The 57,671-nt window shown below is 62.2% G+C and carries 51 protein-coding genes and 4 tRNA genes (2 of these 55 running past the window's edge); 17 read left to right on the top strand and 38 right to left on the bottom strand.

From position 1 onward, the window contains the following. From rpoC to AT984_RS21745, 13 genes are all read right to left on the bottom strand, one after another. Positions 1-1,179: the beginning of a DNA-directed RNA polymerase subunit beta' gene (rpoC, locus tag AT984_RS21805; RefSeq protein ID WP_058721896.1), read on the bottom strand. The gene continues 3,042 nt to the left of window position 1, outside the view; 1,179 of the gene's 4,221 nt are visible here — the first part of the coding sequence; the start codon lies at positions 1,177-1,179; its stop codon lies beyond the left edge, outside the window. Between the two features lie 102 nt (positions 1,180-1,281). After that, positions 1,282-5,403 (bottom strand): DNA-directed RNA polymerase subunit beta, encoded by a 4,122-nt coding sequence (rpoB, locus tag AT984_RS21800; RefSeq protein WP_058721895.1) that lies wholly within the window; start codon positions 5,401-5,403, stop codon positions 1,282-1,284. A 428-nt stretch (positions 5,404-5,831) separates the two neighbouring features. After that, positions 5,832-6,209, bottom strand: coding sequence for a 50S ribosomal protein L7/L12 (gene rplL, locus AT984_RS21795; protein WP_058721894.1), 378 nt, complete (start codon positions 6,207-6,209; stop codon positions 5,832-5,834). A 36-nt stretch (positions 6,210-6,245) separates the two neighbouring features. Next, the gene (rplJ, locus tag AT984_RS21790; RefSeq protein ID WP_058721893.1) at positions 6,246-6,776 is read right to left on the bottom strand and encodes a 50S ribosomal protein L10; all 531 of its coding nucleotides are present in this window, start codon (positions 6,774-6,776) and stop codon (positions 6,246-6,248) included. Between the two features lie 305 nt (positions 6,777-7,081). Continuing rightward, on the bottom strand, positions 7,082-7,789 hold the full coding sequence (gene rplA / locus AT984_RS21785) for a 50S ribosomal protein L1 (RefSeq protein ID WP_058721892.1): 708 nt from the start codon (positions 7,787-7,789) through the stop codon (positions 7,082-7,084). A gap of 1 nt (position 7,790) precedes the next feature. Then, positions 7,791-8,222 (bottom strand): 50S ribosomal protein L11, encoded by a 432-nt coding sequence (rplK, locus tag AT984_RS21780; RefSeq protein WP_058721891.1) that lies wholly within the window; start codon positions 8,220-8,222, stop codon positions 7,791-7,793. 239 nt (positions 8,223-8,461) lie between these two features. Then, entirely contained in the window at positions 8,462-9,052 is a 591-nt protein-coding gene (gene nusG, locus AT984_RS21775; RefSeq protein ID WP_058721890.1) for a transcription termination/antitermination protein NusG, read from the bottom strand. 61 nt (positions 9,053-9,113) lie between these two features. Beyond that, positions 9,114-9,497 carry a preprotein translocase subunit SecE gene (secE, locus tag AT984_RS21770; protein ID WP_058721889.1) on the bottom strand — a complete coding sequence of 128 codons (384 nt, stop codon included), beginning with the start codon at positions 9,495-9,497 and terminating at the stop codon, positions 9,114-9,116. A gap of 179 nt (positions 9,498-9,676) precedes the next feature. Then, a tRNA-Trp gene (locus AT984_RS21765) sits at positions 9,677-9,752 on the bottom strand. 26 nt (positions 9,753-9,778) lie between these two features. Beyond that, a complete protein-coding gene (tuf, locus tag AT984_RS21760) occupies positions 9,779-10,969 on the bottom strand; it encodes an elongation factor Tu (protein ID WP_058721888.1) in 1,191 nt (396 codons plus the stop codon). Between the two features lie 61 nt (positions 10,970-11,030). Beyond that, positions 11,031-11,105: transfer RNA gene (locus AT984_RS21755), tRNA-Thr, on the bottom strand. Positions 11,106-11,189: 84 nt separating this feature from the next. Beyond that, positions 11,190-11,263 (bottom strand) — tRNA-Gly (locus AT984_RS21750). 85 nt (positions 11,264-11,348) lie between these two features. Next, positions 11,349-11,434 (bottom strand) — tRNA-Tyr (locus AT984_RS21745). A gap of 424 nt (positions 11,435-11,858) precedes the next feature. On the opposite strand from AT984_RS21745, the gene AT984_RS21740 reads away from it, so the two are divergent. Next, positions 11,859-14,534, top strand: coding sequence for a TonB-dependent receptor (locus AT984_RS21740; protein ID WP_058721887.1), 2,676 nt, complete (start codon positions 11,859-11,861; stop codon positions 14,532-14,534). Between the two features lie 304 nt (positions 14,535-14,838). Here the strand turns inward: AT984_RS21740 and AT984_RS21735 are convergent, their stop codons facing one another. From AT984_RS21735 to trpE, 17 genes are all read right to left on the bottom strand, one after another. Further along, a complete protein-coding gene (locus AT984_RS21735; protein WP_197418204.1) occupies positions 14,839-15,573 on the bottom strand; it encodes a DUF6445 family protein in 735 nt (244 codons plus the stop codon). Positions 15,574-15,703: 130 nt separating this feature from the next. Next, positions 15,704-17,245, bottom strand: coding sequence for a tryptophan halogenase family protein (locus tag AT984_RS21730; protein ID WP_058722537.1), 1,542 nt, complete (start codon positions 17,243-17,245; stop codon positions 15,704-15,706). Between the two features lie 49 nt (positions 17,246-17,294). Then, positions 17,295-18,371 (bottom strand): acyltransferase family protein, encoded by a 1,077-nt coding sequence (locus AT984_RS21725; protein ID WP_197418203.1) that lies wholly within the window; start codon positions 18,369-18,371, stop codon positions 17,295-17,297. A gap of 54 nt (positions 18,372-18,425) precedes the next feature. Further along, positions 18,426-19,379 carry a glycoside hydrolase family 16 protein gene (locus AT984_RS21720; RefSeq protein ID WP_156422174.1) on the bottom strand — a complete coding sequence of 318 codons (954 nt, stop codon included), beginning with the start codon at positions 19,377-19,379 and terminating at the stop codon, positions 18,426-18,428. 47 nt (positions 19,380-19,426) lie between these two features. After that, positions 19,427-20,767, bottom strand: coding sequence for an MFS transporter (locus tag AT984_RS21715; RefSeq protein ID WP_058721884.1), 1,341 nt, complete (start codon positions 20,765-20,767; stop codon positions 19,427-19,429). 41 nt (positions 20,768-20,808) lie between these two features. After that, entirely contained in the window at positions 20,809-22,290 is a 1,482-nt protein-coding gene (gene nagZ, locus AT984_RS21710; protein WP_058722536.1) for a beta-N-acetylhexosaminidase, read from the bottom strand. Positions 22,291-22,377: 87 nt separating this feature from the next. After that, positions 22,378-23,388, bottom strand: a complete 1,011-nt coding sequence (locus AT984_RS21705) for an SIS domain-containing protein (RefSeq protein WP_058722535.1) — start codon at positions 23,386-23,388, stop codon at positions 22,378-22,380. Between the two features lie 13 nt (positions 23,389-23,401). Then, complete coding sequence (gene nagA, locus AT984_RS21700) at positions 23,402-24,535, bottom strand: N-acetylglucosamine-6-phosphate deacetylase (protein ID WP_058722534.1); 1,134 nt, start codon at positions 24,533-24,535, stop codon at positions 23,402-23,404. 14 nt (positions 24,536-24,549) lie between these two features. Next, the gene (locus tag AT984_RS21695; RefSeq protein ID WP_058721883.1) at positions 24,550-25,281 is read right to left on the bottom strand and encodes a GntR family transcriptional regulator; all 732 of its coding nucleotides are present in this window, start codon (positions 25,279-25,281) and stop codon (positions 24,550-24,552) included. A 4-nt stretch (positions 25,282-25,285) separates the two neighbouring features. Beyond that, positions 25,286-26,236, bottom strand: coding sequence for a BadF/BadG/BcrA/BcrD ATPase family protein (locus AT984_RS21690; RefSeq protein ID WP_058721882.1), 951 nt, complete (start codon positions 26,234-26,236; stop codon positions 25,286-25,288). A 488-nt stretch (positions 26,237-26,724) separates the two neighbouring features. Further along, positions 26,725-27,432 carry a uracil-DNA glycosylase gene (locus tag AT984_RS21685; RefSeq protein ID WP_058722533.1) on the bottom strand — a complete coding sequence of 236 codons (708 nt, stop codon included), beginning with the start codon at positions 27,430-27,432 and terminating at the stop codon, positions 26,725-26,727. A gap of 16 nt (positions 27,433-27,448) precedes the next feature. Beyond that, the gene (gene trpC / locus AT984_RS21680; protein WP_058721881.1) at positions 27,449-28,237 is read right to left on the bottom strand and encodes an indole-3-glycerol phosphate synthase TrpC; all 789 of its coding nucleotides are present in this window, start codon (positions 28,235-28,237) and stop codon (positions 27,449-27,451) included. 95 nt (positions 28,238-28,332) lie between these two features. After that, entirely contained in the window at positions 28,333-28,992 is a 660-nt protein-coding gene (locus tag AT984_RS21675; protein WP_197418202.1) for a DUF4124 domain-containing protein, read from the bottom strand. A 16-nt stretch (positions 28,993-29,008) separates the two neighbouring features. Then, positions 29,009-30,049 (bottom strand): anthranilate phosphoribosyltransferase, encoded by a 1,041-nt coding sequence (trpD, locus tag AT984_RS21670; RefSeq protein WP_058721879.1) that lies wholly within the window; start codon positions 30,047-30,049, stop codon positions 29,009-29,011. 17 nt (positions 30,050-30,066) lie between these two features. Further along, positions 30,067-31,149 (bottom strand): low-specificity L-threonine aldolase, encoded by a 1,083-nt coding sequence (gene ltaE / locus AT984_RS21665; RefSeq protein WP_058721878.1) that lies wholly within the window; start codon positions 31,147-31,149, stop codon positions 30,067-30,069. 13 nt (positions 31,150-31,162) lie between these two features. Next, entirely contained in the window at positions 31,163-31,747 is a 585-nt protein-coding gene (locus AT984_RS21660) for an anthranilate synthase component II (RefSeq protein WP_058721877.1), read from the bottom strand. 1 nt (position 31,748) lies between these two features. After that, positions 31,749-33,248: an anthranilate synthase component I gene (gene trpE, locus AT984_RS21655; protein WP_058722532.1), complete on the bottom strand. Its 1,500-nt coding sequence runs from the start codon at positions 33,246-33,248 to the stop codon at positions 31,749-31,751. A gap of 689 nt (positions 33,249-33,937) precedes the next feature. Here trpE and AT984_RS21650 point away from each other — a divergent pair. Continuing rightward, positions 33,938-34,546, top strand: a complete 609-nt coding sequence (locus tag AT984_RS21650; RefSeq protein ID WP_058721876.1) for a chalcone isomerase family protein — start codon at positions 33,938-33,940, stop codon at positions 34,544-34,546. On the opposite strand, the gene gph is transcribed toward AT984_RS21650, so the two are convergent. The 7 genes from gph to napE all read right to left on the bottom strand — a co-directional run bounded on the left by gph (position 34,518) and on the right by napE (position 41,462). Continuing rightward, the gene (gph, locus tag AT984_RS21645; protein WP_058721875.1) at positions 34,518-35,177 is read right to left on the bottom strand and encodes a phosphoglycolate phosphatase; all 660 of its coding nucleotides are present in this window, start codon (positions 35,175-35,177) and stop codon (positions 34,518-34,520) included. The genes AT984_RS21650 and gph overlap by 29 nt on opposite strands. Positions 35,178-35,324: 147 nt before the next feature. After that, positions 35,325-36,536, bottom strand: coding sequence for a sodium/glutamate symporter (gltS, locus tag AT984_RS21640; RefSeq protein ID WP_058721874.1), 1,212 nt, complete (start codon positions 36,534-36,536; stop codon positions 35,325-35,327). Between the two features lie 790 nt (positions 36,537-37,326). Then, on the bottom strand, positions 37,327-37,980 hold the full coding sequence (locus tag AT984_RS21635; protein WP_058721873.1) for a NapC/NirT family cytochrome c: 654 nt from the start codon (positions 37,978-37,980) through the stop codon (positions 37,327-37,329). A gap of 22 nt (positions 37,981-38,002) precedes the next feature. Next, entirely contained in the window at positions 38,003-38,488 is a 486-nt protein-coding gene (locus tag AT984_RS21630; protein WP_082680255.1) for a nitrate reductase cytochrome c-type subunit, read from the bottom strand. A gap of 20 nt (positions 38,489-38,508) precedes the next feature. After that, the gene (gene napA, locus AT984_RS21625) at positions 38,509-40,998 is read right to left on the bottom strand and encodes a periplasmic nitrate reductase subunit alpha (RefSeq protein ID WP_058721872.1); all 2,490 of its coding nucleotides are present in this window, start codon (positions 40,996-40,998) and stop codon (positions 38,509-38,511) included. Then, positions 40,988-41,269: a chaperone NapD gene (locus AT984_RS21620; RefSeq protein WP_058721871.1), complete on the bottom strand. Its 282-nt coding sequence runs from the start codon at positions 41,267-41,269 to the stop codon at positions 40,988-40,990. Before AT984_RS21620 ends, napA begins: the two co-directional genes overlap by 11 nt. Before the next feature lie 37 nt (positions 41,270-41,306). Continuing rightward, positions 41,307-41,462 carry a periplasmic nitrate reductase, NapE protein gene (gene napE / locus AT984_RS21615; RefSeq protein ID WP_058722530.1) on the bottom strand — a complete coding sequence of 52 codons (156 nt, stop codon included), beginning with the start codon at positions 41,460-41,462 and terminating at the stop codon, positions 41,307-41,309. 548 nt (positions 41,463-42,010) lie between these two features. On the opposite strand from napE, the gene AT984_RS21610 reads away from it, so the two are divergent. The 13 genes from AT984_RS21610 (at position 42,011) to AT984_RS21550 (ending at position 55,585) form a co-directional block, all read left to right on the top strand. After that, positions 42,011-42,397, top strand: coding sequence for a SirB2 family protein (locus AT984_RS21610; RefSeq protein ID WP_058721870.1), 387 nt, complete (start codon positions 42,011-42,013; stop codon positions 42,395-42,397). A 101-nt stretch (positions 42,398-42,498) separates the two neighbouring features. Continuing rightward, positions 42,499-45,282, top strand: coding sequence for a helix-turn-helix transcriptional regulator (locus AT984_RS23335; RefSeq protein ID WP_058721869.1), 2,784 nt, complete (start codon positions 42,499-42,501; stop codon positions 45,280-45,282). 287 nt (positions 45,283-45,569) lie between these two features. Further along, positions 45,570-46,646, top strand: a complete 1,077-nt coding sequence (locus AT984_RS21600; protein ID WP_058721868.1) for an AraC family transcriptional regulator — start codon at positions 45,570-45,572, stop codon at positions 46,644-46,646. 465 nt (positions 46,647-47,111) lie between these two features. After that, the gene (locus AT984_RS21595) at positions 47,112-47,747 is read left to right on the top strand and encodes a DUF6160 family protein (protein WP_058721867.1); all 636 of its coding nucleotides are present in this window, start codon (positions 47,112-47,114) and stop codon (positions 47,745-47,747) included. Positions 47,748-47,841: 94 nt separating this feature from the next. Further along, entirely contained in the window at positions 47,842-48,474 is a 633-nt protein-coding gene (locus tag AT984_RS21590) for a DUF6160 family protein (RefSeq protein ID WP_058721866.1), read from the top strand. 96 nt (positions 48,475-48,570) lie between these two features. Then, complete coding sequence (locus AT984_RS21585) at positions 48,571-49,107, top strand: DUF6160 family protein (protein WP_058721865.1); 537 nt, start codon at positions 48,571-48,573, stop codon at positions 49,105-49,107. Continuing rightward, entirely contained in the window at positions 49,095-49,892 is a 798-nt protein-coding gene (locus AT984_RS21580; RefSeq protein ID WP_058721864.1) for a hypothetical protein, read from the top strand. Before AT984_RS21585 ends, AT984_RS21580 begins: the two co-directional genes overlap by 13 nt. A 6-nt stretch (positions 49,893-49,898) precedes the next feature. Next, the gene (locus AT984_RS21575; protein WP_156422172.1) at positions 49,899-50,846 is read left to right on the top strand and encodes a hypothetical protein; all 948 of its coding nucleotides are present in this window, start codon (positions 49,899-49,901) and stop codon (positions 50,844-50,846) included. 40 nt (positions 50,847-50,886) lie between these two features. Then, positions 50,887-51,318 carry a hypothetical protein gene (locus AT984_RS21570; protein ID WP_156422171.1) on the top strand — a complete coding sequence of 144 codons (432 nt, stop codon included), beginning with the start codon at positions 50,887-50,889 and terminating at the stop codon, positions 51,316-51,318. 56 nt (positions 51,319-51,374) lie between these two features. Next, a complete protein-coding gene (locus AT984_RS21565) occupies positions 51,375-52,142 on the top strand; it encodes a C39 family peptidase (RefSeq protein ID WP_058721861.1) in 768 nt (255 codons plus the stop codon). 14 nt (positions 52,143-52,156) lie between these two features. Next, positions 52,157-53,209 (top strand): transporter, encoded by a 1,053-nt coding sequence (locus AT984_RS21560; RefSeq protein ID WP_231741487.1) that lies wholly within the window; start codon positions 52,157-52,159, stop codon positions 53,207-53,209. 7 nt (positions 53,210-53,216) lie between these two features. Next, positions 53,217-54,860, top strand: coding sequence for an OmpP1/FadL family transporter (locus AT984_RS21555; protein ID WP_058721860.1), 1,644 nt, complete (start codon positions 53,217-53,219; stop codon positions 54,858-54,860). 86 nt (positions 54,861-54,946) lie between these two features. After that, positions 54,947-55,585 (top strand): DUF2059 domain-containing protein, encoded by a 639-nt coding sequence (locus AT984_RS21550; protein WP_156422170.1) that lies wholly within the window; start codon positions 54,947-54,949, stop codon positions 55,583-55,585. 27 nt (positions 55,586-55,612) lie between these two features. Here the strand turns inward: AT984_RS21550 and AT984_RS21545 are convergent, their stop codons facing one another. Then, complete coding sequence (locus tag AT984_RS21545) at positions 55,613-56,398, bottom strand: substrate-binding periplasmic protein (RefSeq protein ID WP_058721859.1); 786 nt, start codon at positions 56,396-56,398, stop codon at positions 55,613-55,615. A 178-nt stretch (positions 56,399-56,576) separates the two neighbouring features. Here AT984_RS21545 and AT984_RS21540 point away from each other — a divergent pair, with 178 nt between their 5' ends. Further along, positions 56,577-57,662: a carbohydrate kinase family protein gene (locus AT984_RS21540; RefSeq protein ID WP_058721858.1), complete on the top strand. Its 1,086-nt coding sequence runs from the start codon at positions 56,577-56,579 to the stop codon at positions 57,660-57,662. After that, positions 57,659-57,671, top strand: partial view of a pseudouridine-5'-phosphate glycosidase gene (locus AT984_RS21535; protein WP_058721857.1) — the beginning only. The gene runs 911 nt beyond the window's last position; only the first 13 of its 924 coding nucleotides appear in the window; its start codon is at positions 57,659-57,661; its stop codon lies off the right edge, out of view. Before AT984_RS21540 ends, AT984_RS21535 begins: the two co-directional genes overlap by 4 nt.

Here is a 57,671-nt window from a genome sequence, read left to right as displayed (position 1 = left end):
CTTGATCGTCGTCGCGATGCCCATGGCTTCGAGGCGCGAGAAGATGAAAGGCTTGAACAGTTCCAGGGCCATCAGCTTGGGCAGACCGCACTGATGCAGCTTGAGCGTTGGGCCCACGGTAATCACCGAACGACCGGAATAGTCGACGCGCTTACCCAGCAAGTTCTGACGGAAACGACCCGACTTACCCTTGATCATGTCGGCCAGCGACTTGAGGGCACGCTTGTTGGCGCCTGTCATGGCCTTGCCGCGACGACCGTTGTCCAGCAGCGAGTCCACGGCTTCTTGCAGCATGCGCTTTTCGTTGCGCACGATGATCTCGGGAGCCTTCAACTCCAGCAGACGAGCCAGACGGTTATTACGGTTGATGACGCGACGATACAGATCGTTCAGGTCGGAGGTCGCGAAGCGGCCGCCGTCCAGCGGCACCAGCGGACGCAAGTCCGGCGGCAACACGGGCAGCACTTCCAGCACCATCCAGTTCGGCTTGATGCCCGAACGCTTGAAGGCTTCCATGACCTTGAGGCGCTTGGAGTTCTTCTTGACCTTGAGCTCGGAGCCGGTCATGTCGTTGCGCAGACGGTCGATCTCGATGTCGAGATCCATGTCTTCCAGCAACTTCTTGACACCTTCGGCACCCATCAGCGCGATGAATTCGTCACCGAATTCCAGGCGCTTCGCGTCGTAGTCGTCCTCGGTCATGATCGAGAACTTCTTCAGCGGGGTCATGCCTGGGTCGACGACCACATACGCTTCAAAGTACAGCACGCGTTCGATGTCGCGCAGCGTCATATCCAGCACCAGGCCCAGACGCGAAGGCAGCGACTTCAGGAACCAGATGTGGGCGCAAGGCGCGGCCAGGTCGATGTGACCCATGCGGTCACGGCGAACCTTGGTCTGTGTGACTTCAACGCCGCACTTCTCGCAGATCACACCGCGATGCTTCAGGCGCTTGTACTTGCCGCACAAGCACTCATAGTCCTTGATGGGGCCGAAGATCTTGGCGCAGAACAGGCCGTCACGCTCGGGCTTGAACGTGCGGTAGTTGATGGTCTCGGGCTTCTTCACTTCGCCGAATGACCACGAGCGAATCTTCTCGGGCGATGCCAGCCCGATCTTGATCGCGTCGAAGTGTTCATCCGGTGTGAACTGCTTGAACAGGTCCAGTAAGCCTTTCATGGCTTCTCCTAATTTGTGGTTGGGTGCGAAGAACGTTTAGCTTGTTGGGGACAGAGCGGCCCTGCGCCTGCGGCGCGTGGGCAGGTCTGTCCCGCAAGGCTGTTAGTTCCTCTCCAACTCGATATCAATACCCAGCGACCGGATTTCCTTGACCAGCACATTGAACGATTCCGGCATGCCGGCTTCGATGGTGTGCTCACCCTTGACGATGGATTCGTACACCTTGGTACGGCCATTCACGTCATCGGACTTGACGGTCAGCATTTCCTGCAGGATGTAGGAGGCGCCATAAGCTTCCAGCGCCCACACTTCCATCTCACCGAAACGCTGGCCACCGAACTGAGCCTTACCACCCAGCGGCTGCTGGGTGACCAAGCTGTAGGGGCCGGTCGAACGGGCGTGCATCTTGTCGTCCACCAAGTGGTGCAGCTTCAGCACGTGCATATAGCCGACGGTGGTCGGGCGCTCGAAGCGCTCGCCGCTGCGGCCATCCGAGAGATAAGCCTGGGTGCGCGAAGCGGTCAGGCCCTTCTTGGCGGCGATGTCGTCCGGGTAAGCCAGCTTCAGCATGGCGCGGATTTCGTCTTCCTTGGCACCATCGAACACCGGGGTCGCGAAAGGCACGCCGTTGCGCAGGTTGTGAGCCATTTCGACGATTTCGTCGTCGCTCAGGTCTTCCAGATGCTCAGTCTTGCCGCCGTGCTGGTTGTACAGCTCATCGAAGAACTTGCGCAGTTCGGCCACGCGAGCGTGTTCCTGCAGCATGTCGCCGATGCGCTGGCCAATGCCCTTACCGGCCCAGCCCAAGTGAACTTCCAGCACCTGACCCACGTTCATCCGCGAAGGCACGCCCAGCGGGTTCAACACGATGTCAGCAGGTGTGCCGTCGGCCATATAAGGCATGTCTTCGATCGGAGCGATCTTGGACACCACGCCCTTGTTACCGTGACGGCCGGCCATCTTGTCACCAGGCTGCAGGCGACGCTTGACGGCCAGGTAGACCTTGACCATCTTCAGCACGCCAGCGGGCAGCTCATCACCTTGCGTCAACTTCTTGCGCTTTTCTTCAAAAGCCAGGTCGAAGCTGTGGCGAGTCTGTTCCAGCGAGTTCTTGATCGATTCCAGCTGGTTGGCGACTTCGTCCTCGGCGGGACGGATGTCGAACCAGTGGAACTTCTCGACGCCGGCCAGATAGGCCTTGTCGATGACCGTGCCCTTGGCGATCTTCTGCGGGCCGCCGTTGGCCACGCGGCCGTTTAGCAGCTTCTCGATACGGTCGAAAGCGTCGGCCTCAACAATACGCAGTTGGTCGTTCAGGTCCAGGCGGAAGCGCTTCAGCTCATCGTCAATGATCTGCTGGGCGCGCTTGTCACGCTGGATGCCTTCACGGGTGAAGACTTGCACGTCGATGACGGTGCCCGAGGTGCCTTGGTCGACACGCAGGGACGTGTCTTTCACGTCGGAAGCCTTCTCGCCGAAGATGGCGCGCAGCAGCTTCTCTTCCGGCGTCAGCGTGGTCTCGCCCTTAGGCGTGACCTTGCCAACCAGCACGTCGCCAGGATTGACTTCAGCACCAACGTAGACGATGCCCGACTCGTCCAGGCGAGCCAATTGCTGCTCGGACAGGTTGGGAATGTCACGGGTGATTTCTTCGCTACCCAGCTTGGTGTCACGCGCGTTGACCACCAGTTCCTCGATGTGGATCGAGGTGTAACGGTCTTCAGCAATGACACGCTCCGAGATCAGGATCGAGTCCTCGAAGTTGTAGCCGTTCCAAGGCATGAAGGCGACCAGCATGTTCTGGCCCAGCGCCAACTCACCGATGTCGGTGGATGCACCGTCAGCAATGATGTCCTCGGCAGCCACCTTGTCACCACGGCGCACGATGGGGCGCTGATGGATGTTGGTGTTCTGGTTCGAACGCTGATACTTGATCAGGTTGTAGATGTCGACGCCAACTTCGCCAGCCACGGTTTCTTCGTCACGCACGCGAATCACGATACGGTTCGTATCCACATAGTCAACGATACCGCCGCGGCGAGCCGCCACGACCGTGCCCGAGTCCTTGGCCGCCACGCGCTCAACGCCGGTACCGACCATGGCCTTTTCAGGACGCAGGATTGGCACAGCCTGACGCTGCATGTTGGCGCCCATCAATGCGCGGTTCGCATCGTCGTGCTCCAGGAAGGGCACCAGCGATGCCGCCACCGAGACGATCTGCGTAGGCGCCACGTCCATGTACTGGATGCGCTCGGGCGAGGTCAGCACCGACTCGCCGTTTTCACGGGCCGACACCAGCTCGTCGATCAGCTCGCCGTCCTTGCTCAGCGAAGCATTCGCCTGCGCAATGACGTACTTGCCTTCTTCGATGGCCGACAGGTAGTCGATCTGGGTCGTCACCTTGCCATCGACGACGCGACGGTAAGGCGTTTCCAGGAAGCCGTACTCGTTCAGCTGTGCGTACAGAGCCAAGGAGTTGATCAGACCAATGTTCGGGCCTTCAGGCGTTTCGATTGGGCAGACACGACCGTAGTGGGTGGGGTGCACGTCACGGACTTCAAAGCCAGCGCGCTCGCGGGTCAAACCACCCGGGCCAAGGGCGGAAACACGACGCTTGTGCGTGATTTCCGACAGCGGGTTGGTCTGGTCCATGAACTGCGACAGCTGCGATGCACCGAAGAACTCCTTCAGGGCCGCAGAGATCGGCTTGGAGTTGATCAGGTCATGCGGCATCAGGGCTTCGGTCTCGGCCTGGCCCAAACGCTCCTTGACGGCCTTCTCGATACGAGCCAGACCCGAGCGGTACTGGTTCTCAGCCAGTTCGCCCACGCAACGCACGCGACGATTGCCCAAGTGGTCAATGTCATCGACTTCGCCGCGGCCATTGCGCAGCTCGACCAAGATCTTGACGACGTCCAGGACGTCCTCGTTCGACAAGGTCATGGCGCCTTCGGGCGTGTCGCGGCCCGCACGGGCGTTGAACTTCATCCGGCCGACGCGCGACAGATCGTAGGTATCAGCGCTGTAGAACAGGCGGTTGAACAGGGCCTCGACGGCATCTTCCGTTGGCGGCTCGCCAGGGCGCATCATGCGATAGATGGCCACGCGCGCAGCCAGCTGGTCGCTGGTTTCGTCAGCGCCCAGGGTCTGGCTGATGTAAGCACCCTCATCCAGCTCGTTGGTGAACAAGCACTGGATGTCTTTGATGCCGGCCTGGCGCAGCTTCTTCAGCAGCGCGTCGGTCAGCTCTTCGTTGGCCTTGGCGATGATTTCGCCGGTGTCGCCGTCGACCATGTTCTTGGCCAAGACACGGCCGAGCAGGAAGTCTTCCGGCACGGTGACGTGCTGGGTGCCCGACTGCTCCATCTGACGCACATGACGTGCGGTGATGCGCTTGTCCTTCTCGACGATGACGGTGCCGCTCTTGTCGGTCAGGTCAAAACGAGCGACTTCACCCTTCAGGCGGTCAGCCACGAATTCCATCTGCGCACCTGCGTCCATCAGACGGAAGTTGTCGAAGACGAAGAAGTGGGCCAGGATCTGCTCGGGGTTCAGGCCGATGGCCTTGAGCAGAATGGTGACGGGCATCTTGCGACGACGGTCAACGCGGAAGAACAAGATGTCCTTAGCGTCAAACTCGAAGTCCAACCACGAGCCGCGGTAAGGAATGATGCGGGCCGAGAACAGCAGCTTGCCGGACGAATGGGTCTTGCCCTTGTCGTGTTCGAAGAACACGCCGGGCGAACGGTGCAGCTGGGAGACGATGACACGCTCGGTGCCATTGACGATGAAGGAACCGTAGTCGGTCATCAGGGGCACTTCGCCCATGTAGACCTCTTGTTCCTTGATCTCCTTGACGGTCTTCGCCTGGGGCGACTCACGGTCATAAATGATCATCTGCAGGCGCGCGCGCACGGCGGCTGCATAGGTCAAGCCACGTTGCTGGCACTCGCGAGTGTCAAACGGGGGCTTGGCAATGTTGTACTCGAGGAACTTCATTTCCACGAAACCGTTGTGCGAAACAATCGGGAACGCGGACAAGAATGCTGCCTGCAGGCCTTCGGCCTTGCGCTTTGCAGCGGGTACATCCTTTTGCAAGAAGGCGACATAAGCCTCCTTCTGCATGGTCAACAGATAGGGAACGTTGAGAACGCTCTCACGCTTGCCGAAACTCTTGCGAATTCGCTTGCGCTCGGTATAGCTATAGGGGGTTGCTTGCGCCATAAACACTCCGTGTCGAGAGCCCGTCCCTGGCCGTGGAACAGGCTTCGTCGGCGACTGGCTTTCCGAACCCACTCCAGGACGGAGGGCTCGACGCTTGGTGATTGGCCACTACCAATCGCTGGCGGACAACCCCGGCATTGCACCTGGGTCCGACCAAACCGGCTCTCTGCAGTCGGATCAGAGAACACTTGAAAGAACCGCGCATGATACACCGCGCGAGGCTTTCAACTATCCTCGAACTAATTTGACCTTCAAACGCTAAAAGGGGAGACCCGAAGGTCACCCCTTTATCAGTCATTCGCCACCGTTGTTGGCCACCCTCTTTTTCAACTACCTCGTCAGGCGCGTTGAAACTTCTGAGTAGCCCGGTCGCATGACCCAGCCGGCAAGTGCTGGCGGCCGGAACCGCCCTGCACCTGCTGTCAAAATTACTTGACGTCGACCTTGGCGCCGGCTTCTTCCAGCTTCTTCTTAGCGGCGTCGGCGTCAGCCTTGGACACGCCTTCCTTGACAGCCTTAGGAGCGGCGTCAACCAGGTCCTTAGCTTCCTTCAGGCCCAGGCCGGTGATTTCGCGGACAGCCTTAATGACGGACACCTTGTTGGCGCCGACGTCAGCCAGGATGACGTTGAACTCGGTCTGCTCTTCAGCAGCGGCTGCACCAGCAGCAGCGCCACCAGCTGCAGGAGCAGCCATAGCAGCGGCGGACACGCCGAACTTCTCTTCGATGGCCTTGACCAGGTCGTTGAGTTCCAGAACGGTCATTGCGTCCAGGGCGGTGATGAATGCGTCTTTATCGAATGCCATTTGAGGCTCCTAGATAGATTGGTTGTTTGCTGATGATCAAGCTGCAGGAGCAGCTTCTTCGGCAACCGCGGCTTCTGCCGGGGCGCCACGCTGCTCGGCCACAGCGGCCACGACACGCGCGAAGCGCGAGACGGGCGACTGCATGAGACCCAACAACTGAGCCAGCAGGACTTCCTTGCTGGGCACAGATGCCAAGGCCTTGATGCCGTTAGCGTCGAGGGCCTTGCCGCCATAGGCGCCGCCCTTGATGATCAGTTTGTCGTTGGTTTTCGCAAAGTCAGCGATGACTTTTGCGGCTGCAACAGCGTCTTCAGAAAAGCCATAGATCAGCGGACCGACCATGCTCTCTGCAGCAGCTTCGAACGGCGTGCCGGCGACAGCGCGACGTGCCAGGGTGTTCTTCAGCACGTGAAGATAAACACCCTTGGAACGTGCGTCGACGCGCAGCTTGTTCAAGGCTTCCACAGTGAGGCCACGGTATTCGGCCAACGCCAGGGTCTGCGACTTAGCCGCTTGGGCTGCCACATCCGTAACGACGGCTGCTTTCTCGTTGCGATTGAGACTCAAGGTCTACTCCTCACAAAAAACGTGTTCTTTGCCTTACGGCTCCAAACACACCCGGGTTCAGCGACCTTCTGTCCAGGACAAGCATTCAGCACTTCTCGCGAAGCGCAAAAATTCAAACCTTTACAGCGGGACCGCCATCTGCGCTGGCTTCCGAGTCAGCTTGCACCGACTCTTCGATTAAGCGACGCCACTAAAAAGCGGCGCCACACCAACGGTCTTGGATGACGCGAACCCGGCTTGCGCCCGGTTCGCCCCACCAATTCATCAGTACAGCGCCAGACTAGCGCTGCACCTCATTTCCAAACTTAGGCCGATGCCTGAGCGTTGATGCTGCCGACATCCACACGAGCGCCAACGCCCATGGTGGAGGAGATGGCAACCTTGCGCAGGTAGACACCCTTGCTGGTAGCAGGCTTGGACTTGTTCAGCGCTTCGATCAGCGCGCGCAAGTTACCTTCCAGCTTGTCGTTCTCGAACGAGCGACGACCCAGGGTGCCGTGAATGATGCCGCCCTTGTCAACGCGGAACTGGACTTGACCAGCCTTGGCGTTCTTGACAGCAGTAGCGACGTCAGGCGTCACGGTGCCGACCTTGGGGTTAGGCATCAGGCCGCGAGGACCCAGCACTTGACCCAGGGTACCAACGATACGCATCGTGTCAGGCGAGGCGATGACCACATCGAAGGGCATGTCGCCAGCCTTGATGCGCTCTGCCAGGTCTTCCATGCCAACCACGTCAGCACCGGCGGCCTTGGCTTCTTCAGCCTTGGCGCCTTGGGCGAACACGGCCACGCGTGTGGTCTTGCCGATACCGTGAGGCATCACGACCGCGCCGCGAACGACTTGGTCAGACTTCTTGGCATCCACGCCCAGTTGCACAGCAACGTCGATGGACTCGTCGAACTTGGCAGTTGCCAGGCTCTTGACCAGATCCAGTGCTTCGCCCAGCGAATACAGCTTGGTGGTCTCGACCTTGCCTTGCAAGGCCTTTTGGCGTTTAGTCAGCTTTGCCATCTCAGACACCCTCCACCAGCACGCCCATCGAGCGAGCGGAACCAGCAATCGTACGAACAGCGGCGTCCAGATCAGCAGCAGTCAAGTCCTTAACCTTGATCTTGGCGATTTCTTCCAACTGGGCGCGAGTCAGCTTGCCGACCTTGTCCAGGTGCGCACGTGGCGAACCCTTGTCGATCTTGGCCAGCTTCTTGATCAGCGCAGTGGCAGGAGCCGACTTGATGACGAAGGTGAAGCTCTTGTCTGCGTAGGCGGTGATGACCACCGGCAACTTCATACCCGGCTCATGGCCTTGGGTCTGAGCGTTGAACGCCTTGCAGAATTCCATGATGTTCAGACCGCGCTGACCCAGCGCAGGACCGACTGGCGGCGAGGGGTTAGCCTTGCCTGCCGCAACTTGCAGCTTGATAAAGCCGACAATTTTCTTGGCCATAATTTCTCCTAACCGAGTTCACAGCAGCCTCGCCGCGAACCCTGAGTGCTAGCGCAAGGGGCTCGCAGCGCGATGCCGCATACCCTTGCTCCTCTTGTTCACATCTCGTTGTGAACTGACTACGGACAGGATGCGCCCACCTTGCGGTATGCGCGGGCCCTGTCAGACCCTTATTTCTTGTTGACCTTTTGCCTTCGGCCCCTTTGGCCTCCAGCGAAAGGTTTACCGAGCTGCGCTCATCAAACCTTTTCGACTTGCGAGAAGTCCAACTCCACGGGAGTCGCACGGCCGAAAATCGTGACCGAAACGCGAACCTTGGACTTGTCGTAGTTGACGTCCTCGATGGCGCCATTGAAGTCCGTGAACGGGCCTTCTTTGACGCGCACGATCTCGCCAACCATCCACTCGACCTTAGGCCGCGGCTTCTCGATGCCCTCTTGCATCTGGCTGACGATCTTCATCACTTCAGCCTCGGAGATGGGGGCCGGGCGATTCTTCGCGCCACCCACAAAACCGGTCACCTTAGAGGTGTGCTTGACCAAGTGCCAAGTGTCGTCGTCCATGACCATTTCCACCAGCACATAGCCAGGGAAAAAGCGGCGTTCCGTCACAGCCTTCTTGCCATTCTTCAGCTCAACCACTTCTTCGGTGGGAACCAGAATGCGGCCGAACTTCTCTTGCATCTCGGCGCGGTCAATACGCTCGCGCAGATTGCGCTCAACCGCCTTTTCCATACCGGAATAGGCGTGAACCACATACCAGCGCTTGGGCAGACCGACGGGCGCGGCGGCCGCTTCGGTGGGGACAATGCTTTGCAGCTCTTCAGTCATTGCAATCCTTCAATGCGAACAAGCCCTTGCGGGCGTTGACAGGCTTTAGCGGGCTAGTAAATCAGCGCTTCCAGCCCAGGATCAGGTCGTACAGCACCCATTCCAGCGTCTTGTCCGTCAGCCACAGAAACAAGGCCATCACCACGACAAAGGCAAACACATAGCCCGTCATCTGGCGCGCTTCCTTGTGCGTCGGCCACACAACTTTGCGGACTTCACGCAAAGAATCGCGACCATAAGCAATCAAGGACTTGCCAGACTCAGAGGTAAAGAAAGCAGCCACAGCGCCTGCCAACAAAACCAACAAGGCAGCCCACTGAGCCACCGGACCCTGCTTAGCCAGCGCGTAGAACGCCACCAAGGCAGCAGCCAACAACAATACGGCGCCGCCCAGCTTCACCTTGTCGGCGCTGGTCGTCACTGTTTCAACTTGAGGATTGGACATTGATTGATTCACTCCATGCCGAGCCAAGAGGCACCGACATTCACACGCATATTCGCCCTGAAATCAACGCGAACTCAAATCAGAAAAACAAGGTAGCCATCAGCAGCAAAGCCCGCCGGGATCAAATCCCGCGGGCCGATGCTTGGACCAACAACCCAGCACCCGTGATCAATGGGGGCTGGCAGGGGCGGAGGGCCTCGAACCCCCGACCTTCGGTTTTGGAGACCGACGCTCTGCCAATTGAGCTACGCCCCTGTGGCGCTTAATGCTTAATTCAGTACTTAGGCCAGGATGGTGGCAACCACGCCCGAACCCACGGTACGGCCACCTTCGCGGATAGCGAAGCGCAGACCGGTTTCCATGGCGATCGGAGCGATCAGCTTCACGGTGATGCCGACGTTGTCGCCAGGCATGACCATTTCCTTGTCTGCAGGCAGCTCAACAGCGCCGGTCACGTCAGTCGTACGGAAGTAGAACTGGGGACGGTAGTTGTTGAAGAAAGGCGTGTGACGGCCGCCTTCTTCCTTGCTCAGAACATAGATCTCAGCAGTGAAGTGGGTGTGCGGCTTGATCGAGCCGGGCTTGGCCAGAACTTGGCCGCGCTCGACGTCTTCACGCTTGGTGCCGCGCAGCAAGATGCCGACGTTGTCGCCTGCTTGACCTTGGTCCAGCAGCTTGCGGAACATTTCCACGCCGGTGACGGTGGTCTTCTGAACGTCGCGGATACCGACGACTTCGATTTCCTCGCCGACCTTGATGATGCCGCGCTCAACACGACCGGTCACCACAGTGCCGCGACCCGAGATCGAGAACACGTCTTCCACAGGCAGCAAGAAAGCGCCGTCAACGGCACGGTCAGGCTGGGGGATGTAGGTATCCAGTGCATCGGCCAGACGCATGATGGCTTGCTCGCCCAGGTCGCCCTTGTCGCCTTCCAGAGCCAGCTTGGCCGAACCCTTGATGATGGGGGTGTCGTCGCCGGGGAAGTCGTACTTGGACAGCAGCTCGCGCACTTCCATTTCGACCAGTTCCAGCAGCTCAGCGTCGTCGACCATGTCGCACTTGTTCAGGAAGACGATGATGTACTTCACGCCGACCTGACGAGCCAACAGGATGTGCTCGCGAGTCTGGGGCATTGGGCCGTCAGCAGCCGAGCAAACCAGGATCGCGCCATCCATCTGAGCGGCGCCGGTGATCATGTTCTTCACATAGTCAGCGTGGCCGGGGCAGTCAACGTGAGCGTAGTGGCGGTTAGCCGTTTCGTACTCAACGTGAGCGGTGTTGATCGTGATGCCGCGCGCTTTTTCTTCGGGGGCTGCGTCGATCTGGTCGTAGGCCTTGGCCTCGCCGCCGAACTTGGCCGACAGCACGGTTGCGATTGCAGCCGTCAGCGTGGTCTTGCCATGGTCAACGTGACCGATGGTGCCGACGTTGACGTGCGGCTTGGTACGTTCAAACTTGCTCTTTGCCATTTCTGCGCTCCTGCTAGGGAATCTGATCAGACTTCAGGAAAACATTACGAGAGAAAAGCGGTGGTGCCCATGACGCGGATCGAACGCGTGACCTCTCCCTTACCAAGGGAGTGCTCTACCACTGAGCCACATGGGCATCGACACAGATTTGCGGACCACTTGATTCAGAAAACCCAAATCAGCAAATCTGTATCGACGACTTTTACAACCAAACATCAACTGGAGCGGGAGACGGGAATCGAACCCGCGTGATCAGCTTGGAAGGCTGGAGTTCTACCATTGAACTACTCCCGCGCATGAGTCTTACTCTTCTCGCCACTTCTTGATGATCGAGTCACCGGAATTTCCAGCGACTCGAATCAAGCGATGCGTTTTGCCTTGGTGGAGGAGGCTGGATTCGAACCAGCGTACTCGTAAGAGGGCAGATTTACAGTCTGCTGCCATTAACCACTCGGCCACCCCTCCGAGGCAAGCCCGCAACTATAGCACAGCATTTTTGCAGTGCCAAAGACTTTTTTCAAAAAGTCTTCAGGCGCTACATCCAGCCTGTGCCGCCACGGGTGCCGACAAGCCGCCATCTTAGCAGAGACCAAAGCGGTTCTCGCAGCAATACCAGTCAACTACCAAGAATTCCGCAGCTGGAACGCTGTTTTCGCCTTCGTTGCCCTTGGGGACTAGCCCCTGGTGTGGCAGTTACGCCGCGTTTCAGGGAAAACACGGTCCTTAAATTGGTAGCAAAGTGGCACTAGCCAGCCGTATAGTGGCATGGCATTGGTTGCATTGGTAGACATGGTGGGATCCAGCTTGCCTCATTGAATAGATGGGGAACAGCTTGATTCCTTTGGAAACTGGCCAGTTTCGAATCACTTGGCCACATCGAGGAGCATGAATGAAGATCCAAAAAAATCCGATCGCCGCCGCGGTCACGATGACGCTGCTGGGGTTCGCGCTGACAGCGCAAGCACAACAAGCTGAACAAAAGCCCGCCACTGAATCCGCCCAGCTTGAGGCCGTGGTGGTGACTGGTATCCGCGCTTCGCTGCAAACCGCAGCGAACATCAAGAAGAACGCCACTGCTGTGGTGGACGCCATTTCGGCTGAAGACATCGGCAAGCTGCCCGACACCGACGTCGGCCAGTCCCTGGGCCGCATTCCTGGCGTGACCGTGGGCCGTGACTTCGGCGTTGGCGCTTCGGTGTCCATCCGCGGTACCGACCCGCAAATGACCTACACGACGCTGAACGGCCAGACCGTGGCGTCGACCGGCTGGTATGACCAGAAGGACATCGACCGTTCCTTCAACTACTCCCTGCTGCCTTCCGAGCTGATCGGCGGCATGGAGGTCTACAAGTCCTCGCAAGCCGACCTGACCGAAGGCGGCATTGGCGGCACCGTGATCGTCAAGACCCGCAAGCCGCTCGAGCAAGCTGCTGGCACTGCCTTCCTGAGCGCCAAGTTCGGCAAGGGCACCATTAGCGACACGACCAAGGACGCTTCGGGCCTGTACAGCTGGCGCAATGAATCCAAGACCTTCGGCGTGCTGGTCGCCGGCGGTATTGAGAAGACCAACTACATCCGCCGCGGTGTTGAGTCCGACATGCGCTGGTCGGGCGACGTTTCGCCCACCACCTTCGTGCAAGACCGCGAACGCAAGGCCATGAACGTGACCCTGCAAGCACGTCCGGCCGACGGCCTGGAGCTGGGTCTGAACTATCTGCACCTGAACGTCGATGCAGACAACTCGAACACCAGCCACTACATCTTCACCGGCAACGTGGCCTCCGACTGCACGAAGACCAACCCGGTCAACGGCCTGTGCGTGGTGAGCACCCGCCCCACGGCGGACTACAACAAGCACAACATCTTCCTGCAGAACTGGGCCCGTTCGGCTTCGATGAGCTCGGACAGCCTGGTGCTGGACGGCACCTACAAGCGCGACGGCTTCAAGCTGACCGCTACCGGCGGCACCACCAAGGCTGAAGGCGGCACGAACCAAACGGCTAACTTCGCCTACGGCCAGTTCACGCCTGATTTCAGCAAGGGCGAGCCGGCGCTCACCGCCGCTCCTGGCAAGCTGCCTTACTGGACCGGCACCATCGACCTCACCGGCAACAAGCCTGTGATCTCGCCTTCGTCCAACCAGAACATCGGCGTCAGCAATCTGCCTGGCAAGTCGGGTCCTGAGCTGTGGGCCAACGGCCGCGGCCCGAACAAGGACAAGGAAAACTTCTTCCAGACCGACGCGACCTTTGACCTGAACAGCGGCGTCATCACCGCCTTCAAGACCGGTATTCGCCTGACCGACCACACCTTCACCAAGACCGGTGAGCGCGGCCTGCGCCCCACGACCGTGACCACCGTGGACTCGGCTTCCCTGTACAACGGCTCGCTCGATGTGGTGGGCGGCTGGTCGGTGCCTAAGCCAAACATCGGTGCCATGCTGTCCGCAGCGCGCGCCAATGTCACGGGCTGGGTTGAAGACCGCTCTGCTTACGGCGAGTTGAACGAGAAGAACCAAGCCGCTTACGGCATGCTGGACTTCGAATCGGGCAAGCTGCACGGTAACGTCGGCCTGCGCTATGTTCACACCAAGGCCACCGCCACCGGCTATGTGTTCGACGGCACCAAGTGGTCCGGCAACTGGGCCAACGACGCCGAGCAAAACAATGGTTGGGGCAAGGGCAAGACCAGCCAGTCGGCCAGCTACAGCGACTGGCTGCCTAGCCTGAACGCCGCTTACGACCTGGAGAAGAACACCATCGTGCGCTTCGCCGTGGCTCAGGCGATCACCCGCCCGAACTTCGCCAATATGTTCAACGCCTCGGTGGTTGGCTTTGCGGATACCAACAAGAGCAATGACACCTTCAACTACGGCACGCCTGCACTGAAGCCCCAGAAGTCGACTCAGTTCGACCTGGGCCTTGAGTACTACTACGGCCGTGGCAACCTGGTGTCGGCTGCTGTGTTCTACAAGAGCATCGACAACTTCATCACCACCGAGACTCAGCTGAACCAAAAGGTTGGCGTGGTCAGCCCTGACACTGGCGTGGATAGCTGGACCATCAACCGCTACGTCAACGCAGGTGGCGGCAAGATCAAGGGCTTCGAGTTGCAGGCTAACCATGCCTTCAACAACGGCTTCGGTACCGCTGCTAACTACACCTACTCCGACGCATCGGCCCCGGCCAGCTCCTACCAGGATCAGCTGAACCTGTTCACCCTGTCGTCCAAGCACAACGCCAACTTGGTGGGCTACTACGAGGACTCCACCTACTCGGCACGTCTGGCCTACAACTGGCGTTCGAAGTACATGGTTCGCGAAAGCGGCTGGTACGGCAACCGTATGCACGACGCCTACGGCAGCCTGGATCTGAGCCTGGGCTGGAACATCACCAAGCAGCTGCGCCTGTCCCTGGACGCCGCCAACCTGCTGAAGGCTGATGACATCCAGTACGGTGCCGCAGATGCCGCCAGCAGCGTGCGTCCTTCGCTGAAGGCTGGCTTCCCGACCTGGTACTTCCAGGGCGAGACCACCTACCGCGTTGGCCTGAGCGCCAAATTCTGATTAGGCAAGTAAATAGCCTGTGACAGCAAAAAGCCCGGCACTAGCCGGGCTTTTTTTATTCTGCGCCGACCTTCGGCGGGCGGATACATCAACGGACGTCTGCACTGCACGCGCAACGCGCAGACGAGCCAGCCAATCACCTCACGGCGTCGTCCCGGCTAACTCCAAAAAGCACTGCCCGGTTCGGGAGAAGCATGTGCAGCGGCGCAGCGGCGCAGTGGCGCAGTGGCGCGGCGATCCTGCACTGGTGGCGGGGTCGCCAAGGGCCCATCGGGGCGCTCAGCCAAGCTGGGCTCAAGCCAGCTCAATCGAGCGAGGCGCTTGCAGCAAGTCCGAAATCGTAAAAAGTATTGAGCGTCAGGCGCCCGGTGCGCGGGTCGCTATTGATGCTGCGCGCCGGATTGATGCAGGCGCTGTGCAGCAGGCTGCCGGGGTAGACCACCAAGCGATTGAAGCGCGCCGGAATCATGCCCAGGAAGCTGAACTGCTCGTCCCCGCGGTCGAAGTAACGCTGCGCCGGTAGGCGGCGATTGATCTCTTCGTAGTACACGTCCAGATACTGCTCGCGGGTCTCGGGCGTGATCTGCTGCAGCCCCGTGGCCTTGTGGCGATAGAAGCCGGTGCCGCCATGTTGCTCGTCACAGAGATAAAGCAGCACGGCCATGTGGTGCGGCGTGCTGGCATCAAAGTGCGGCGTGCATTGCAAGGGCCCCATGTCCTGCGGCTGCGTGGTGGTGAGCGAGAAGGCACAAATGCTCTTGCGCAGCGGCAAGTCCTCGGGCACCTGGAAATTCAATTTGATCAAGGGCTCAAGCAGCTCGGTCAAATTGGCCGAATAGGCCGCCGGCGCTTCCGCCCGAATGCCGGGATAGCCTTTTTTGTTCACCTGCCCCGGATAAGGCTCAAAGCGGCTCTGGCAGGCCTGTTCCAACAAGGCCTGGGGGTCTTCCAGGAAGTTGTCGATGAAGACCACTTGGTGATCGCCCACTTTGACCGATCGGATATCGGGCGGCATGCGAATGGAAAAAGCGTCGGTCATGGCGAGTCGAAGGAGTTGAGGCGCTCTGGGAGCATGGCGCACAGCATCATGCTGAGCGAACTGTAGGTCGTTTCCGGCGCGGCCCGCTCAGCCCTTGCACAAGGGCGGGCGCATTTCGCGGATATGCTACTCAGCGCCCGGCAGACCCCGCCGATGCACGGTAGGCCGCCAGGAAGCCGTCCAGCCACTCACGCTGCGGCATCAGTTCAGCCCCGAGTTGGAGGGTGTGCTGACGCACCTTGTCAAACTCATGCGCAAACACCTGCTCCTCAAACGCTGTCATGCGCTTGGGGCGGGTTTTGAAGCGCATGCCGTAAAGCACGAAGAGGTAGTTGTCGACGTCGAACAGATCGAAGCGACTGAAGAAATCGCTCTTCTTTGGCGCATGCTGCTGCCACAGCGCCAGACGCTCGCTCAGCACCTCGGAGCGCGGCGCCTCCAAGGTGGCGCGACGCCAGAAGTCCGAGTCACGGCGGTCTGAGATGCAGTAGTGCAACTGCACAAAATCCATCACCCGCTCCCAGGTGTAGCTGACAACCTTGTTGCAGTAGTCCGCCGCCGCCGACATCTGCGCTTTGTCGGGCACGAAATTGCGCGCGAACAACTCAGCAGCAAAGTCGGTGACGAAAATGGAAGTCGCCTCCAGCGGCTCCACGAAGCCCTGGGCCAAGCCCAGCGCCACCGCGTTCTTGCACCAGAACTTCTCGCGATAGCCGATGCGCATCGGAATCTTGCGCGGCGAGAGCTTGTCTTCGCCAACACCCAAATAGGCAGCCAAGCCCTGCAGCGCTGCGGCCTCGCTGAGGTGCTGACTCGCGTAAACAAAGCCCACGCCACGACGATTGGTCAGCGGGATGTCCCACAGCCAACCAGCCGAATGCGCCTTGGCCAAGGTGTAGGGCGGAATGGGCGCGTCATCGGCGGTCGGGATTTGCACGGCCAGCGCACTATCCGTGAGGATATGCGCCGACTTGTCGACAAAAGGCACCTTGAGCAATTTGCCCAAAATCAGTGAGTGAAAGCCCGAGCAGTCCACATAGAAGTCGTACTGCAGGCGTTCGCCGTCCTGGGTGATCAGGACATCCACCTCGCCCTGGGCATTGAGCCGCGCGTCGACGATGGTGGCCTGCTTGTGCAGGACGCCCAGCTTGTCGCGGGCGTTCTTGGCCAGCAACTGGCCGAACTTCACCGCATTGAAGTGATAGGCGTAATTCAGCGGCCCTTCGAAGGGCGGCGAGGACACCCGCTTGGGCGATTTCATCGCATCCGCCAAGGCCGGCACTTCGCAGACCGATTCAAACGCCATCCAGTCCGCATGCTTGAGGTAGTGCGATGTGACATCGATGCCAGACGGGTAAGGCGAGGCAAAGGGGTGGTAGTAGGCATTGGCACCCGGTGCGGATGTGGGCGCCAGCCAATCGACGAACTTGATGCCGTCCTTGAAGGTGGCGTCACAAGTAGCCAGCAACTCGGCCTCCGAGATGCCGAACTTCTGCAGCGACTTGCGAATCTGCGGCACGGTGCCCTCGCCCACGCCGATGATGCCGATCTCGGGCGATTCAATCACCGTGATGCTGATGCCGGTTTCGGCCCGCAGCTCCACGGCCAAATGGTTAGCCGCCAGCCAACCGGCCGTGCCGCCGCCGATGATTGCGATACTTTTGACTGTCATGCTCTTGCCCCGATACGCCGCCAAGCGCCCTATCGCGCAAGGCTGGCGCTCACACCTTGAAGTAGATTCCGCGCCGGTCCAGCAGCTTCACGATCACCGCCCACACGGCCACAAAGGCCAGGGCAAAGGCGAGCGATTGACCCCACGGCCCCACCAGCGGCTGCAGCCAGGCAAAGCCATGCGCGTACAGCGGCGCCATCAGGCCAAAGCCTTCCAACAGCACGGTGCACATCCAGGCGCCGCCATAGGCCGCGATGGCGTTGACACCAAAGCTGCGGCCCAGGGCCGGCCAGCCGCGTTGGTCGATCAACACATGCGCCAGGGCCAGGGCCAGGCAGGCCAGCCCACCGGTCCACAGCACAAAGCTGGAGGTCCACAGTTGCTTGTTGAAAGGCAACACGCCCGTTACCAGCCAGCCCAGCGCCGCTGCGGCCACACCGAAGATCAGCAGTTGCTGCAGCTTGCCTTGGCGCAACAGATGGCCGGCGCGCAGGCCCAGCAGGCAGGTCGCCAAGGCACCCAGGGTGCTGACCAGGCCTTCGGGCTCATGGCCGAAGCCGGTAGCGGCCACCCATTCGTAGGCATGGCGGCCCAAGACGGCGGCGTCCACGCGCGAGGCGATATTGCCCAGCTTGTCCAGGCTACCCGCACCGAGCAGCAGAGCCGCATAACCCAGCAACAAGCCGCCCAGCAAGAGCCATTGCGTACGCTCCCGCAGATAGACCGCCGCACAACCCACCAGCGCAAAACACAAGCCGATGCGTTGCAGCACGCCCATGATGCGGAACTCGGGCTTGTCCATCAGCCACCAGGCCAGCAGATGCAAAACCAGCCCTAAGCCGATGATGCGCAGGGCACGCACCAGAATCGTTTTGGCCATCGGCGCCGGCGGCACGTGTGCCTCGATGCGCGAGCCAAAAGCCAGCGCAATCGACACGCCGACGATGAACAAGAAGAAGGGGAAGATCAGGTCGGTGGGCGTGCAGCCATGCCACTCGGCGTGTTCCAGCGGCCAATACACATGGCCCCAGTCGCCGGGGTTGTTGACCAGCAACATGGCGGCCACCGTCAGGCCGCGCAGGGCATCCACGGAGGCGTAACGTTTGCTTGCTGTCGTTGCGCTCATCCCCATCCTTTTTTTTATTCGAAATACCAAAGGCGGGCACGCGCCCGCTAAAGCTTAGAAGTCGCAGTGGCTGGCCAAGGCCGGCTCGGCCGCTGGCACGGTGTCAACACGCGCCACACCACCGGCGCGCAGGCGATCCACTTCGGCCTGCACCTGCGCAGGGCTCAGCACTTGCTGGCGGGCGTGGAACACCCAGTCCACATCCTGCTGATACACCCGCGGCTCGCTGCTGGCCGGCAAAAGCCCGCCGGGCGAGAACCACAGATTGAAATTGATCGACATCAGCACAACGGGGTAGTTGCGCCCGCCATGCTGGGCGAGCTGGCGGCCGTCCAGAAACAATCGCGTCTTGCCATCGGCGATCTGCATCATCAGCACATGCCAGCCGTCCAGGCTGCCGTGTTCCTCGTGCGACTGATTGAACGCCTGCCAAGGGTCGAGCTGCACGGTCTGCCAGGTGATGCCGTAGAGCCGGGTCTTCTCGCTCCCCCAACCACCGTTGGCCAGGTACTCAAAGTCGAGTTCGCTGAATTCGGGGTCGAAGTCGTGCTTGAGCGGCGCCACCACGTAAAAGGTCTGGATCACCGGGTCGCCATCGACGCCGCGCAGCGGCTTGTCGGTGAAGCGAATGCGGGCGGCATAAGTGCCTTCCAGATACTTACGGGCGTGGCACAGCTGCGTTTGCTGGGTGCCAGCGGGCGTGCCGTCAGTCTGTGCGGTCAGGCGCAAGAGACGCTTGCCCGCTTGCTGCGGGTCGGCCACCAAGCTGATCTGCTCGGGCGACCAAGCAGCGCCGGGCACACCGGGGTGGCCGGCAGCGCTACGCGGTGTCCAGCCGCCGGCCTTCAGCGCGGCCAGGTCGGGGTAATTGAAGTCGTCAAAAAAGAATCCGGCCTTTGCGGGAGCGGCTGCTGCAGCCGATGCTGCTGCAAGCTGCTCCCCTCCACCTAAAGCAAAGGCCGGACTGAAGACCAAATTCAGCCCTGCCGCCAAAGCGACGGTCAACACTCGGAGACAACTGGTGCGGAAAAACACGCCACGCATCATGCTCAGCTTCACTGCGCCGTGACGGCGTCGGCCTTGGGCTCGCCAGCAGAAACAACTTCAGTCTTGCCCAGCGTCGGCATCTTGACGAAGAACATCAGCAACAGCGCCGGCAGGCCGCAGACGATGGTCCAAAGGAAGAAATGCTCATAGCCCATGGCCATCTGAATGTCACCGCTGATGGTCTTGGAAAAAATGAAACCCAGTTGCATCACCCCCGAACCCAGGGCGTAATGCGCGGTCGAGAACTTGCCCGGCGCCACCACCTGCATGATGAACAAAATCATGCCGACGAAGCCAAAGCCATAACCAAACATCTCCACGGCCACCGCCGCGCCGATGTGCAGCATGTCGGCCGGGTGCGCCACGGCCAGGTAGTAGAAGGTCAGATTGGGCACGCCCATGGCCAGAATCAGGATGGGCATGGCGCGCTTCAGGCTCAGCCAGGAGGTGAAGTAGCCGCCCAGAATGCTGCCGATCAAAAAGGCGCCGGTACCAACCGTGCCGTAGATGCCACCGACCTGTTCGGTCGTCAGGCCCAGGCCGCCCTTCTCGCGCGCTTCGATCAGGAACAAGGGGCCGATGGTTTGCACCTGGCCTTCGGCAAAGCGGAACAGCACGATGAACAAAATCATCGCCCAGATGCCGGGCTTCTTGAGGAAGTCGGCAATGACCTCCTTGAGCGTGCGCCAGACATTGGCTGCGCTGCGGTCCGCTGTGACGGGGCTCAGCACATTCGGCAGCACCTTGGCGTTATAGGCCGCCAGGGCAGCCAGCAAAATCGCCAACACCGCGAAGATCACGCTCCAGGCGTTGAACACGCCCATGCTCTTTTCAAGATGGCCGGCCAGCACCAGTAGGCCGCCCAGAGTCAGGAATTTGGAGGCATTGAAGAAGGCCCCCTGCCAGCCGGCATAAGCCGCTTGCTGCTTGGGGTCGAGCGAGGCGAGGTAAAGACCGTCGCAAGCGATGTCATGCGTGGCCGAGGCATAGGCCAGCAGGAACAGCACCGCAATGCTGGCGGCAAAGTACATCGGCATCTGCACGGCCAGGGCCATCAGGCCTAAGCCCACCGCGCCGGTGAACTGCATCGCCACCACCACCAGCTTCTTGCTGCGCGCCAACTCCAGGAAGGGGCTCCACAGCGGCTTGATCGCCCAGGCCAGGCCCAACAAGCCGGTCCAGCGCGCGATCTGGTCGTTGGGCACGCCCATGTTTTTGAACATCAGGCCGGCCAGCAGCATGACGACGAAGAACTGCATGCCCTGCACAAAGTACAGGCTGGGCACCCAACGGATGGGCGAGCCCGCTTGTGGCGCGGGGGCCGAGGTCGGCGGCGTGGATTGGGACATGCGCAGGTCTCCTGATGTTCGACTTGTTTGGGCTGGCTGAATCAGCCCAGGCTGACCGGCGACTGCGCCGTGGCCTCGGCCCGGCCTTCCAGCCAGGCTTGCAGGCCAGCCAGGGCGCCATCGGCATAACCCCAACTCACCACGGTAGGCCCTGGCACATCCAGCGCCTGGAAGGGGTTCCACAGCACCAGATGCAAATCAGGCTGCCAGGTCTTGGCATTGGCGCCGTAACGCATGCGATGGGTGGAGGCCACGATGTTCAGCGTGCCGGCCTCGGCGGGCGGCAGCTGCGCCCAGTCCAGGGCCAGGATGTCGTCCACAAAACGGATCTCGGCCTGCGGGAAGTTGGCGAACAGCGCAACGATTTGCTGGCCCGAGGGGCCGGCTTCCGAAACGCCGTCGGTGGGCACCTCGGGCTGCACGAAGACGCGCAGCTTGGCATCAAGGGCCGGCGCCTTGGCGCCGCGCAAGGCCGTCAGGCCACGCGCCCAAGCTTGGCGCATCAACTGGTCGTCAGCGGCGCGCGGCTCGCCTTGGTAGTCGTCATGGCGCACCGGGTAGGCGGCGGCCAGTTTGTCCAGGCGGGCGCAGGCGATGCGGCCTTGCTCGGCCGACAGCTCGCCGCTGGCGAAGGCGTCTTTCAAAGCTTGGATGGACTTGCCCTGCTCTTCCAGGTCGCCCTGGGCCAGGATCATGTCGGCACCGGCGTCGATGGCCATCACGGCGGCGCGGGCGTAGCCGTAGCGCTCGAAGATGGCTTTCATCATCAGTGCGTCGGTGATCACCACCCCGTCATAGCCCCACTCACGGCGCAAGATGTCGCCGAGGATCTTCTTGGACAGAGTGGCAGGATGCTCGGGGTCGATCTGCGGGTAGACGATGTGGGCCGTCATCACGGCGGGCGCTTCGTCACGCAAGGCCTTGAAGGGGCGCAGCTCCAGCGCGTCCAGCTCAGCGCGGCTCTTGTCCACCGTGGGCAGGGCCAGGTGCGAGTCCACATGCGTGTCGCCATGGCCAGGGAAGTGCTTGACGCAGCAAGCCACGCCTTCGCGCAGCGAGCCGGCCATCCAGGCGCCGGCCAGGCGGGTCACGTCGTCGGCGTCTTCCGAGAAGCTGCGCTCGGCGATCACCGGGTTGGCCGGGTTGTTATTGATGTCCAGCACCGGCGCGAAATTCCAGTTGATGCCGATGGAACGCAGGCCGCGTGCCACGGCCGCGCCCACGCTTTCCGCCAAGGCGGCATCGTCAGCCGCACCCAGGGCCATGGCCGAAGGAGCTTGCGGCAAGAAGGTGGCGCGCACGACGGAGCCGCCTTCCTGGTCCAGGCCGATCAAGGCCGTGGGGCCCATCACATTGCGCAGGTCGGCGGTGAGCTGGCGCACTTCGGCCTCGGTGCCCAGGTTCTTGCGGAACAGGCAAACAGCACGAACTTGGTTGGCGCGCAGAAACTCGGCGGTGGCCAGATCCAGGCTCTTGCCCTGGATGTCGACCATGACCAACTGGCCGGGGTGGAAAGCGTTCATGATTTTGAGCAGTAAGGCGGGCACCGAGGCCCGCCGTTTCTTCGAGATCGCAGCGGACGCAGCGGGTGGCAACCCGCCGCAGCTACATCAATTGGTCTTGGTGACCTTGGCCAAGTGCGGCGGCTGGTCCGGGTTGCGGCCGCGGGCGCGGGCCAGGGCTTCCACCATCGGGTAGAAGCTCTGAATTGCAGCGATGGGGTCCAGGTCCTCATTGCCGGTGCAGCTCAGCGGCAGCTCGGCGCCAGGCGTGCCAGCAGGTGCTGCCAGCAGCACGCGGGCACCACGGCCGCGCATCTCTTCGGCCAGCGCCAGCAAGCCGGCTTGGGCGGGGCCGCGCGGTGCGAACACCAGCATGGGGTAGCCTTGGTCCACCAGCGCCATCGGGCCATGCTTGACCTCGGCGCCCGAGAAAGCCTCGGCCTGAATGCCGCAGGTTTCCTTGAACTTCAGCGCCGCTTCCTGGGCGATGGCCAGGCTGGTGCCGCGGCCGATGACGAAAAGCTTGTCGGCGTTCTTCAGCACGTCCACCGCCACATCCCAACGCTGGGCGGCAGCTTCGCGCAGGGCGTTGGGCAGCTGTTGCAGGGCGGCTTGCAGGTCTTCGTCTTGACCCCAGGCGGCCACCACGCGGGCACCGGCCACCAGCTGGGCGATATAGCTCTTGGTCGCGGCAACGCTGTTCTCAGGGCCGGCATGCAGGGAGAAAACAAACTGCGAGGCTTCGGCCAGCGGCGAGCCAGGGGCATTCACAAAAGCCACGGTGCGGGCACCGCCGGCACGGAAAAATTTGGTCGGCGCCACCAGGTCAGGGCTTTGGCCCGACTGCGAGAAGGCCAGCGACACCAGGCCGTCGCTCTTGATCTTGCTTTGGTACAGGGTGATCAGCGACATCGGCAGCGAGGTCACCAAAGTGCCCATGCGCGCCATCATCAGATAAGCCATGTAGTGAGCGGCATGGTCGGAGCTGCCACGCGCCACGGTCAGCAGCGAGGTGGGCGGCTGGGTGCGCAGGGCTTCGCCCAGTTCGGCATAGGCGTTTTGGTCGTGGGCCAGCTGATTCGCCACCACATCGGGGGCGCTCAGGGCTTCTTCGAGCATGCGGGTCTTCAAGTTATCCAACGAGGTCAATTTCTTCTCCTTCAACGACCACCCGCTGCAGCTGCAGCTCCCGGTCCAACACCACCAAATCAGCCCAAGCACCGACCGTCAACTGACCCCGATCACTCACGCCCATGTATTCCGCCGCATAGGTCGAGACCCGCCGCGAAGCGTCTTCAATCTCCAGCCCCATGCCGACCAGATTGCGCAGCGCCTGGTCCATGGTCAGCGTGCTGCCGGCCAAGGTGCCATCGGGCAAGCGCACGCCACCCAGGCATTTGGTCACCGTGTGACGGCCGAGCTTGTATTCACCATCAGGCTGGCCGGCGGCGGCGGTCGAGTCGGTCACGCAGAAGGTGCAGGGAATCGAGCGCAGGGCAACACGGATGGCACCGGGATGCACATGCAGCAGGTCTGGAATGATTTCGGCATAGCGGCCATGCGCCAGCGCGGCGCCGACCATGCCGGGCTCGCGGTGATGCAAGCCGGTCATGGCATTGAACAAATGGGTGAAGCCCTGCGCGCCATGCGCCAAGGCGGCCACGCCATCTTCGTAAGTGCCCAGGGTGTGGCCGATTTGCACCTGGAAGCCGGCCGCGCGCAGCTCGGTGATCAGTTCCAGATTGCCGGGCAGCTCCGGGGCGATGGTGATCAGCTTGATGGGCGCCAGCGCGTTCAACTCACGCACTTCCGCCATCGCCGCCGCCTTGGCGAAGGGCGGCTGCGCGCCCAGCTTGCCAGGGTTGATGTAAGGACCTTCCAGATGGACGCCGAGGATGCGTGCGCCCTGGGGGTCGCGGGTGGTGCAGATCTCGCCCAGCGCGGCCAGCGCGTTGCGGATGTCCTCCATCGGCGCCGTCATGGTGGTGGCCAGCATGGCGGTGGTGCCGTGGCGCACATGCAGCTTGGAGATCTGCCGTGCGGCGTCGCCGCCTTCCATGGTGTCGTGGCCGCCGCCGCCGTGCACATGCACGTCGATGAAGCCGGGCAGGATGATGGGCAGGGCCAGCTTGTCGTGGCGCACTTGCGCCTCGGTGACCGGCTCGCCGGTGATGGCGGTGATGCGCCCTTCGCGCTGCTCGATTCGGCCACGTACAAAGCCCGCAGGCGTCAGCACATAGCCGTCAACTTGTTGAAACTCCGCCATCATCCCTCGCCGTCCTATCCTTCGCGCCGCATCTCGGCGACAAAATCGTAGTAATCGCTGCGGCAATAGGAATGGGTCAGCTCCACCGCATGACCCGATTCCAGATAACCCACCCGCGTGATGAACAAAACCGCCTGCCCCACCGGCACTTCCAGCAAGCCGGCCAACTTGGAGTCGGCATTGATGGCGCGGATGTGTTGCAGCGCGCGCACCGGCGCACCGCCCAGGGTTTGCAAATGCTCGTACAGCGAGGCCTGCACCGCTTGTGGGTCGGGCAAGACCGACTCCGGCAAGACGCTGACCTCGTAGGCCATCACCACCGTGTCGGCCAGGCGCAAACGCTCCAGGCGCGCCACGCGGCCGCCGGTGCTCAAGCCCAGGCTCAGCTGTTCATCAGGGGCGGCGGCCGTGAATGTGCGGGTCAGCCAGCGCGAGCTGGGCTTGAAGCCGCGTTGCTGCAGCTCTTCCGAAAAACTGGTCAGGCGTGAGAGCGGCTGCTCCAGCTTGGGCGCGATGTAATTGCCCGAGCCGCGCTTGCGCACGATCATGCCTTGCTCGACCAGGCGGTCGATGGCCTTGCGGGCGGTGACGCGGGACAGCTCCAGTTGCTCCGACAGCACGCGCTCCGATGGCAAGGCCTCATCGGCCTGAAACACCCCGTCACGAATCGCTTGGGCCAGTTTTTGCGCTAATTGCATGTACAGCGGCGAAGCCGCTGTGGGGTCCGGTTTGAATTTGAATGGCATGAGATCACTGTTCCAAACGTTGGAGGACGCCGCGAATCAAATGCAGCGCCCCGTCTGCGGAATCGCCTTGCGGCGCAACACAACGGGACGCAATGGTGCCTGAGAATTTGGGAGCCAAGCGCAGGGCGATGCTGCCGCACAGCGCCAAGGGCAATTCGGCGGCCGGATCCAGCGCCAGCGCCAGGCGCTCCAACTCCACAACGGCCTCGGCCACAAAGCCTGCGGCGACCGGGTCAGCGCCCTCGCCTTCAGCATGCTCGAAGACCAGGCGCGCCAAGCTGGCATAGGCATGTTGGCCAGCTTTGGAGCACCAATCCAGCATGGCTTCGCGGTCGTCACCGGCCACGGCCCAGATGGCCCGGGCGAGCGCACCAGCCGGCACGCGCCCGTCCAGCGCTTGCTGGGCATGGCGAATCGCCTTCAGGCCGAGCCAGGCGCCGCTGCCTTCATCGCCAACGATCCAACCCCAGCCGCTAATGCAGTCGCGCGAGCCATCACGGCGCAGCACTTCACCGACCGAGCCAGTGCCCGCCGCCACCACCGCACCGGGTTGGCCACCGTGGGCACCCAAAACCGTGGTGAAGCCATCACCATCCAGCGCCACCACGGCAAAGCCGGGCTGACGCGCATAAAAGTCCATGGCCTGGCTGACCACGCTGGCACCCGAAAGCCCAAGGCCAATGGCGCATTGCGACAGCGGCAACTCAGCAATCCCCGCTTGCGCCGCCGCAGCCTGCAAGGCCTGCTGGATATGGCGCCAAGCCTGCTCAGCGCCCTGCCCCAGAGCCGAAGGCCCGGCCTCGCCCTGGCCCAACAAACGGCCATCGCGCGCGCTCAAACGCAGCCGCGTGCCCGTGCCGCCACCATCCACACCGACCAAATAGGCCACACCGGCCAGATTGACGACATCGGAGCCCAAGACATGGGCAGGCACGGTGGAGGATGCTGAATTCATAGTGATACCAGTCTAATACCAAAAGACGAGACTGGTCAATCGGTGTTGCCCTGAGTTTTTGGACTGCACCTATTCCGCGCAGTCATCTGCCAACAGCACCAGTCCACCTAGGGACAATACCAGTTTAGAACCAAGTGCGCGATTGGTAGCAGCCCTGATTTGAGCGACCGCAGGGCAAAAACGCTACTCGCCATGCCCGCTTTTGGGGCAGCTTGCCGCATCTGCAAAAGCGCGCCTTGCGCAAGCGCAGTTTTCGCCGGTCAAGGCCTCGTGCACGCTAGACCAGCGCCATGCTCAACCGACACTCCCATGCCGGATCAGGACGGCTGGCCGCTCTGCGCAGTGAAGTCAAGAAGGAGGCGCTGACCGCAGGCCGGCGACGGGTGACATGAACGAAGCAGAGCGGCCAGCCGTCCTGATCTCACCCATACCCAGCACCTTGGGCCAAAACGAAAGATCGAATGAATCGGCAAGCCCTGCCGCTGGCGCTACAAAGCCCAGTCCATCCCCTGCCCCCGTTGGCTTTGCAGCCAAGCCGAAGCTTGCGAAAAGTGCCCGCAGCCAATGAAGGGCAGAGGCGGGCGCAGGGCCGACAACGGCGAAGGGTGATTGGCTTGCAGGATCAAATGCGCAGGCCCTGCCGCCGCGATCAGCGCTGCCTTGGCCTGGGCATGCGCGCCCCAGAGCATGAAAACCTTGGGCGCGGGGTCTTGGGCCGCGGCTTGAATCAGGGCGTCGGTCAAGGCCTCCCAGCCTTGCTTGGCATGGCTGGCGGGCGCGCCGTCTTCCACCGTCAGACTGGTGTTGAGCAAGAGCACGCCGCGCTGCGCCCAATCGCCCAAATGGCCATGCATGGGCGGCTGCAGGCCCAGGTCGCGCTGCAATTCCTTGAAGATATTGCGCAGGCTGGGCGGAAACTTGTTCAGCTCGGGCGGCACCGAAAACGCCAAACCCTCGGCCTGACCGAGGCCGTGATACGGATCTTGACCCAGGATCACCACACGGGTCTCGCGCAGCGGCGTCAGGCGCAGGGCCCGCCAGGGGTCGGGCGGATAGATCAGCGCCCCAACTGCTTGGCGCGCCTGCACAAACTGCAGGCATTGCAGGCCGGCCGCACTGGCCGCCCAGGCGCTGAGCACGGGCTGCCAGCCGGCATCAATGCCAGCGGCGGCATCGGCGATGTCTGCCCGCGACATCATCATTCCCATCCGCTCAGGCGAACAGTTCTGCCAAGGCCACACCCGGCTCGGGCGCGCGCATAAAGGTCTCGCCCACCAGGAAGGCATGCACATTGGCCGCGCGCATCTTCTGCACATCGGCCCGCACCAAAATGCCGCTTTCGGTGACCAGCAAACGATCGGCGGGCACTCGGGGCAGCAGGCCCAGTGTGGTGTCCAGCGTCACTTCGAAAGTGCGCAGATTGCGGTTATTGATGCCCAGCAGCGGGGTTTTGAGCTTGAGGGCGCGGTCCAGTTCGGCGCCGTCGTGCACCTCCACCAGCACATCCATTTTGAGCGCGTGCGCCACGGCTTCCAGGTCGGCCATTTGCGCGTCATCCAGGCAGGCGGCGATCAGGAGAATGCAGTCCGCACCCATGGCGCGCGCTTCGAAGACTTGATATTCGTCCACCATGAAATCCTTGCGCAGCACCGGCAAGGCGCACGCCGCCCGCGCCTGTTCCAGATAGGCTTGCGAGCCCTGGAAGAACTGCACATCGGTCAGCACGCTCAGGCAGGCCGCGCCATGAGCGGCGTAGCTTTGCGCGATCTCGGCCGGGCGGAAGTCGGCGCGGATCACGCCCTTGCTGGGGCTGGCTTTTTTGATCTCGGCAATCACGGCCGATTGGCCTGCCGCGATCTTGGCGCGCAGCGCGGCCTCGAAGCCGCGCGTATCAAGCCGGCTCTCAGCGTCGTCGCGCTGGCTGGCCAGCGAGCGGGCCTGGCGGGCCAGCTTGAGCTCTTCGTGTTTGACCGCAACGATGCGATTGAGGATGTCGGACATGGTGATTGATTCGGTTGACGGGTCGTAAATTGAAACGCTCGGCGTTCACACCAAGCAATCCATTCCAAAAGGGTGAGCGCGGCGTTCGCGCCAGCCTAGCGGCAAGCCTTGGCATCGTGCAGGCGCTTGTGCAGTTCCGCCTGCAACTGCGGATTGTCTCGGTTGGCGATTTTGCTGATGTCCATTTCGATGTCGCGAATCTCGCGCGCTGAGGGGCATGGCTTGGGCGGCGCAGCACTCTTGCCACCGTCCTGATCTTGAATCGCAGTCACCACACCATCGCGTGTGTAAACATAGACCGTGCGGCCATTGCGGTAGTAAATCAGCTGGTCTTGCTGGCTGCCGCCGTACTGGCCCGTATTGGTCCGATCCGGGCTGCCAAGCGCCTGGCTCAGTTCATCTTGCGTCATGCCCACCATGGGCCGACCCACATTGATGGCTTCGCGGATGCGCAGGCGCCGCTCCAGCTCCACCAACTTTGCTTGCGCGGACTGACCGTCTTTGGGCGGGCCCGAGGCCGGCTCGGACGCAGAGCCCGCCGCATGGCGCAGACGCTCTTGCTGCTCACTGGCCGCGCAAGGCGTCTGCTGAAACGTCACGGCGCCGTCGGCGGATTTGCATTTGTACTGTGCCTGCACACCGGTGCTGAACAGCAAGGCCCCGCAAGCCAGCGCCACCAGCTTGGCCCATTGGCGCTGATGAGGGCAAGCCTTCACAAACGCCCTCACCGGCTTGGCTTGCTGCAAGGCTGGCATCAGGCGCCGCATGGCATCAAGCCGCGCCCAAGCGCTGCGTCGCGGCCACAAACTGATCCAGCTTGGCGCGCGCTGCGCCGCTGGCAATGGCTGCGCGGGCGCGGGCGATGCCGTCGGCAATCGAGTCGGCCACATTGGCGGCGTAAAGGGTAGCGCCGGCATTCAGCAGCACGATGTCGCGTGCGGCGCCGGCCTGGTTGTCGAGCGCGCCGAGCAGCATCACGCGCGACTCCTCCGGCCCGGCCACCCGCAGCGTGCGGTTGGACACCATGGCCAGGCCAAAGTCCTCGGGGTGGATTTCGTATTCGCGCACGGCGCCGTCCTTGAGCTCACCCACCAAGGTGGCGGCACCCAGGGAGATTTCGTCCATGCCGTCCTTGCCGTAAACCACCACCGCATGCTCGGCGCCCAGACGCTGCATCACGCGCACCTGAATACCCACCAAGTCGGGGTGGAACACGCCCATCAAGATATTGGGGGCGCCGGCCGGGTTGGTCAGCGGGCCCAAGATATTGAAGATGGTGCGCACGCCCAGCTCCTTGCGCACCGGGGCGATGTTCTTCATCGCCGGGTGGTGGTTGGGCGCGAACATGAAACCGATGCCGGTGTCGTACACGCTTTGCGCCACCTGATCGGGCGTGAGCATGATGTTGGCGCCCAGCGCCTCCAGCACATCGGCGCTGCCGGTCTTGCTGCTGACGCTGCGATTGCCATGCTTGGCCACCTGCGCGCCGGCCGCAGCCGCCACAAACATCGAGCAAGTGGAGATATTGAAGGTGTGGGCGCCATCACCGCCGGTGCCCACCACATCGACCAGATGCGGGTGGGCGGCTGGGTCCAGCGGCACCTTGTTGCTGAGTTCGCGCATCACCTCGGCGGCGGCGGCGATCTCGCCGATGGTTTCCTTCTTGACCCGCAGACCCACCAGGATAGCGGCGGCCATCACGGGCGACATCTCACCGGCCATGATGCGGCGCATCAGCGCCAGCATTTCGTCGTGAAAGATCTCGCGGTGTTCGATGACGCGGGTCAGGGCTTCGGCATTGCTGATAGGCATGATCTTGTCTCTCACAGTCAATAGGGTCCGGCCGTTGATTGGGCGGTGGCCAGGTCGTGCGGGCCGGCGTCGGCCGAGAAGAATTCGCGCACCGCTGCGAGCGTGCGCTCGACACCGGCGCTGTCCACATCCAGATGGGTCACAAAGCGCAGGCCGATCAGGCCGGTGGCCCAGATGCCACGCGCCTTCAAATGCGCCAGCAAGGCGGCACCGCGGCCATCGGCCACGTCGACAAACACGATGTTGGTGGCGGCCGAGCGCACGCTCAAGCCCGGGATGCCGCCCAGGCCCTCAGCCAGTTGCTCAGCCAGGGCATGGTCCTCATGCAAGCGCTGCACATGATGGTCCAGCGCATGGTTGGCCGCAGCGGCCAGCAAGCCCACCTGGCGCAGGCCACCGCCCACCATTTTGCGGATGCGATGCGCGCGCCCGATCAGCTCGCGCGAGCCGCACAGAATCGAGCCCACCGGCGCGCCCAAGCCCTTGCTGAAGCAGACCGAGACGCTATCGAAATGCGCCGTGATGCGGCGCAGCGCGGCGAACACATCGCCCCCCGGCCCGGCATCAAAAGCCGCGGCATTGAAGACCCGCGCGCCGTCCAGATGGCAGGCCAGGCCATGCTGGCGCGCCAGCGCCGTAGCCTCGGCCAGATAGCTGTGCGGCATGGGCTGGCCGTTCCAGGTGTTTTCCAGGCACAGCAGCTTGCTGCGCGCGAAGTGCGGGTCGTCGGGCTTGATGGCGGCGGCAATATCGGCCAAGGCCATGCGCCCTTGCGCGTCCTGCGTTAGCGGTTGCGGCTGGATGCTGCCCAGCACGGCCGCACCGCCGCCTTCGTAACGGTAGGTGTGGGCCAACTGGCCAACGATGTATTCATCACCGCGCTGGCAATGCGCCAGCAAGCCGCACAAATTGCTTTGCGTACCCGAGGCCATGAAAAGCGCGGCCTCCATGCCGGTGAGCTCGGCCACGCGCGCTTGCAGGGCCAGCACCGTGGGGTCGTCGCCGAACACATCGTCGCCGACCTCGGCGCGCGCAATGGCCTCGCGCATGGCGGCCGTGGGTCGGGTGACGGTGTCGCTGCGGAGGTCAATAATTTTCATGAGAGCGAACCGATCAAAGGGCCAGATTGAGGAAGTTCTTCAGCATCGCGTGGCCATGCTCCGAGAGTATGGACTCGGGGTGGAATTGCACGCCTTCCATCGGTGTCGCCGTGCCGGCCAGCGCGCGGTGGCGCACACCCATGATCTCGCCGTCTTCGCTGCGGGCGCTGATTTCGAACTCGGCCGGCATGCTGGCTTCCTCGATCACCAGGGAGTGATAGCGGATCACGCTGAACTCGCGCGGCAAGCCCTTGAACACACCCTTCTGGTCGGTGCTGATGGTGCTGGCCTTGCCATGCATCTGGGTTTTGGCGCGCACGATCTTGCCGCCCAGTGCCGCCCCCATGCTTTGGTGCCCCAGGCAAACGCCCAGGATGGGCAGCTTGCCCATGAAGTGCTGAATCGCCGGCACGCAGATGCCAGCCTCGGCGGGCGAGCAAGGGCCGGGCGAGAGCACCAGGTGATCGGGCTTGAGCGCCGCGATCTCGCTCAGGCTGATTTCGTCGTTGCGAACCACCTTCACCTCAGTGCCCAGCTCCCCAAAGTACTGCACCAGATTGAAGGTGAAACTGTCGTAGTTATCGATCATCAGCAACATATCAAAACCCCTCTTCCACCAACTCGGCTGCGCGAATCAAGGCCCTGGCCTTGTGCTCGGTCTCGGCCCATTCCAGCTCCGGCACCGAATCGGCCACCACACCGGCCGCGGCCTGCACATACAAGGTCTGGTCTTGCACGATGCCGGTGCGGATGGCGATGGCCAAGTCCATATCGCCGGCAAAGCTCAGGTAGCCGCAGGCGCCGCCGTAGATGCCGCGCTTGACGGGTTCCAACTCATCAATGATTTCCATCGCGCGGATCTTGGGGGCGCCGCTAAGGGTGCCCGCCGGGAAGGTGGCGCGGAAGACATCCATGCTGCTCAGGCCCTGGCGCAGCTGCCCCTCCACATTGGAAACGATGTGCATGACATGCGAGTAGCGCTCCACCGCGAAAGCATCGGTGACCTTGACCGAGCCGGTCTCGCTGATGCGGCCCAGGTCGTTGCGGGCCAGGTCGATCAGCATCAAGTGCTCGGCGCGCTCCTTAGGGTCGGCCTTGAGTTCGGCTTCCAGCGCGTGGTCCAGCTCGGTGGTGGCGCCGCGCGGGCGGGTGCCCGCCAGGGGGCGAATGGTCACCGTCTGCTGGCCAGCCAGGCCAGCCACCGCAGCCTCCTGGCGCACCAAAATCTCCGGCGATGCGCCGACGATCTGGAAGTCCCCCATGTCGTAGAAGTACATATAGGGGCTGGGGTTGAGCGAACGCAGCGCCCGGTACAGGCTTAGCGGCGACTCGGTATAGCGCTTGCGCAAGCGCTGGCCGAAGACGATTTGCATCGCATCGCCCGAAGCGATGTATTCCTTGGCCTTGAGCACGCCGGCCAGATAGTCGGCCTTGGCAAACTCGCGCTCGACGGGATGCGGCTGCACTCGTTTGACCTGCGGCGCGCTGACGCTATAGGTGAGCTGGTCACGTAGGGCGGTTAGGCGCTTCTGGGCGCGGAAATAGCTTTCAGGCTGGGCCGGGTCGGCGTAGACGATCAGATAGAGCCGGCCCGACAGGTTGTCGATGACGGCCAGCTCTTCGCACTGCAAAAGCATCACATCGGGGGTATTGAGCCCACCGGGCTTTTCCGTCTTAGCCAGCTTGGGCTCGATATAGCGCACCGCGTCATAGCCGAAGTAGCCGGCCAGGCCACCGCAGAACCGCGGCATACCGGGTCGCAGCGCGACTTTGAAGCGCTTTTGATAGGCCTCGATAAAGGCCAGCGGGTCGCCCTCATGGCGCTCGGTCAGCTGACCATCGGTCGTCACCTCGGTGATACGGCCGTGGCTCTTGAGCACCGTGCGGGCCGGCAGGCCGATGAAGGAATAGCGGCCGAAGCGCTCGCCGCCCACCACCGACTCCAGCAAAAAGCTGTTCTTGCCGCCGCCCGCGCCACTGGCGCACAGCTTGAGATAGAGCGAGAGCGGGGTTTCCAGGTCAGCGAAGGCTTCGCTGATCAGCGGAATGCGGTTAAAGCCTTGGGCGGCCAGGCTTTTGAATTCAAGTTCAGTCATCACGAAACCCTTTGAAGGAAGGGAAACGGCGGCCCGGCCATGCAGGTGTTGGGGCGCGCCGCTGGATTCAGGGCGCTTGGCTGACAGCGAATTTTTCACGCGACCGACCGGTTCGCCAACATGGGCTCAGGTCAGGTTTCGCGCCGGCCGCTTCACTCATCGGAGTGAGAGGCAACCGGTCATGCAGCATCAAGCGGCTTCAGCGATTGAAGACGTGCGAGTGACGACGCCAGGGCCAGGCTCCCCGGTCATGCGACCCTTTGATGTGCTTGCGCGTGATGAACATAAGCCCAGTGTAGCAGCGCCTCGTGCGGCGCAAATGACAGCCAAAATGCCGCCGCCAAGGCCGCCATTTCGCCTGCTTGCGCGGCAAGAGTGCATGCGAAACTAATCTCAGCCAAGCCACTGGCGCGCCAGCCGCCATCAGCAAGACCAAAGGCAAGAATCAATGCATTGCAACATCTGCGGCGCCAAGATTGCGAGCAAGTCGCTCGGGCTTGCCAGAGCAGATTTCCCGAACAAGAGGCGCCGCGATTGGTGAAATATGTAACGCCGCGTGTCGCCCAATCGCAGTTCCTGATGAGGAACGAGGCACATCGCTGGCAGATACTCCGCAGCTGGGCAAGCAAAGAAGCCCAAGCTGTGCGCCACATCACCCAGACCACAGCCATAACTAGACTAGGAGATACAGCATGCGTGTTTTTTTGATCGCCGCAGCCTTGGGCCTGTTGCTTCCTTTGGCCAGCCCGGCGCTACATGCCGAGACGGTCGAAGTGGCCGGGGTGAAGTACGAAAGCCCCGTCAACGTCAACGGCAATATGATCGAACTCAATGGCGCGGGCGTGCGCTACAAGGCCGTCTTCAAGGTCTATACCGCAGGGCTCTACCTCGGCAAGAAGACCGATGACATCGATACGGCGCTCAACAGCAATGTTCCCAAGCGCCTGCACCTGACCATGTTGCGCGAGGTGGATGCCGCCGAGCTGGGCCGCCTGTTCACCAAGGGCATGGAGCAAAACGCCACCCGCGAAGAGTTCGGCAAGGCCATCAACGGCGTGCTGCGCGTGGGCGAAATTTTCTCCAGCCGCAAGGGCCTGGCAGTGGGCGAACATTTCTCGGTTGACTACATCCCCGGCACCGGCTCGGTGATTCAACTCAATGGCAAGGTGCAGGGCGCGCCGATCCGCGAGCCCGAGTTCTATTCAGCCTTCTTGCGCATCTGGCTGGGTAAATCGCCTGCCGATCAGGCGCTCAAAGAAGCGCTGATGGGCGTCAAACGCGAGGCGCGAGGCCGTAACTGATTTGATCCAGCCGGTCCACATGCTGCAGGGCCGGCACCGCGCGGATGGGCTCGCCGTGGTTATAGCCATAACTGACTAACACCACGGGGCAGCCCGCAGCTGCAGCCGCCTTGGCATCATTGCTGGAATCGCCAATCATCCAGGTGCCGCCAGGCAAGGTCCCTAAGGCCTCACAGGTCTTCAGCAGTGGCATGGGATCGGGCTTTTTGCGCGCGAAACTGTCGCCGCCGAAGACTTCATTGAAGTAGCCCGCAAGCCCCTTGCGGCGCAGCAAGTCCTTGGCAAACGCCGCCGGCTTGTTGGTGACACAGGCCAAGGGCAAGCCCAATTGCTTGGCCTGTTCCAAACCTTCCAGGACACCGGGAAAGATGGCCGAGAACTCGCCGTTGATGGCGGCGTAATGCGCCTGGTAGGCGGCCCAGGCGCGCTCATACAAATCGGCATCACCACCCACATGCGCCAAGGTACTGCGAATCAAGTGCTCGCTGCCCTGCCCGACCGTCAGCTCGACAAAGTCGCGCGTCACGGCCGGCAAGGCCAACTCGGCCAAGACCCGATTCAGCACGACGCAAAAATCGCCCAGGGTGTCGATCAAAGTTCCGTCAAGGTCGAAGATGAGAGCGGTGGGCATAGGTTGGGATGACTCAATGGCATTCAAAAACTGCTGAGCCCGGATCGTAGCTGCTGGGATCGCAGGGCCGACAAAGCGTCCATCACGCCGATCGCCGCCTGCATGGCTGCAACACCCGCACCTGGCTCAAAAACCAGCCCCTTCCGCTCAGAAGATAGGCAGTGCCATGAACAGCTTGATGACGATGGCATTGGCAATATCGATGAAGAATGCGCCAACCATCGGCACGACGATGAAAGCCAGATGGGACGGGCCAAAGCGATGGGTGACCGCCTGCATATTGGCAATCGCAGTGGGCGTGGCGCCTAGGCCAAAGCCGCAGTGGCCAGCGGCCAGAACGACGGCATCGTAGTTCTTACCCATCACGCGGAAAGTCACGAAGATGGCATAGGCCGCCATGGCGCCTGCTTGCACCAAAAGAATCAGCAGCATGGGCAGGGCCAAATTGGCCAATTCCCACAGGCGCAAACTCATCAAGGCCATCGCCAAAAATAGCGCCAGGCTCACATTGCCCAAGACCGAAATTTCACGGTCAAACACTTCGTACCAACCCAGGCCGGACAAGATGTTTCGCAGCAAGACGCCATTGAACAGAACACAAACAAAGGTGGGCAACTCAAACGGGGTGCCCTGCAAGGCTTCGGCAAGGATATTGCCACCGGCCATACTCAGAACGATCAGCGCCAGGGATTCAATGAACGAGTTCACCGTAATCAGGCGCGTCGCCTGCGGTTCCTCAAACATGCCGGGGTCGCGATCCTGATTGTGTTGCGCACCGGGCGGTGTCACCTTTTTGAGCAAAATCTTGGCGACCGGGCCGCCAATCAAACCGCCCAGCACCAGGCCGAAAGTGGCGCACGCCATGGCCAACTCGGTGGCGCCGGCAATTCCAAACTGCTCGCTGAATACCTTGCTCCAAGCCGCGCCCGTGCCGTGGCCACCCGAGAGAGAAATCGAGCCTGCCAAAAGACCAAGATGACCATCCAGCCCCAGCACCTTGGCCAAGCTGATGCCGATCATGTTTTGCATCAGCAATAGACCCAACACCACCAAGAGGAACTTCATGATGACGCTACCGCCGGCTCGCAAGCTGGACAAATCGGCGGACAAGCCAATGGTGGCGAAGAAGGCCAACATCAGCGGCGTATGTATGGTGGTATCAAACTTGACACTGACTCCCGTGATTTGCTGAACCATCAGCATCAGCAAAGCGACGACCAAACCACCAGCAACCGGCTCGGGAATGGTGAAGGCCTTGAGGAGTGCGGTTTTCTCAACCAGAAAGCGGCCGAACAGCAAAACCAGTGAGGCAGCGACCAAAGTGCCATAACTGCCGATAGTGACAAGATTCGTACTCATGAACTCTCCGGTTGAACGACTTCGGTCTTGCTCGGTTTTGCGATTCGCGTGTCAATCGCTTGCTGATGCTTTTCAGCAAGTCATGGAGCAACTCAGTGCCAAGGTTTGCCCCGTGACGGTGCACTGGCTAGTTGATGCCCGGAATACTGGGCAATAGGTGGTGGCGCGCCAAATCCAGCGCCACAGGGAATCAGGCCCAACTCGCGAGCCTCAATGGCATCGCAATGAATTTCGTCGCGGCGCTTGTTGCCATCTGCGTAAGGGCTCACCGGGGGAACTTAGGCTTCAGCAGTCCGCGGCGTAGTGATTTGCCGACGTCAGTTTGCCTCGATTGCAGCGCCAAGATGTGGCAAATTTGTAGCGATAGTTATTGAAAATTGAACCCACCCCAAGTCAAGAATCGCGAGCTTGGCGTCCGCTGGGATTGAGTTGCTTCTATGGCGACACATCGCCAAGCCCAAGCCAATCCACATGCAGCTGAGGCAGACTAGATTGGCATGGGTCAACTGCTCAGCCCAACAGCCAGCCGGCGCGCCAGCTGGCAATTAGTTGAGACTGACAGGCAACTCGACGAGGTAGGCCTCGCCAAAACTGGCTGGAAAATTCGCCAGAGATTGCCTTCTTGGCGCCGTATCCAGCAGAAGCTGCGCTGGCAAACATCCCGCATCGCACCAACTCGTGATGGGTCACAAGAAAGCATTTGTCCGGCGGAGACTCAAAGCCCCAATCTCAGCACCAAGCAAGGCGGGCAGCGTTTACACAGCCCGCGCAGCCCATTCATGCGCCAGCGTCAGGGCTTGGCTGGGTCGACCCGGGCGCCCTCGTCACCACGGGGCACGGCTTGGCCAGGACTGTCCAAAGCGGTTTCGCCAGGCGGGATGTGCGGCAGGCGGTGGGCGATGCCTTTGTGGCAGTCGATGCAAGTCTTTTCCTTGCTGGCCAGATAGGTGGAGTGCATGGTCTGGGCGCGCACGCTTTGGCGCGTGAAGTCCATGGAGTCGTAGTTATGGCAGTTGCGGCACTCCAGCGAATCGTTGGCCTTGAAGCGCTCCCATTCATGGCGGGCGAGTTCCAGGCGCTTGTCATGAAACTTTTCAGGCGTGTCGATGGTGCCGAAAACCTTGCCCCACACTTCCTTGGAAGCTTTCATCTTGCGGGCAATCTTGTCGGTCCAGCCATGCGGCACATGGCAGTCCGAACACATCGCACGGACGCCGGAGCGATTGGTGTAGTGGATGGTGCTCTTCAGCTCCGCATAGACGTTCTCGCGCATCTCGTGGCAACTGGTGCAGAACTTTTCTGTGTTGGCGAACTCCAAGGCGGTGTTGAACGCACCCCAGAAAATCACCCCGCCAATGAAGCCGCCGATGGTCAAAAAACCCAGGCTGAAGTAGACGCTGGGCCTACAGATCACCGTCCAATAGCGCTTGAGAAGTTTCAACATGGCAGGGGGCTCCTCGATCCGTTCACTTCTTGGGCGCCTTGCCCTGCAGGCTGCGCTGGATCACTGTGTCCACATCCTCAAAGGTATTGGGCACGATCGGACGTGCCACATCCTGTGATACATGGCACTGCTGGCAAAAATAGCGGCGCGTGGACACCTGGCCCAGGATGTGGCCATCACGGTCCATATAGTGGGTGACGCTGACCGGCACGGCCTGGGAGGCCGAGGTCTTCGCCCGGGCGTGGCAGTCCAGGCACTTGTTGAAGTTCTTGTCCACCTGATAGCCATCAACCCGATGCGGAATGATGGGCGGCTGCATGGCGTAGTTGCGGGTGCGGCGCTGGTCATCATTGACCGCATTGCCCAGCAAGGGCGGCTTGGTGGTCTCCATGAGTGGCGTGGAGCCACGGGCCTGGTCAATGAAGGCTTGGCCCTGCTGGGCATGCGCCACCGTGCAGGCGGCGACCCAGCACAACAGCAAGGCGAGGTGTCGAAGGATGCGGTTCATGATCACTACTCCTTGTTCGCTCAGACCTTGGTGATCTTGACGGCGCACTTCTTGAAGTCGGTCTGCAACGAGATCGGGTCCGTGGCATCCAAAGTGAGCTTGTTGATGAGTTGGCTGGCATCGAACCAAGGCACGAAGACGAGTCCACGCGGCGGCTTGTTGCGGCCGCGTGTTTCCACACGGGTGCGCATTTTTCCGCGCCGCGATGACACCTCCACCTCGCTACCCCGGCGCACGCCCAGGGCTTTGGCATCGTCCGGGTGCATATAGCAAAGCGCATTGGGCATGGCCCGATGCAACTCAGGAACCCGGCGTGTCATCGAGCCCGAGTGCCAATGCTCCAACACACGGCCGGTGGACAACCAGAAGGGGAATTCCTTGTCCGGCGACTCGGCCGGTGGCTCATAAGGCAGTGCAAACACCACCGCCTTGCCGTCCGGGTGGCCATAGAACTGGAAGCCGGTGCCGGCCTTGACATAGGGGTCGGTGCCCTCGCGGTAGCGCCACAGGGTTTCCTTGCCGTTCACCACCGGCCAACGCAGGCCACGAACGGCGTGGTAATCATCGAAGGGTGCCAGGTCATGCCCATGCCCACGGCCAAAGGTCGCGTACTCCTCGAACAGGCCTTTTTGCGCATAGAAGCCGAAAGCTTTGGATTCGGCGTTCTCATAATCCGGGCTGGTTTGGGAGAGCGGGAACTTGTCCACATTGCCATTGCGGTAGAGCACATCAAACAGCGTCTTGCCGCGTACCTCCGGCTGCTTGGCAATCAACTCCTCCGGCCACACCTCTTCGATCTTGAAGCGCTTGGAGAACTCCATCAGCTGCCACAGATCGGAACGGGCCTCGCCCGGTGCAGTCACCAACTGGTGCCAGAAATGCGTGCGGCGTTCGGCATTGCCATACGCGCCCTCTTTTTCCACCCACATGGCGGTGGGCAGGATCAAGTCAGCCGCCACGGCGGTGACGGTGGGATAGGCATCGGAGACAACGATGAAGTTGTCCGGATTGCGATAACCCGGATAGCCCTCGTTGCCCATATTGGCGGCGGCCTGCATATTGTTGTTGACCATCACCCAATAGGCATTGAGCTTGCCGTCCTTGAGCATGCGGTTTTGCAGCACCGCGTGGAAGCCCGGCTTGTCGGGAATCGTGCCGGCCGGCACCTTCCAGATTTCTTCGGTGTGGGCGCGATGCTTGGGGTTGGTCACCACCATATCCGCCGGCAAGCGGTGCGAGAAGGTACCCACCTCGCGCGCAGTGCCGCAGGCCGAAGGCTGGCCGGTTAGCGAGAAGGGGCTATTCCCCGGCGTCGCGATCTTTCCGGTCAGCAGGTGAATGTTGTAAACGAGGTTGTTGGCCCAGGTGCCGCGCGTGTGCTGGTTGAAGCCCATGGTCCAGAAGGACATCACCTTGGTCTTGGGGTCGGCGTACAACTCGGCCAGCGCCAGCAAGCGACTCTTGGGCACGCCCGAGAGCTTGGCCGTGTATTCCAGGTCGTAGGTGGAGACGAACTTGGCGTATTCCTCGAAGCTGATCGGCTTGGCGCCATTGGGGTCGCCCGCGTTCTTCGCCGCTTTTTGCAGCGGATGCTCGGGGCGCAAACCGTAGCCGATATCGGGATTGCCCAGTTTGAAGTTGGTGTGCTTGTTGACGAAATCCTTATTGACCCGGCCGGTGGTGATGATGTGGTTGGCGATGTAGTTCAAGATCGCCAAATCGGTCTGCGGCGTGAAGGTCAATTCCAGATCGGCCAACTCGTAGGAGCGATGCTCGAAGGTGGACAGCACCGCCACTTTGACATTGGGGCCGCTGAGGCGGCGGTCAGTGACGCGCGTCCACAGCACGGGGTGCATCTCGGCCATATTGGAGCCCCACATCACAAACACCGTGGCGGCCTCGATATCGTCATAACAACCCATCGGCTCGTCCATGCCGAAAGTGCGCATGAATCCGGTCACAGCAGAAGCCATGCAGTGCCGCGCATTGGGGTCGATATTGTTGGTCCGGAAGCCGGCCTTCATCAGCTTGGAGGCGGCATAGCCTTCCCAGACGGTCCACTGGCCGGAGCCGAACATGCCCACGGCCGAAGGCCCTTTGGCCTTGAGTGCCGCCTTGAATTTCTCGGCCATCACATCGAAGGCCTTGTCCCAGGAGACGGATTGGAACTCGCCGTCCTTGGCGTACTGGCCGTTCTTCATGCGCAGCAGCGGCGTCGTCAAGCGATCCGCTCCGTACATGATCTTGGACAAGAAGTAGCCCTTGACACAGTTCAGGCCACGGTTGACCTCCGCCTGCGGGTCGCCTTGGGTGGCCACCACACGGTTGTCCTTGACCGCCACGGTGACGCCGCAACCGGTCCCGCAGAAACGGCAGGGCGCCTTCGACCACGTCAGCTTATTGGCTTCGGCATAGGCATTGCCCTCCTGCGCCACTGCGATGGGAATGCCGGCTACGGTACCGGCCGCTGCTGCGGCGGCTTGCCTGACAAAGTCACGTCTAGTCGACATGGTTGATCTCCGTACTCAGGGTTTCGAGGGATTCGGTGTGCTGATAGACCATGGCGACGGTCAGCACGCCACGGGCTTGCCGGATCAATTCGATCTGATCCAGGATGGCCCCGGACGTGGCGGCTTCAAGCGTGACAACCAATTTGCCACGGGCCGCGTCCACACCGTGGACTTGTGCATCGGGCAGGGCGGCAATGGTTTCGATGACATCCGCCACCGAGCTCGTCACGGCATGCACCACGAGACTGGTGATGTGAAGTTCTTCGCTCATGGACGTTGGCGGCAAGCGAGTAAGTGGCTCATGCCGATCAAGCACCCGGGGGGCCTGCAAACATCTGGTAAATCCAGACCGCGAAGCCAAAACCAGCGACAAGCAAAGCGGCCAGGATGGGCGCCGTCACTGCCGACAGGAAAAGAAAGCTGCGCAACTCTTCAGTTCGCGTGGACGGAGCATCTGCTGACACCTCATCACGAGGATCGCTGCCATTACTTTGCAAGATCGTCTCCTTGTTCAGCTTGCATCAAGACTGAACTGAATCGCCCCAGAGCGCCTGTTTATACCGGCGTGCCCTTCTGGCTGTCAAACATATGCATCGCTGCCGATGCCCTGTGCACACCTGCACGACTGCTCCCCACACGCCTGCAAATAGCAAATTGCTTGGCCTCGGTCAGGGTCAGGTCTTGCTAGCACGCGCTGGCACACCCGAATTTGACTTCGGCCGCCGACTCTATTTCCAAGCGCTCAGATCATTCGAATCGATCGCGCGAGTTAGCATTTGGCATCGCTCGGCAATCGCATTGCACTTCACTTTTTTACAAATGCGGGCGACCTTAAGCTCAGCGATGTAACTCTGCAATCCCTAACAGTCTCACTCGCGCAGCTGCGCCACACACTCCACCCACTTCATCCGCCAATGGCTGGCGCCAGCCACCCAGAAAGCCCACTCATGAACACAATGCCGCAGCAGTGCACACGCCGCCCACCGACAGGCGAAAGGACGGCTTGATAGCCATGGACTACAGCACACTCAAGACCGTCCATCAGACCGCCGTGGCGCTGTCCATCAGCGGCTTTTTTGCGCGCGGTTTGGGCGGCTTGCTGGGTGCGGGCTGGGTGAGCAGTCGCGCCGCCAAAACCTGGCCCCACATCATCGACACGGTCTTGCTGCTGTCGGCCCTGAGTCTGGCTTGGCAGCTGCGCCTGCAACTGGATCAAGCCCCTTGGCTAACAGCCAAGCTGATCGGCCTACTGGTCTATATTGGCCTGGGCGTCTTGGCCCTCAAGCCGGGGCGGCCGCTGGGCTTGCGAGCCGCCGCTTTCCTGGGCGCCTTGCTGACCGTCGCCTGGATGGTGTCGGTGGCGATCAGCAAGCATCCGCTGGGATTTTTCGGCGTGTAAGGCCGGCAAAAGAATGTCGCTGCAACAACATCAAGGCTTTCACTAGCCCGCGCTAGCTTCACGATCAAGTACCCTAGCGCCTCAGTCACTGCCAGCCCTCCATGCCGCTTCTCGACGCCCCACAACCCAGCCGCCACTTGGTGGAGAACCCCAATCTGGCCGGTTGGCTGGAGGATTGTGACGATGTGAGCCTGGTGCTGGCGATTGCGCCGGCCGGCTTTGGCAAGACCACGGCCATGTTGAGTTTGTTCGAGCAGCTGCGGGCCCGCGGCTACGCCACCACCTGGATACAGCTCAGCGCCGAAGACAACCATGTCGAGCGCTTTTGCACCCTGATGCAGTCCGGCCTGAGCGCCAGCAGCGAGCAAGGCAGCGCGCTGCCGCTACCCAATCTGATGGACGCGCGCTACGCCGGCTCGCAGCTGGGCCAGGATGTGCTGGAAACCGTGGCGCAGATCGCCAAGCCCACAGCAATCTTTCTGGATGATTTCGACCACTTGCGCGACGCGCGCTTGATCGACCTGATCCAGCGCCTGATCGAACGCATGCCGGCGCATTGCAAGCTCTTCATCACGGCGCGCAACACGCCCTTGCTGCGGCTCTACAAGCTCAAGGCCCAAGGCCGCTTGTTGCAGATCGGCATGACCGAGCTGAGCTTTGACGCCGAGCGCGCCGACATCTTCCTGAACCAACGCCATCAGCTGCAGTTGGATGCCGCCAGCGTGCGCCGCCTGGTGCATGCCACCGAAGGCTGGCCCGCCGGCCTGCAATTGGCGGCCCTGGCACTGAAAGCGCGCGGCGACAAGCGCGGCTTCATCGAAAACTTCTGCGAGCAAACCGCCGACATCGGCCGCTACCTCTACGAAGAAGTGTTCTGGGACCAGCCGGCCGAGCTGAAAACTTTTCTGCTGCTGAGCAGCCCGATCAAGCAGCTCAACCCCGGCATTTGCAATGCGGTGGTGCAGATCAACGATGCCGCGCAGCTGCTACGCCAGCTGGAACAGCAAAGCCTGTTCATCCTGCGCATGGGCGCGGCCGGCAACGAGTACCGCTACCACCCCTTGTTCGCCGAATTTCTGGAACGCAAGCTGTGCGAGGACATGCCCGAGGCCCTGCCGGGCTTGCACCAGCGCGCCGCCAACTGGTTTGTGCAAACGGGCGATTCGGCCTCGGCCATCAACCATGCACTTGCGGCCGGCAATCACGAGCAGGCCTGCGAGATCCTGTCCAGCCACGCCTGGTCCGCCCTGGCGCGGGGCCACATCAGCACCTGCCGGGCCTGGATGAGCCGCATCCCGCAAGAGGTGCTGGCCCATTACCCGGAACTGCTGGTGGTGTTGAGCTGGGCCTACATCTTCCAGTACGAGTACGCACTGGCCGGCCAGATCGCGCGCCAGCTCAAGAGCGAACCGCGCGTGCAGGATCTGCCCGAGTACCGCCTGCTGGAACCCTTGTCACTGATCCTGATGGACCGGCTGAGCGAGGGCGAGACCCTGCTGCAAAGCCAGGCCAATATCGCCATGACCAGCGTCGGCGGCCTGAGCGAAGCGGTGTTCTGCTGCTTGAATGCCTATGTGGAGCTGTGCTCCCACCGCTTCGAGGCGGCGCTGCGCAATTCTGACCGTGCCCGCACCCTGTTCAAACGCTTAGGCGGCGTCTACGGCACCACCTTCAGCTTCGGCATTGCCACCTACACCCTGCTGGCCCAGGGCCAGCCCTTGCAGGTGATTCAGCTGCTGGAGCCTTGCTTTGCCGAGCTGTGCCGCAGCGGCGGCCGCCACAGCGTCAGCAGCGCTTACATCGGCATCTATCTGGCCGGCGCACTCTACGAAGTGGGTGAGTTCGAGCGCGCCGAAAGCCTGGCACGCGAGTACCTGGACTTGTCGGCCGAGCTGGTGTTTTTGGACGCCATCGTGATCGCCCACCGCGTGCTGTCACGCGGCCTCTGCCGGCGCGGCCAATATGCCGAGGCCGGCGCGTTGATCGTGGCCGGCGCGGAGCTGGGCCGCTCGCTGGGCCTGGCTCGCATCGTGGCCCCCATGCGGCTGGAGCAGCAATATCAGCTGGTGCACCAGTTGGATCACGGCCCAGCCTCACCCGCCACCCGCCTGCCCCTGCATGCCAAATGGGACTTTGCGACCGACCGCATGACGCCCATCAACGACGTCGAGGACCAGGCCTTGGCCGGCCTGCGCCAAGGCCTGCGTGAAGGCCGTGCCGTCGAGGTGCTGGAAGCCTGCAGCAGCAAGCGCGAAAAAGCCGGCCGGCTGGGGCGCCTGCGCCGCCAGCTCAAGCTGGGCATCTTGCAGGTGCAGGCGCTGCAGTTGCTGGGGCGCGAAGCCGAGGCCTTGGCCTTGCTGAGCGAATTGCTGCGTAGCGATGTGGGCCAGCAATTGCGCGCTAGTTTCCTGGAAGAAGGCCCGCTGGTGCCGCGCCTGTTGCAGCAGCTGCACGCCCAAAACGCAGGCAGCAGCCTCGCGCAGCAAGAGGTGCTGGCCAGCCTGGTGGACTTGGCCCTGGCCCAGGGCAGCCCAGCGGCGACTCCGGTCAAGGCCGCAGCGCCGCGTGAGCCCCTCGCCGAAGGGGCTCCGCGCGCCTCGCAAGTGGCCGGCGCTTCGCTCGACAGCAGCGCAGACTCCGGCGCGGCCGACGAGGCGGGCGCCGAGTCGACGCTTGCCGCCGGCGCGCCCAGCGGCTTGTCGGCCCGAGAGCTGCAAATCCTGCAATGCCTGGCCGCCGGCATGCCGAACAAGCAGATCGCCAGCAATCTGCACATCTCCGAACCCACGGTGAAGTTCCATCTGCGCAACGTCAACCACAAGCTGGATGCACGCAACCGCACCCACGCGGTTTTCATCGCCCGTGAGCGCGGCTGGGTGCGCTGACAGCGCGAGCCAGCACCCGCCTCAAACACACAAGGGCAGCCCGCCTGGGCTGCCGGCGAAAGCCCCCACAAGGCACGAAAGACCCGCCAGGCAACACCCGCGCTGGTGTTTACCCGCAGGCCAATTGGCTCGCGGCTGCGGCGGCGGCACTGACCCATCCCAACCCTATCCTTTCGGATAGCTCGGACTAACCCCCGAAACGCGCGGCACCTCACCCTTTGGACGGCGACAAGCCCCAACACGGCACCTAGAGTCGGGCACCTTTCCCCTCCCTGCCCTCTGTGTCCATGACGCGCGTCCACGCAGCCAACGCCGCACCCCTTACGCAAAACAAACTCCAGAGCAATGCCAGCCCGGCTGGCCCGGCGGGGCGCATTCTGAGCAAAACTGCGCTCGAATCGAGCTGGCGCAATGCCATGGCGGAAGGCCTGGCCACACGAGGCCTCGGGCTGGACGACTTGCTGCGCCAGCTGGGCATCAACCCCGCCGAGACCGATCTGCGCGTGCTGTCCGACGCCTACAACAAGGTCTGGGAATTGGCCGCAGCACGCAGCGGCGACGTCGGCATCGGCCTGTGTGAACTCAAGCACCCACTGGTGGCCATGGGCAGCCTGACCCATTTGATTTTGTCGGCCCGCAGCCTGGGTGAGGCCCTGGCCCATCTGCAGCGCTACTCGGTGCTGCTGTCGCCCACCATCAATCTGGAACTGCAGCATGGCCCCGCCTTCAGCCGGCTCAGCGTTGAGTTTCTGAAGGGCCTGCACAAGCCCCCCATGCAGCGCTATGACTTCATGGCCCATGTGTTGCTGCAAGCGCTGACCTGGGTGACCGGCACGCGCATCCGGCCGGCTTGTGTGGAATATCCATTTCTGGCCCCGCGCGACACCTCGCCCTGGCAAGCGGCCTTCGACTGCGATTTGCAGTTCAGCGCCGAAGTCTTTTGCATGGTCTTCCACAGCGAAGACATGCACACCCCCATCCCCACCGCCAACCCCGCCGTGGCGGCACTTTGCGTGGCCGAGGCCCAACAGCAAATGGCCTCGCACGAGGGCAGCGTGCAGCGCCGCGTGCGCCAGGCCTTGGTGCAGCAGCTGCCCAAGGGCGACCCCAAGCGCGACACCATCGCCGCCATGCTGTGCATGAGCGAGCGCACCCTGCAGCGCCGCCTGCTGGAAGAAAGTACCAGCTTCAACAAGCTGCTCGACGAAACCCGCCGCGAGCAGGCCGAGCGCTTTCTGGCCAAGGGCAGCATCTCCGCCACCGAGATGAGCTTCGCCCTCGGTTTTGCCGACCCCAGCAATTTCTACCGTGCCTGCAAGCGCTGGTTCGGCCACTCGCCCAGCCATCTGCGCTGCGGCGCTTGAGCCCGCGCGGACTGCCACGCACTTCACCTAGGCAAGACCTGACCCTCAAACGCTTTCAGGCAAGCACGGCCCCAGGCCTGCAAGGCAGTTTTCAGCATGAATTCCCACACGCCACAACAGCGATTGCACCCGATTCACTGAGCGCTTTCGCGGCATCTTTCAGACATCAAAACAAGCATCAGGAGATACCCGAAAAATCCGCGTCGACCTTCCTTGGGGTTGTCACTCCCCACCGAACGGAGGGCCTGCAAGGCCAAGAGCTTGGCTCGCAAAGTCAGAAGAATCTGCGCACAAATCCGCATCATTCGTTCACGCCGCTGACAACTCTGCGCCGAGCCGGATCCGATCGGAGACGGTACAGATGAAGAGTTAGGTCGTGAACGAAAGCACCAAGGTTCACGGTCGATAGGCGCGTAGAGAAAAAGAGTTCCTCCCCTTTTAAAACCACATCTGGAGATATCAAACATGGCTTCCTTCTTCAAGCTTTCCGCTGTCGCCGCTCTGCTCGCTTCTGCCGCTCTGTCGGCATCCGCCATGACCGCCATCGACGACGGCGCCCTGTCGCAAGTCAGCGGCCAAGACGGCGTGTCCATCGCCGGTGACCTGAACATCAACATCGGCTCCTTCAAGTACACCGACACCGACGCAAGCGGTGGTTCTGTGTCCTTCAACGACATCAAGATCAACGGCATGTTCGTCATGACCGTGGACATCTTGGGCAAGAGCGCCTTCGTCGGCACCGTGGCTGACTCCATCGGCGCCCGTCTGGGCCTGACCCAAGCTGACGCTGATGTCGGCAAGGCACTGGCCGGTGGCCTGGCTGTGACCCCCACCGCCGGTGGCGTTGCTGTGGCAACCCAACTGGGCAAGCTGACTGCTGCCACTTTTGACGCCTTCGGCGCCGCCACCGGTGGAGCCATCTACGACGCCGCCAGCGATGTCGTGCAATTCGCCTTCCCCAATGCCAAGCTGGACAGCAAGCTGTCGCCCAGCATCTCGGTCGGCGCCATCAAGATGGGTAACAGCGCCAACTCCTTCGGCAGCGTGGCCATCAACAACATGGACCTGCAAGGCACCAAGGTCTGGATCTGGGCTCACTGATCTGACTTTTGACCTTGCGATGCCCGGCCGCTCAAGCGATCGGCCGGCATCAAAAACATCCCATTCAAATTTGTATTGCTAGGAATTCATCATCATGAAGTTCTTCAAACTCTCCGCTGTCGCCGCCCTGCTCGCCACTGCTGCTCTGTCGGCATCCGCCATGACCGCCATCGATGACGGCGCTCTGTCGCAAGTCAGCGGCCAAGACGGTGTGTCCATCGCCGGTGACCTGAACATCAACATCGGCTCCTTCAAGTACACCGACACCGACGCAAGCGGTGGTTCTGTGTCCTTCAACAACATCAAGATCAACGGCATGTTCGTCATGACCGTGGACATCTTGGGCAAGAGCGCCTTCGTCGGCACCGTGGCTGACTCCATCGGCGCCCGCCTGGGCCTGACCCAAGCTGACGCTGATGTCGGCAAGGCACTGGCCGGTGGCCTGGCTGTGACCCCCACCGCCGGTGGCGTTGCCGTGGCAACCCAGCTGGGCAAGCTGACTGCACCTACTTTTGACGCCTTCGGCGCCGCCACCGGTGGAGCCATCTACGACGCCGCCAGCGATGTCGTGCAGTTCGCCTTCCCCAATGCCAAGCTGGACAGCAAGCTGTCGCCCAGCATCTCGGTCGGCGCCATCAAGATGGGTAACAGCGCAGCTTCCTTCGGCAGCGTGGCCATCAACAACATGGACCTGCAAGGCACCAAGGTCTGGATCTGGGCCCACTGAGATCAGTCTTGATCTGAGCTTCGCCTGATCGACCGACCCGGGTCCCAGGACCCGGGTCTTTTTTTCCCTTTCGCCTCCTTCGTGTGCCTTTTCGCCATGAACCGCATCCTGATCGCCCTTGTCATCGCTGTGTTGCTGGCCGCCTCGGTCGGTGCCGCGCATGCCATGGCCCGGATGGAGGACGAAGAAATGGCCGAAGTGCATGGCCGCGACGGCGTGACGATTGCGTCGGATCTGAATATCCACATCGGCTCCTTCGTCTACAGCACGCAAAGCACGAACAACCCGAACGGCGGCTCCATCGCCTTCAACGACATCAAGGTCACCGGTCTCTTCGCGATGACCGTGGATGTGCTCAGCGCCAACAGCTTCACCAGCGCCATGAGCAACTCGATGGCGGCCTACGGCGCCGACGGCGCGGCCGGCATCGCCCGCTTGATCAGCAGCGGGCTCTACGACAACCGCAGCGATGTGATCCAGCTGGCCATCCCCAACGCCGGGCTCGACCACCGCCTGAGCCCCAGCATCAGCGTGGGCTCGGTGACCATGGGCAATAGCAGTGCGTCCTTCGGCAGCTTCTCGCTCACCAATCTGGACATGCAAGGCTCCAAGGTGTGGATATGGGCCCGCTGAAGATGCTGCGTCAATTCTTCGCAGCCGTGCTGGTGCTGAGCAGCGCCAGCGTCGCCTGGGCGCAAGGTGCGCCGCTGCCCGATTACGAACTGTCCCGTGTCTGGGGTCAGGCCATGGTGGAGGTGACGAACACCAGCATCAACGGCTACGACTTCTCGCGCGTCACCCTCAACGCCGACATCAAGCTGAACGCCAACTTCAGCAATATTCGCCTGGGCGAGTACAGCATCGCCGCCAATAACGGCGCCGGTGCCGATTTCGCCATCAACCGCCTGCAGTTCGGCCGCAGTGATCTGGACGACGCCGCGCGCACCGTGGCGCTAAGCAACCCTTATCTGGAGCTGGTCTACCGCAATGCCGGCAATGCCAGCACCCGCGAAGTGATCGGCATGCGCCTGGGCTTTGAAGGCATCAGTGGCCACATCGGCCTGGCCGCGCAAAGCATCAGCGGCTCGCTGGCTTTCACCGATACCCTGGGCCGCACGCTCGACACCAACCAAGACCCGCAAGGCGGCAAACGCTGGGACGGCACGAACTGCGGCGCAGGCAACACCTGCCCCTTCAATCTGGCCAACGTCAGCGCCATTCAGGCCGGTGACAACAACGGACCCAGCCGCGACTTTTTCATCTCGATTCTGAAACAGTCGGTGCAATACCCCAGCGCCGCCGGTCAGCCGCCCAGCAGCGCGGCCATGCAAGGCCTGTGGCTGAACTGGCGCGACCGCCTGATGGCCCTGAACCCCGGCGCGGCCCTGCCGCCCAACCTGCCCAAACCGGGAGGGTGAGCCGTCATGCGCGCCGATTTCCTCCTCCACAGCATCCTCATCACAGCGGCAGCCCGGGCCGCTGTTGTCGCCTCTGCGGCGATGAGCTTGCTGTGCGGCGGCTTGGCGCAGGCCGGCCTGCAAAGCATCTCGGACGCTGATTTGGCCAGCGTGCATGCGCGCGATGGCTTTGCCTTCAATTTGCGCGGCTTCTCGCTGGACGGCAGCTTGACGCTGCGCCTGGGCAGCAGCAGCGATGCCAGCGGCCTGACCCTGGGCAATATCAGCCTGTCGCGCAGCGACGATCCTGCCAGCACCTTCAGCGACCCCTACCAGCTGAGCGTCAGCCAACGCGGCGCGGGCCTGCCGGACAAGCTCACGCTCAGCGGCCCGCTCAACAGCCTCGGCCTGCTGCGCTGGCAGTTCGCGGCCGACCTGAGCTTGCAAGACACCGCCGGCAGCAACTTTCAGGCCGGCGCCCTGCTGCTGCAGGACTTGCGCAGCAGCGGCCTGAGCCTGGACCTGGCCCCGAATGCCAACCCCGATGTGCAGGGCATCGCTTTTGGCCTCAGCCTCAAGCTGGACCTCGGCGCCCTGAGCCTGCGCCCGCGCGGCCGCAGCGACACCACGCTGCTGGACGCGCCCGGCGCGCCGGAGCAGTTCAGCCTGCGTGGCCTGCATCTGGGCGCGGCCAACAGCATTGCCACCGGCTTGAGCGGCGCACCCTGGCGCCTGGCCGATCTCGATCAACAGCCCCTGCTGCTCAACACCCTGGCCGCGCCCGATGGCAGCGGCGGCGTGCTGCATCTGAATCTGGCTTGGCCCAGCGCCGGCCAGCCAGCGCCGGTGGGCAGTTTGGTGATCGACAACATCAGCTTCAAAAGCGATATCGGCGGCAATGTGGATCTGGGCAGCAGCCGCATCGGCGGCATGCAGATCCAGTACCTCGACATCAAACTGAAAGGCGGCCGTTGAGATGCGTGCGCTGACTGTCCGGCAACTTTTCTTGCTTCCCTTGTTGGCCCTACTTGGCCTGTTGGGCCAGGCCGCCCAAGCCGCCACGCCGCTGGATGACGCCGCACTGGCCCGCGTCAGCGGCCGCGACGGCATCGTGATGAACGCGCACCTGGAACTCAACACCCAGCCGGGCAGCAATAACCGCGTCAGCCTGGGCTTCAAGGTGCAAGGCAACACCAGCTATTTGCTGCTGGACCGGGTCAGCGGCACGCTGGATTTGCTGGGCCTGGAAGTGAAGCCGGCCACCAGCAGCAGCCAGGGCGATGTGATCCAGGTCGGCATGCCCAGCTTTCTGGGCTTCAAGGACTTTGGCATCCGCGCCATCGGCGTGCAGGGCGACCCGCTGGCGCCCATCAACAACAGCCTGGGCCAGATCCAGCTCAGCGGCAGCGCCCAGATGCAGGGCCAGTTGCTGATGTGGGCCAAGTAAAGCAACCCGCCCGCTCCTCATCCATCTATTCACTTCCAACGCATCCTAGACCAACCATGTTGATGATTTTGCTGGGCACCCTGGCCATGCTGATCGGCGGCGCCACGCTGGACACACAAAAGCCCGCCCAAGACCGCCCCGAGCGCCAGTTCGAACTGCCGATGGCGCAGGTGGGCGGCGGCGTGGTGCCGGCCTCGGTGGTGATCGAGCCGCTGTCGGAGCTGAAGTTCAAGAACATCGTGCACCAGGCTTACGACTACAGCTGCGGCTCGGCCGCGCTGGTGACCATCATCAACAACTACCTGGGCATCCAGGTCACCGAACAAGCCGCCATGGAAGGCATGCTGGCCCATGGCGAGCGCGACCGAATCATCGAGCGCCGCGGCTTCTCGCTGCTGGACATGAAGCGCTATGTGGCCACCCTGGGCTCGGACAGCGCCGGCTTCAAGGCCGAGATCAAAGACCTGGCCGAGCTGACCGTGCCCGGCATCGTGCCCATCGACTACGCCGGCTTCAAGCACTTTGTGGTCTTCCGCGGCATCCGCGACGGCAAGGTCTTCCTGGCCGACCCCTCGGTGGGCCACATCGTCTTCTCGGTGGCCGAGTTCACTGAACTCTGGGACCGCAACACCTTATTCCTGCTCTATCCCTCGAAGACGCAGGGCCAAGCCAAAAACCTGCTCGCGCTCAACGATCAGGAATTGGGTGTGATCGACCCCGATCAACTGCGCAGCCAGGCGCGCCTTTCCCTTCCCCTCGACAACACCGAAGCCCTGCGCGCTGCGGTGCAAGCCAACTTTGGCACTTTCAATCTCCGACGCTAACGATCCTTCTCATCATGATGACCGCAATCTCGACCCGCTCTCGCGCCGCCTCCGGCCTCGTTTTGGCCCTGCTGCTGCACACCGGACTGTCCCTTGCTCAATCCAGCACTGCCGCCAGCACCCCATCCACCAGCAGCGCCAGCGCCGATGCCGAAGCTGCCCGCCAAGCACTCGCCAAGAAGGATGGCGATGTGGACCAGGCCGCCCTGCTCAAAGCCACCCTCACCGCGACCGACAAGCAGTATTCCTTGATCAAAAAAGGCTCACTGGCCCTGACCTATGACCTCAACTACGCCTACATCGGCAGCCAGCTGATCGACGCCCGCTTTGCCGATAACTCGCTGACGCTGTTCAGCATCCAGAACACCCGCTCGCACACCATCACCAACACGGTGTCGACCGACTACGGCCTGCTCGACAACCTGACCGGCAACGTCACCATTCCTCTGGTCAGTAAGTACAGCCAGTCGGAGAGCTTCTCCGGCCTGTCCAACGGCATCGGCGACCTCTCGATGGGTGTGCGCTGGCAGCCCCTGGCGCAAAGCCGTGACCTGCCCGCGCTGACCGCCTCCAGCACCCTGCGCGTGGCCACCGGCCGCAGCCCCTTCAAGACCATCAGCAACCAAGGCCTGGCAACCGGCTCGGGCTATAACAGCATCACCTTCGGCGCCAATGCCTCCAAGGTGATGGACCCGGTGGCCGTGTTCGGCTCGGTGTCGGTCACCCTGGGCCAGGCCGCCACCGGTTTGGATCAGACCGTCAACGGCGGCACTTTGGTGAAGATGAGCCCTGGCGCCAGCCTGAGCTTCGGCATGGGCTTCGCCTACGCCTTGTCGTACAAAGTCTCGACCACCATGTCCTTCCAGGAAACGGTGTCGGCGCGCTCACACCTCTACCTGGCCGACGGCAAGATGAGCGCTACCGCGCCGCAGACCTCGGGCATCTTGAGCTTCGGCCTGGGCGTGCGTGCCTCACCCAAGACCACCATGAATGTCTCGGTCGGCGTCGGCCTGGGACCTGATGCACCTAGCTTCACGCTGGGCTTCAATATGCCTCTGAACCTCTGAGGCTGCCATGTTGCCTCAGCTTCAGAAGGACTGGCGCCGCCGGGCGCCAGCGGCAAGGCTTTGCGCGCTGGGCGCTGTCGCAAGCCTGGGCTTAGGCCTGGCCTCGAGCAGCCACGCCGCCTTGACCGAAAACCTGGGCGTCAGCGTGGTGGGCATGGCCTTGGGCAATGCCGTCACGGCCGACCCGCCGGGCCTGGACAGCATCCACTTCAACCCCGCCGGCCTGGCCCGCATCAAGACCAATCGGCGCCAGGACGCCTTGTTCGGCGCCTCCATCAAGCCCTATGCCAGCTTCCATCAACCCGATGGCTTTGACATCGGCGGCTGGAAGGAAGACCCGCTCAACGGCACCAAGACCGGGCCGGTGCGGCAGAGCATTTATCTGCCCATCTACGGCTCGCCCACCTGGAGTTTGCCGGCCGCGTTTGCGGCGGGCTTAGGCCTGGCCTTTCACGAGCCCGAGTCCAAGTGGACCTTCGGCACCGCCACCTATGTACCGCAGGCCGTGGGCATCGACCGCACCAAAGATCCCAATGACCCCGGCCGCTTCGACGGCCGCAAGGTGGTGATCCAGCGCCTGGTCTATCTCTCACCCACTGCCGCTTATCAGCTCACCGATACCTTGAGCTTGGGCGTCTCCGTGCCCATCGCCCACCAGGGCTTCATGCTCAATACCGAGATGCGCATGCCCAATGAGCTGCTGGGCATCATCGGCAAGCTGCAGGACGCCTGGTGCGGTGACAGCGGCAACCCCATCGACGTGTTGGCCTTCGGCTTGTGCGGCGGCGGCAAGGAGGGACGCCTGCGGCCCTTCAACTCCGTGGGCAGCATGAACTTCGACATGACCGCGCCGATGGATCCCACCATCAATGTGGGCGTGTTGTGGGAGCCCAAGGAGTGGTTTGCGGCGGGCGCGGTGTACCAGTTCGGATCCAGCTCCACGCTGACCGGGCGCTACACCTTCAACGCCAACCCGATGCTGCGCAAGTTCGTGGACGGCATGTACGCCAGCCTGCTGGGCCCCATCATGGCGGCCACCTTCGCCATGCCCAGCAGCATCCCCGAGTCGCAGAGCGGCAATGCCACCTTGGTGCTGCCCTTCCCTGAGCATATTCAGGCCGGCATCAAGATCAAGCCGCTGTCCTTCCTGCAGTTCAATGTGGACGTCAACTGGACCAACTGGGCGCGCTGGGACAAGATGACCTTCCAGTTCGACAAGCAGATCTCCCTGCTGCAGATGGCGCGTCTGTTCGGCCAGGGCGACGCCAGCAAGCTGATCATCCCGCGCGGCTACAAAAGCCCCTTGCACTTCGGCTACGGGGTGGATCTCAGCGTCGGCAAGCACTTCCATGTGCGCGGCGGCTACGAGCCGCGCCGCAGCTCGGTGCCCAGCTCGGCGATGGACTTGATTGCACCGCTGCCCGATCTGAAGGTCTATAGCGCCGGCGTCGGCTACCAAAGCGACAAGGGCTTGCGCATCGACGCCACCGTGGCTTACGCCCACGGCCGCTTCAACCTGCCCGCCAACACCAGCTGCAATCTCAACTGCACCAACTTCAGCAATGTGATCTACAACCCCTATGCCGGCCTGGATGTGAATGGCGGCATCTACATCCGCTACGGCGGCATCTCTTTCAGCCATCCCTTCTGATGCCATTCCATGACAGGGCCCAAGACGGGCTCTGTCTCTCGGCCCTTCTTTGTTTCCGACGACCCCTTCTCTATTTCCCTCTCGCCATGAAGCTGCCCTCATCTCTGTCCTTTGCAAGCTCCCTCACCGCCGGCCTGTTGGCGGCGCTTTTGAGTCAGGGCGCCAGCGCCCAAACCGCGGCCACGCCCGCAGCCAAAACCACGGCAGCTGCTGCTCCCGCCACACCCAGCGCAGCCGCCTCAGCACCCGCCGCCAGCCCGGCGCGCCAGGCCCTGGTGGAGCGTTTGCTGAGCCTGTGGCATGTGGAAGATGTGGCCGTGGTGATGGTGCAGCGCCCGGCGGTCAACGCCATGGAGCAAGCCCGCGTGGTGCTGCAAGGCCGGGTCAGCGCCGAGAAGCGCGACCGCACGCTCAAAGACATCAGCGGCGATGTGCAGACCTATGTGGACGAAGCCACACCGATTGCCAAGGCGAATGCGCAAAAGCTGGTCACACCCACCGTTGGCCCCATGCTGCTGGAAAACTTTGACGACAACGAGCTGCGCCAGATCATTGCCCTGCTGGAATCGCCGGTGAAGAAGAAGTTCGAGAAGCTCGTGCCGGTGATGGAAAAGACCTTGGGCGAAAAGGTGGCCAACGAAAGCGCCGCCGCCATCAACCCCAAGCTGCAAACCATGACTCAGGCCGTGGGCCTGAAGCTGCGCGCAGCTTCCATCGCGCCTTGAGCTGAAAGCGGCGCAGGCGCCCTGCGATTAGGGCGCTTGCGCGTAACGCTTTTGCAGCTGCGCGTATTCAGCGCTCTGTTTGAGCCGGCTTAGCGCGACCGAGAAACGCTGCGCCAGCGGCGTATGACCACGCGCCGCTGAAAAAGCGATGTAGTTGCGCGCACTGATGATCGGCGGCTGCAGCGCTACGATGCGGGCGAACTCGGGGCGATCCTGATGGGCGGCCCTGAAGTTGTCCCAGGCCACCACACCGACCGTGGCATGCCCTGCCAACAGGCGACGCAAGAGGTCGTCCGTATTGCTGGCTTCGATGCGGGGGCCGCGGTCGATCTCGGCATTGCCGAACTGAAAACCACGCACCGCCACCAAGCTGTGCTGAGCCAGAAAGTCCGGCAGATCGCCATTGAAAACCAGGCGCGCGGCGTCTTCCTTGCGGGCGATGAAGCGGACATCGGCGCTGGACAGGAAATTGCCTTCCAAAAACACCGCCCAGGCTTCGCGCTCGGGCGTGCGCGAGATGTAGGTGATGGCATCGGCCTGGCCGGTTTCCACCATCAGGAGTGCGCGCTTCCAGGGCAGGCTGGTCCAGCGCACCCGCAGCCCCAGGCTTTTAGCTGCAGCCTCCACCATGTCCACATGCAAGCCGGCGAGCTTGCCGTCGACCATCATTTCAAACGGTGGATAGTCTTCGTTGCCGCGCACCACCTCCAAGATGGCTTGCCGCGGCTGCATAGGCGCCGGTGCAGCCGCGTTTCCCTGCGTCAGGCAGGCGAAACAAAGCACAGCAAACAGCGCGCGCGCGAAGACGTTCATGCATTTCCTTCCGGAGCGGGCAAGGTGAGCGGGGCGGGGAGTTGCAAGCCAGGCAAACCAGCTCGCCTTGCGCGACTTGAGTCTAACTGCAGTGACCCTGCGACGAACAAGGGCAATAACAAAGCCCCAGATTCAGACATTTGTCTTATTGAAAAAACATTTGTTTTATGATGCAGACATGAAATCCAAACGAGATCAGCTGCTGACCCTGATCGCCCACAACCCCTTCATCAGCCAGCAAGACCTGGCCGAGCAGCTGGGCCTGTCGCGCTCGGCGGTGGCCGGCCATGTCGCGGCGCTGACCAAGGAGCGGCGCATCCTTGGGCGCGCCTATGTGCTGCCGGGCGCCCGCCATGTGGTGTGCATCGGCGGCAGCAATGTGGACCGCAAGCTGCGCGGCCTGGAGCCGCTGCAGATGGGCAACTCCAACCCGGCAAGCTTGAGCGAAAGCCCAGGCGGCGTAGCCCGCAATGTGGCCGAAAACCTAGCTCGCTTGGGTTTGCCCGTGCAGCTTTTGACTGCCTTGGGCGATGACGCCGCCGGGCGCTTTTTGCGCAGCCATGCCGCTGCCTTGGGCGTGGACTGCAGCGCCAGCCTGATCGCCAGCGATGCCCCCACCGGCAGCTACACCGCCGTGCTGAGCCCCGAGGGCGAGCTGGTCCTGGGCCTGGCGCAAATGGATTTGTGCGAACGCCTGAGGCCCGACTATCTGCGCCAATGCGCTGCGCAGCGCGCCCAGGCCAGCCTGACGCTGGTGGACCTGAACCTGCCGGCAGAGAGCCTGGCCTTTTTGCTGGCACAAGCAGCCAGCGAGGCTGCGGCGCCGCTGGTGGCGGTGGCGGTCTCGGCGCCCAAGATGGCGCGGCTGCCGCAGGCCCTGCAGGGCTTGAGCCTTTTGATCCTGAACCACGACGAGTTGGCCGCCGCCACCGGCTTGGCCCTGAACGACGAGGCCGATTTGCAACGCGCCCATCAGGCCCTGGCCGCGCGTGGCCTGGGCAGCCTGATCGTCACCCAAGGCAGCGAGCGCCTCTACTTCGGCCATGCCGGCGAGGCATTGAAGTCCTTGAAGCCGACGGCGACCCGCGTGGTGGAGGTCAGCGGCGCCGGCGATGCTTTTGCCGCCGGCGTGTGCGCGGCCTTGCTGCAAGACCCGGACGATCTGGCCAGCGCCTGCAAGCTGGGCCTGCGCCTGGCCCGCCTCACATTGCAAAGCGAGCACAGCGTCTCGCCCGAACTCAGCCCCGAACTGCTCCTGCCATGAACACACTGA

Source organism: Paucibacter sp. KCTC 42545 (assembly GCF_001477625.1).
Classification (GTDB): domain Bacteria; phylum Pseudomonadota; class Gammaproteobacteria; order Burkholderiales; family Burkholderiaceae_C; genus Paucibacter_A.
This window is presented reverse-complemented; position numbering and strand designations above follow the sequence as displayed.

Coding starts and splice junctions, on each gene's coding strand:
- rpoB (WP_058721895.1), bottom strand. CDS start 5,403: ATGGCGCAAGCAACCCCCTATAGCTATACCGAGCGCAAGCGAATTCGC.
- rplL (WP_058721894.1), bottom strand. CDS start 6,209: ATGGCATTCGATAAAGACGCATTCATCACCGCCCTGGACGCAATGACC.
- rplA (WP_058721892.1), bottom strand. CDS start 7,789: ATGGCAAAGCTGACTAAACGCCAAAAGGCCTTGCAAGGCAAGGTCGAG.
- rplK (WP_058721891.1), bottom strand. CDS start 8,222: ATGGCCAAGAAAATTGTCGGCTTTATCAAGCTGCAAGTTGCGGCAGGC.
- nusG (WP_058721890.1), bottom strand. CDS start 9,052: ATGACTGAAGAGCTGCAAAGCATTGTCCCCACCGAAGCGGCCGCCGCG.
- secE (WP_058721889.1), bottom strand. CDS start 9,497: ATGTCCAATCCTCAAGTTGAAACAGTGACGACCAGCGCCGACAAGGTG.
- tuf (WP_058721888.1), bottom strand. CDS start 10,969: ATGGCAAAGAGCAAGTTTGAACGTACCAAGCCGCACGTCAACGTCGGC.
- AT984_RS21740 (WP_058721887.1), top strand. CDS start 11,859: ATGAAGATCCAAAAAAATCCGATCGCCGCCGCGGTCACGATGACGCTG.
- AT984_RS21735 (WP_197418204.1), bottom strand. CDS start 15,573: ATGACCGACGCTTTTTCCATTCGCATGCCGCCCGATATCCGATCGGTC.
- AT984_RS21730 (WP_058722537.1), bottom strand. CDS start 17,245: ATGACAGTCAAAAGTATCGCAATCATCGGCGGCGGCACGGCCGGTTGG.
- AT984_RS21725 (WP_197418203.1), bottom strand. CDS start 18,371: ATGAGCGCAACGACAGCAAGCAAACGTTACGCCTCCGTGGATGCCCTG.
- AT984_RS21715 (WP_058721884.1), bottom strand. CDS start 20,767: ATGTCCCAATCCACGCCGCCGACCTCGGCCCCCGCGCCACAAGCGGGC.
- nagZ (WP_058722536.1), bottom strand. CDS start 22,290: ATGAACGCTTTCCACCCCGGCCAGTTGGTCATGGTCGACATCCAGGGC.
- AT984_RS21705 (WP_058722535.1), bottom strand. CDS start 23,388: ATGCTCGAAGAAGCCCTGAGCGCCCCCGATGTGGTGGCGAATCAGCTG.
- nagA (WP_058722534.1), bottom strand. CDS start 24,535: ATGGCGGAGTTTCAACAAGTTGACGGCTATGTGCTGACGCCTGCGGGC.
- AT984_RS21695 (WP_058721883.1), bottom strand. CDS start 25,281: ATGCCATTCAAATTCAAACCGGACCCCACAGCGGCTTCGCCGCTGTAC.
- AT984_RS21690 (WP_058721882.1), bottom strand. CDS start 26,236: ATGAATTCAGCATCCTCCACCGTGCCTGCCCATGTCTTGGGCTCCGAT.
- AT984_RS21685 (WP_058722533.1), bottom strand. CDS start 27,432: ATGTCGCGGGCAGACATCGCCGATGCCGCCGCTGGCATTGATGCCGGC.
- trpC (WP_058721881.1), bottom strand. CDS start 28,237: ATGTCCGACATCCTCAATCGCATCGTTGCGGTCAAACACGAAGAGCTC.
- AT984_RS21675 (WP_197418202.1), bottom strand. CDS start 28,992: ATGCCAGCCTTGCAGCAAGCCAAGCCGGTGAGGGCGTTTGTGAAGGCT.
- trpD (WP_058721879.1), bottom strand. CDS start 30,049: ATGCCTATCAGCAATGCCGAAGCCCTGACCCGCGTCATCGAACACCGC.
- ltaE (WP_058721878.1), bottom strand. CDS start 31,149: ATGAAAATTATTGACCTCCGCAGCGACACCGTCACCCGACCCACGGCC.
- AT984_RS21660 (WP_058721877.1), bottom strand. CDS start 31,747: ATGTTGCTGATGATCGATAACTACGACAGTTTCACCTTCAATCTGGTG.
- AT984_RS21650 (WP_058721876.1), top strand. CDS start 33,938: ATGCGTGTTTTTTTGATCGCCGCAGCCTTGGGCCTGTTGCTTCCTTTG.
- gph (WP_058721875.1), bottom strand. CDS start 35,177: ATGCCCACCGCTCTCATCTTCGACCTTGACGGAACTTTGATCGACACC.
- gltS (WP_058721874.1), bottom strand. CDS start 36,536: ATGAGTACGAATCTTGTCACTATCGGCAGTTATGGCACTTTGGTCGCT.
- AT984_RS21635 (WP_058721873.1), bottom strand. CDS start 37,980: ATGTTGAAACTTCTCAAGCGCTATTGGACGGTGATCTGTAGGCCCAGC.
- AT984_RS21630 (WP_082680255.1), bottom strand. CDS start 38,488: ATGAACCGCATCCTTCGACACCTCGCCTTGCTGTTGTGCTGGGTCGCC.
- napA (WP_058721872.1), bottom strand. CDS start 40,998: ATGTCGACTAGACGTGACTTTGTCAGGCAAGCCGCCGCAGCAGCGGCC.
- AT984_RS21620 (WP_058721871.1), bottom strand. CDS start 41,269: ATGAGCGAAGAACTTCACATCACCAGTCTCGTGGTGCATGCCGTGACG.
- AT984_RS21610 (WP_058721870.1), top strand. CDS start 42,011: ATGGACTACAGCACACTCAAGACCGTCCATCAGACCGCCGTGGCGCTG.
- AT984_RS23335 (WP_058721869.1), top strand. CDS start 42,499: ATGCCGCTTCTCGACGCCCCACAACCCAGCCGCCACTTGGTGGAGAAC.
- AT984_RS21600 (WP_058721868.1), top strand. CDS start 45,570: ATGACGCGCGTCCACGCAGCCAACGCCGCACCCCTTACGCAAAACAAA.
- AT984_RS21595 (WP_058721867.1), top strand. CDS start 47,112: ATGGCTTCCTTCTTCAAGCTTTCCGCTGTCGCCGCTCTGCTCGCTTCT.
- AT984_RS21590 (WP_058721866.1), top strand. CDS start 47,842: ATGAAGTTCTTCAAACTCTCCGCTGTCGCCGCCCTGCTCGCCACTGCT.
- AT984_RS21585 (WP_058721865.1), top strand. CDS start 48,571: ATGAACCGCATCCTGATCGCCCTTGTCATCGCTGTGTTGCTGGCCGCC.
- AT984_RS21580 (WP_058721864.1), top strand. CDS start 49,095: ATGGGCCCGCTGAAGATGCTGCGTCAATTCTTCGCAGCCGTGCTGGTG.
- AT984_RS21575 (WP_156422172.1), top strand. CDS start 49,899: ATGCGCGCCGATTTCCTCCTCCACAGCATCCTCATCACAGCGGCAGCC.
- AT984_RS21565 (WP_058721861.1), top strand. CDS start 51,375: ATGTTGATGATTTTGCTGGGCACCCTGGCCATGCTGATCGGCGGCGCC.
- AT984_RS21560 (WP_231741487.1), top strand. CDS start 52,157: ATGATGACCGCAATCTCGACCCGCTCTCGCGCCGCCTCCGGCCTCGTT.
- AT984_RS21555 (WP_058721860.1), top strand. CDS start 53,217: ATGTTGCCTCAGCTTCAGAAGGACTGGCGCCGCCGGGCGCCAGCGGCA.
- AT984_RS21550 (WP_156422170.1), top strand. CDS start 54,947: ATGAAGCTGCCCTCATCTCTGTCCTTTGCAAGCTCCCTCACCGCCGGC.
- AT984_RS21545 (WP_058721859.1), bottom strand. CDS start 56,398: ATGAACGTCTTCGCGCGCGCGCTGTTTGCTGTGCTTTGTTTCGCCTGC.
- AT984_RS21540 (WP_058721858.1), top strand. CDS start 56,577: ATGAAATCCAAACGAGATCAGCTGCTGACCCTGATCGCCCACAACCCC.